The organism is Paenibacillus sp. (assembly GCF_048976745.1).
Taxonomy (GTDB): domain Bacteria; phylum Bacillota; class Bacilli; order Paenibacillales; family Paenibacillaceae; genus Paenibacillus.
Genome location: NZ_JBHGUU010000018.1, coordinates 115,343 through 168,005, shown reverse-complemented (window position 1 = coordinate 168,005; position 52,663 = coordinate 115,343). Strand labels below are relative to the sequence as shown.

Genomic DNA, 52,663 nt, shown 5'->3' with positions numbered 1-52,663 from the left:
TGCCGCCAGCGTTCGTCCTGAGCCAGGATCAAACTCTCCAATAAAGTATTGAAAAGAGCGATAAGCTCATTTTGAATCTGACGAGATTAAAAATCTCATTTGTGCTCCAGTCGATCCAAGCCAAGGCTTGTTTCAAACTTTTGCGTTCATTCTGCAAGCAGAATGTTTACTCACTCGTTGTTCAGTTTTCAAAGATCAAACTTGTTTCGTTACCGAGCGTTGTTCTCCTCAGCAACTTTTATATCATAACACTTCCGAACCAACTTAGCAAGCTCTTTTTTTAAGTTTCTTTCGAAGCTTATTTGTTTTGCTTGCTGCACTTTGTTTTTCGAGTTTTTTTGGCCGGAAATAGAATATATCATATACACAATACAATTGCTACTTGTAAAATATCCCATTGGAAAACTAAATGTTTACTTAATTCGATCGCTTCATAATCTCTTTTTCCAATGGCAATATCCTCTTATTATATCCTATATACCCTCACCGGTCGAATCTGTCTCAATATAGGTATAGGACTGTGTTTTCTCTTTTTTTACTATAAGTCTTTGAACCTGCCCATCACTATCGTGTCATGATACTGTCCGTCCGCGTGTCGCCGATCCTTTTTCAAAATACCTTCGATCTCGAAGCCGCTCTTTTGGTATAACTCGATTGCTTTTTCATTGGATGCCAGCACGTTCAACACCATCTTCTCTACACCAGTCTGATCTGCCCATTCTATTGACTGCGCTAACAAATTCTTGCCAATCCCATGCCCCCAGAACTCTCTGGCTACACACACGCCGAACTCCACCTTATGGCAAAAGCGCTTCAACTCTCTGCCTTCACATCGGGAGTACCCCGCAATTTCACCCGCCACTACAGCAACAAGGAACAGATTCCGTAATTTCTCCGTGTCCAAATGAATGATCCGCCTAAACCCGGATGCATTGATATACGCCTCGCCTTCTTCACGATCCATGTTCTCGGTTTCCCCGTCCATTTGTACACGAAGCGAAGACAGGGCCTCAGCATCTTTTTCCTCTGCCGATCGAATGGAGTAAGATAAACTTTTAATGTTATATTCCCGCTGATCGATAATCATAAGAACCATTCCGCCTCTTCCACTTTATTTAAAATACATCACCTGTAATGTTCTACCCCACCTCAGACGGACTCTTGCCCGTAAGCATTTTGAACACCTGGCTGAAATACGTTGCATTACGGAACCCCGTCATCTCGCTCACCTCATATACCATGTAATGTCCCGACTGCAACAGTTCCAACGCTCTCTGAATTCGGTACCCGTTCAAATAACTCACGAAATTCTCACCGGTCACCCTTTTGAACAGTTGACTCAGATACTTCGGATGTACGAATAGTCCCTTGGCTATCGCTTCAAAACTAATCTCTTCGGCGTAATGCAGCTCCACATACTGTTTCACCTGCTCAATCAGTTTATTGCTTTTCTTCTCGCCCATCTCTTTGCGTATCTGTTCCAGCCAGTTGCAGATAATACGATCCATCCAGTTTACCAGATCATGTAAAGCATATTTCGATTGAATTTCGCGCAAAAAATCACTCATCGCCAGCGGCGGCGTCAACATGGGATGAAGTCGGTTCCAACTATGAATCAACGTGTCAAACAGACTGACGGCCACTACCTGTACATCCTGTATTCCAACACAGTTCCCCTCTTTCAGCAAAAGGCAAATATGCTGCCATACCTCTTCCGCCTGATCAGGCCGTATATCCGCCCAAGCCTCATTCCATTGACGAAGCAATAATGAATAATCCGTCACACTTGGCTCTGTATCCTCAGACGCTTCATAGTGGTAGATACGACTCCCACCTTGAAACTCTGCTGTTTCCACCGCTTCCCTGCTCTCAAGATAAGAATCTATCACCTCACATGGGTGACTCTTGGCTCTGCCGATTCCAGCACTCACTTCAATTTTCAGATACGTAAAGATCTGATCAATCATCCGCTCCACAAGTGGCAGACATTCCTCCAGATGATCTGTATCTCCTAATAGAAGCAACACAAATACCTGATCCGAATAATCAACCATCTCTACCTGACCATTCATGCGCGCCGCATGCTCCTTCACCGTCTCCTGAATAATATCGGCCGCCCCATAACGGAGAAGCTGCCAATCCCGTTCTTTCATGCGTGTCAAAAATACGGGGCGATTCAGTTGCAGACTAATGGCGCGTGTCTGTGAGGACATATGAATGCCTATATAATCCATGCGTTCTTTAGGCAGCTCGTCTGCCCGATATCGCGTAGTCAGCAGCTCGTGAAGAAATTGTTTGCGCAAATACGGAAGTACCCGCCCAACCTCCTGCTTGTACGTCCGCTCCAGCCGCTCATGCCGCTCTCGCACATCTTGTTCCAGTAGTACCTCCCGCAGCACAGACTCAATCTCCTCAACCTCTGCCGGCTTCAGCAAAAAGTGATTCACCCCCCAGCGCATGGCTGCCCGGGCGTTCTCGAACTCGTCATATCCGCTAAGAATGATGATCGGCAGGTGGGGATGATCACGTCGCAACGTCTGTGTGATTTCAAGCCCGGTCATCCCCGGTAGATAGACGTCAGTCATAACGACATCCGGATGCATGCGGTGAAACAACTCCAGTGCATCCAAGCCATTAGAAGCAGTGCCTGCAATGCTGAGGCCCAGAGAAGGCCAATCGATATGTTCTGTTAATGCCTTTACAATATGAGGATCGTCATCAACAAGCATAATGGTCTTCATCACTTTTCACCGTCCAGCCATAGATTTAATTGCTCGTCGGTCTCAATACGCGGCAGCGTAATGGTCACTTCCACGCCACCTGACTCTCTATCGCCCAGTTGAACGCCATACCTCTTCCCGCAATATAACTGAATGCGCTGATGTACATTCCGTACACCGATGCCACACGTTTCTTCGAGTTTCCACCCCTCCGGCAACCCCTGCCCATTGTCCGTGATACGAATGACGATATCCTCATGCGGGCTTTCCACTTCGTGCATATGCACCTGAATTCGAAGTGTACCTTCTTCAGGGTGCCCATGCATAACGGCATTTTCGATAAAGGGCTGCAAAATGATCTTGGGAATGTAACAACCGCGAATACGCGGATCGATCTGTTCCTGATATTGAATGGAGAACGGCAGCCGCTCTGACTGGATGTTAACGTAGCAACGGGCATGCTCCAACTCATCTCGAATCCGAATAAACAATCTCCCTCCACTCAGTCCGATTCGTAACAGCTTACTGAGTTGCACAATCATGCAGCTGATATCCTTGGCTTCATAATCGAGTGCGCGCCAGTGGATCATGTCGAGGGTGTTGTATAGAAAATGGGGTTTGATCTGGGCCTCAAGCAAGCCCGTCTGGGCTTCACGCTTGGCCCGGCTCTCCTCCTTCACCTGTTCCATCAGCGTTGTGAGCTGTGAAGCCATGTGATTAAAACCATAAGCCAAGTGGGCATATTCCTCCGTAAACGAAAGGTGCACCCGGGTATCGAAGTCCCCTTTCTCCAGTTGTCTCATTCGTTTGATCAATTGTCGCAAAGGGCGGATGATCTGCCTTACAAACAGGTACGCAAGAACAGCCGAGCATAATAGTCCCAGCACGGCGATGCCGAGGATCTGCCAGCCCGCCTGTCTGAGCGGAGATAACAGTGTATATACCGGAATAGTCTGTATGAGGCGCCACTGAAGCATGGCTGGCTTGGAGTACAGCACCAATTGAGCACCACCGGGCTGGCCGGAAACCACTTCGTATCCATCTGCGCCTGGCTGAACATGCTCCTGAATCCATGCACTATCTATAATAGAAGAAGACGAGTTTGTGACCTCACCCTTTTCTTGAATTGTACTTGCTTCATTTCTTCGATCCGTTCGTTCATTCTCCCCTGCTGGATCAACTTTCCCCATCTGCATGACGACATTACCAGCCGTATCAACCAACAACACTTTTCCATCAAGCACCATGGGCACATCAGCAAACCTGCGTACGATGTCCGCTCTGCTCAGTCGGATGAGCACATAGGCAACCGTTCCGCCTCGACTATCAAAAATCCGTTGGGCGTATCCGACCAGGGATTGACCCGATTCGTTCTCACGCAGCGGAACCCAAGCCGCATCAGCCTTTTCCAGCGCAGCAAACCAAGAGTCGTGTGCGATGGTGTCCACCGGAAATATGCGATCAGCCATAGTCACTGTCACTTCATTAAAGACATCCGTATACAGTTCAATGGAAGTAATGCCGTCACTCACGACCATGGTATGATCCAGGATTCGAGAGACCTCTCTCCGCTGGTGAATCTGTGCAAGCCTGCCCGTATCGGCCGTTTCGAGCAGATTGGACAGTTCCCGATTGCTTGCCAAACCGTAGGCGGTTCCTGTTACCCCTGTGATGAAATCAAATCCCCGACGTGTGCTTTCGTTCAGAAGAGCCAGACGTGCTTTGCTAATCTCGGCAAACGTGACCGCAGAGAAAGACTGATATGCCAGCCAGACAACAACCGAGACGAGCAACAGGTTAAACGCAATAAAGCAAGTCACCATCAACGTGGAGAGCTTGCTTTGTTGCAGCTTTTGATTAATGAATGAAGACCATCTTCCTTTCCCCATGCGAAATCAACTCGTTTCGTCTTGGAATTACCCTTTAAGCCCAGAGGTCGCGATTCCTTCCACGAAGTACTTTTGACACACGATAAATACAATGAAACATGGCACCAACGACAACACCGACATGGCAAACATCGGCCCCCAATCGGATTGAGAACTGGAATCAAGGAACAGACGCAGACCCAGCGGCACAGTATATTTGCTCACATCACTCAAGTAGATCAACTGACTGAAGAAGTCGTCCCATGTCCACAAGAACGTAAAGATCATCGTGGTGACCAACGCTGGGAAAGCCAGTGGAATAATGATTTTGGTGTATATTTTCACAGGACCGCATCCATCAATGGTTGCTGCCTCATCCAGCTCTTTGGGCAACCCCCGGAAGAACTGTACCATGAGAAAAATGAAGAAGGCGTCGGTCGCGAGCCATTTGGGCACCACAAGCGGCAGATACGTATTCACCCACTCCAGGTGGTTGAAAAGAATATACTGCGGGATCAGCGTCACATGATGAGGCAGCATGATTGTCATGAGCATCAGGCCAAAGCAGATGGCCTTGAAACGAAAATCCAATCGGGCGAACGCATACGCGGCCATGGAGCAGGAGATGACATTACCCAGCACGGCGCCAAGCGACAGGATGACAGAGTTGGTCAGGAAGCGGGAGAACGGATTGCCCTGAATACCCGACCAGCCATTCATGTAATTTTGCCAATTCCATTCCTGTGGCCAAAACCAGGTTTCCGTAAAGATCATATGTCCCGGTTTGAATGAGCTGCCCAGCATCCAGAGAATCGGATAGAGCATGACAAAGGCGATGCCTGAGATCAACACATGTTTACTGACGACCCATGCTGTAGAGTTCCGTTGTCCAATCATGATTTCCCACCATCCTCATAGTGCACCCACAGCTTGCTGCTGCGGAATACGAGCAATGTAAATACGCCAATCAGGATGACCAGCACCCAGGCCATCGCGGAAGCATAGCCCATCTGAAAGAATGAGAATCCTTTTTTGTACAGATACAGTGAGTACATCAAGGTTGAGTTCACTGGTCCTCCGCTACCGTTACTGATAACAAAAGCCTGCGTGAACGATTGAAAAGACGTAATGAGCTGCATCACGAGATTGAAAAAGATGACGGGGGACAGAATCGGCAACGTTATATAGAAGAATCTCCGCAGAGGACCGGCACCATCTACCGCTGAGGCTTCATCATATTCAGGTGGAATCTGCTTCAAGCCTGCCAGGAAAATAATCATCGATGATCCAAACTGCCATACGGATAACAGCACGATGGAATACAAGGCATACTTCGGATTAGCCACCCAATCGGGCGCTTTAATGCCCACCATGGCAAGCACACTATTGAGCAGCCCGTCCCCACCCAGCATCTTACGCCACAACATGGCAATCGCCACGCTACCCCCAAGCAATGTCGGGATGTAATACACTGTCCGATAAATACCGAGACCTCGAATCCCTTTATTGAGCAACATGGCTACCAGCAGCGCGAAGATCAACTTGACCGGTACCGATACAGCGACATACGTGAAGGTGACCTTGAGCGACTGGGTAAACAGTTTGTCGGATGTAAACATTGTCGTATAGTTATCCAGACCGACCCAGGAAGGGGCGGCCAGGATACTGTAATCGGTGAACGAGATGTATAACGATACCAACATTGGACCCAAGGTGAGAAATAACAATCCGACAAGCCATGGGGCGAGGAACAGAAGCGCGGCTCCATTATGCGCATATCTCCGTTTGACCCGCCGGGTAGCTACACGCTCGATTCGGGCTTGACTGACCTGTGATGTGTTCATCTTCGCAACCTCCCCGCAGAATTAGAAGTCTGAGACCGCCCCAACCGTTATTGACTTGATCCAAGTGTAGCCTTGGCTCCTTCAATAAACTGGGCAATGACATCTGGCGTATTGCCTTGACCGAAAGCGATCTGCTCGCTTGCGCTCTTGAAACTTGTGTCCACTTCAGCAAATCCTTGCGGGTATGGTGGATCAATCTCACTGGAATGCTTCGATACGGTATCGATAAATTGGAAAATGACTTGCTCCGCTTCCGGCAGCGTTGGCTGCATCTGCTCACGAATGCTGGAGTTAACCGGCACACCACGTTCAGAACCAAGAATAGCGGTTGCTTCCGGATCATTGACCATGAAATCAATGAACATGGCAACTTCCTTCGGATGTTTCGTTTTGCCATAACCGGAGAGGAACTGGCCTGGTTTCAGGTATTCGCCAATTTGCTGCTCGTTAACACCATGCGGGAGTACTTGTATGCCAAGTTTATGATCCTGGTTTTTGTTCACCTGCTGGAATGTAAGCAATTGATTGGACCAGGCAAAATCCATGGCAGCTGTACCCAGTGAGATCGGGCGTGTCTCCAGCGCATTGGTTGTGGATGCCGTGATCTCCGCTGTGGTCACTCCACCATTCTCGCGCAGTGCACCCCACATATCGAACCATTGCTGAAGCTCCTCGCTGGTAGCGGTCATTGTGCCACCGTCGAACAAACCTTTCCCGGATTGGCGGATAAACACTTCAAACATGTTCGTTGTACCGGATATGTCTGCAGATCCATAGAACCCCTCACCCTTGGCTTCGGCAATCTTGGTCGCAATATCCCCAAAATCCTTCCATGTCCAGCTCTCTTGCGGTTCTTCAATACCTAATTCCTGAAATACGGTAGCATCATATATGACACCTGGTGCGTTTACTCCGAGTGTAATCGCATATAATTTATCGTCAATTGATCCGGCTGTGATCATGCTCTGGTCATGGTCCTCTGTCCGCAGCTCTTTGCTCTCTGCAAACGGGGTCAGGTCGAGCAAGGCGCCACGCCGGGCAAAGTCAGTCAGAAATGCGTAATCCATCTGGATGATATCCGGTGCATTCGAACCAGCTACCTGTGTAGTCAACTTGTCAAAATAACCGTCCCAACCGGAGTATTCAGGTTTAATGGTGATTCCCGGATGTTTCTCTTCAAATAATTGAATGACTTTGGTCGTCAGATCATGTCTGGTCTGTGACCCCCACCAGGTCATGCGCAGTTCAATCTTGCCTGAAGAGTCTCCTTCACTTTCACTTGCTTCACCAGAAGAAGCCGGCTTATCGGAGGCCCCTCCCGAACAGGCTGTAGCGAACAATAACAGGGACAGGCAGAACAGGGTTACCCACTTTTTGGTGATCATCATAAATGAATTTCCTCCCCTTTTCAGTTCTATGGAATCGCTTACAAAACCTATTGTATCGGTCCATTGCTGTACATGACATAAACAAAAGTAAGCTTTCCTGTCAAAAAAGTAAGGAGTTGAAGGAATCAAAAACCACCGGGAATACCATTCCCGGCGGTGATGTTCCCGTCTCAGATATGATTACGGGTATACAACCGTATTACGTGGAGCAGAAGATAAGTTGTTGTATAGGAACAATGGTATGAAAATTCAGGTATTCCTTATAGACATGGTCTGTCAGGAGTGTGAGACGGCAGGTGAAGACACCCTGTGCTCAGCCAGATGTTCCTTCATTTTGGCTACCTCAGTTCCTGCCAGCATCATAATGCCTATACCGTGATTGTCATTGGTGACGGTACGCAAGTCCTGATCATAATACTCTGCCGTAAACGCATATCGTGATCCACTGCACACGCCATGGACATTCCCTTGACGATCAATGGCTTTGCATATGAGTCCCTTCCACGCCCGCTCGGCGGCCGTGACGTAAACTTCAGGGTCTTTGAACCAGCCAAAGCGTACACCTCTCGCAAAACCATAGGCAAACATCGCCGTGCAGGAGGCTTCTTCATACGTCTGCGGATTATTTAACACCTGATGCCACAACCCACTTTCCCCTTGAAGTGCCGCATACCCTTCACACAGTTCATTGAAGAAATGAATTAGAGCCGGGCGCTCGGGATGCTCTGCTGGCAAAGCTTCCAGTACCTCCGTCAAGGAAAACAGCGTCCAGCCATTCCCCCGTCCCCATGGAATCTGCGTTGCCTGTCCGTATTTGAAATCATACACATGGGACATGATCTTGAACTCAGGCATGAAGAGATACTTCCGATACAGTGAAAATTGTCTGGCGGCTTCATCCAATGCGGCTGAGTTGCCTGTCACCCGTGCATAACGAACGAGAAACGGCGTGCTCATATAGAGGTCATCTGCCCACATGGTATTCTCGGCATACTCCCCTACACATGTGCGGTAAAATGCCCCATCCTCCTGCCGTTCCAGGCGGGAAAGCATGAAATCTGCAATCCGTTCAGCAATCGGAAGAAACGTTGGTTCATGACACTCTGAATACGCTTCCAGCATGGCCGAACCAAACGAACCACAGTTATCCAGCATTTTCAGCATGACCAGTTGTTGATTGATTGCCGGGAAGCCATACTGCTGCCGATCCCATAAAGAGTACTCATACATCTGGGTACAAGCCTGCACATGTTCAGCCGCATAACGTGTAATGTCTGGTCTCTGCAAATAACGTCCTGTCCGTAGCAGACCATATACAGTGACACCCAATGGATAATCCCAGCGACCATAATTGGTCACACTGCCAACGGTCCATTTGTTGCTTAACATGGCATTTTCATAATAAGGTCTGATCCAGGCATCCGGTCGATCTAAGCGCCAGTATGTCTGTTCTTGCCCCGTTTGGTACACTCGGTCCGTTCGAGTTAGATCCGCCAAGTCCGGTTCAACCTCCGATTCAAAAGGTCCAACATATAACCAGGAATCTCCGGAAGCACCGTGCACACGCTGAGGAAGTTCAAGTAGAAGTGATTTACCCGAAACGGTTGCGTTCAGATTAAAATGCCACGATCCTGCCGTAGCGTTGCATTCACTTCGAACAAGCAGGTCACTCCGTCCAAAAGAGACTGGTACATCCACCTCGAACGGACCCGCCTCCTTTATTTGCGCCACAGGCTTGCCGCTAATCCATATATTTAGAGAACCGGAGGATTGACCTGACAACCGAACCTGACTTCCGGTTGAATCGGTATTGTTCAGATGAGTCCAAGCATAAGCATGCTTTCCAGGAAGATGCCCGTATATTCGTTCAAGCGTTGACTTGGTTATATCTTCATCAGACCAGCCTGTCTCAGGCAGCCACTTCAAACTGCAATCTGCTTCTGTTCCAAGCAGGTCTGGTTGCTTACTCGCGACCGGGTTCGGTTGGGAGAACACCCAACCTGCCTGTCCCCGTCTCTCTTGAAACGGCGCAAATACGTTCAGGATACGCACTTTACCTTCATCTGAACCAAATTGGCAGCCAAATCCGGCAGGGGTATTTTTCATTTCCAGCCAAATGGTGTTCCAGCCCGGCTTGATGTCGATGCTGAGTTTCACCGTTGCGTCAGGACTAATCTCATCGATTACGGTAGAGCGATAGACCAACTGCTCATTGAAATAAAAGCGAACAGGTCCATAACAGCGAACCAGCACATCCAGGTTCCGGTCCTCATCCCCCCAGACCAGCGCAGCTGCGTAAGACATATGGTCTTTGGGTGCATCAGGAAAGCGTTTACCTAAATTCAGATCATAAAGCCCTTTTTCATTTTGCAAAATACCAGACTTCTGGAATACCCGATATACAAAATCAGCCTGCGCATTGGCTCCAATATATCTCTCGGCCAGCACCTTCAGCACCTGATCCTGATCTTCTCCAAATCGGTAATACATGCTCTGTGGTTCACTGAAATAGGTCGTCATTGATGGCACACATCCCTCTCGCGTTGAAATAGAATCTTATCCGAAATAAAACGTTCGCCTGGGCAGGCCAGATCCGTATCCTGCTATCACAGCTTCAGGAGATATAGCGCTTAACCTCCGTAAGAAACTCCCTTGCCCTGAACGTTAATACCTTCTCGTTTACTCAGACACCAATTAATAATCCCAGTATAACTGACATGTTCTATGGTGGCTATAGATTTTTGTTTGCGCTTACAAATAAATTCAAAGTCTCATTTTATGTCTCGCCCGTTGAACTTCTATTTGAACATTCGTTTAAAAAAACAGAAAACGTTGCCGATATAGATAGTAGGCTGAAAAATTCCACTTTTTGTAACGGGAAGGAAAGATGCACATTGAATACTCTTGAATCTCTGGTAAATGCTATGCCTTTTGTTAGCCAAATGTTCCGTGACGACATATCCATATCCATTAATGATCATGAGAAAGTTTTGTATTTTTCCGAAGCAAAAAGTCTGGAGATTGGTGTGAAGGTTGGAGATGAGCTACATGACGATTATAAAAACTTCAAAATGCTCACCAACAAGGATACACGTACCGTGGCACGCATGCCTGGTGATCTGCAAGGCAGACCTTTCGATGCCATCCTTATTCCCATTAAGGAGAACGATCAGGTTGTGGGGATACTGGGTGTGAACTACGCACTGGATAGTCATATGACACTGGAGACGCTGATCCGTGAAAATGAAACAACCATTCATGCGCTCGTCGGCGGCATTCAGCAGATTGCGGCACATTCGGAAGAACTTTCTGCAACCTCTGAAGAGATTCTGCGCAACTCCAAAAAAGCTTCAGAGAACTCCGTCAGTGTGTCTAAAGTAACAAACGTCATTCGTGAAGTATCGGAACAAACCAATCTGCTTGGACTGAACGCCATGATCGAGGCAGCTCGTGTGGGAGATCAGGGAGCCGGATTCGGTGTGGTTGCCAGTGAAGTACGCAAACTGTCCGATCATACAAAGCAAGCAGCGGCTGATATCGAAACATCCCTCGGTAGTGTACAGGACACCATGAAACATATGGAGCAGGAGATCGGTCAGATTACCACCGCAACCGTCGATCAGGCCAAACTCGTTAGCGAGTTCATGGAAAGTATCGAACAACTTAGCGAGACAAGCGCGAATCTGAAAAAATTCGTACATCAGATGCTGGCCCTCGAGTAACAGCCAGTTCCACAACAGAAATAACGAACGATATGAAATGTACATAGAACATGATATAACATGTGAAAAGCCTCCGGCTACACTTCCCTTAACAGGAAGTCAGCGGAGGCTGTGTCTCGTAATGAGTTGATATCCCATTTATAGTCGACTGGCTGTTAGATCTCTACAGCGACGCCAAAATGGTCGGACACAACCGGCCCGTTTTTACCATTTAAGACCACGGTGGAAGACTTGGCCTGAATCGGACGATTGGAGAAAATATAGTCGATCCGAAGATCGCGTTTGTTATCTGCCCAACCGGCAATGGCCTTCACCACGGTTGCTCCTTCATCCTTTTGCAATGCTGTGGTATACAGGTCATTCCAACCTTTGCTCATCATATAATCATAGCCTTCTCCACGCACTTCCGCGACATTATTGAAATCACCCATGATATATAACGGCTGATCCATGTAAGGGGCAAGCTTGCTTTCCGTCAAATCCCACTGTCCCTTGAAAGGTTCCTGCGCATCATCCCACCAGTTATAATGTCCGTTCACAAACCAGGTTGCTTCACCTTGGACGACCGTCTGGATTCCCACAATCTTGCGTGTACGGTAATTGTTATAATCCCGCATGTGGGATACATATTCCCCAAAAGCCTGTGTAATCGGCGTCCGGCTAAGGATCGCCAGTCCTTCATCGTATTTTTGAAACCCGACATGCGCGGGAATCCACGTCCAGTAATATTGCTCTGTCAGCTGCTGAAGCAGGACGTAGGCATAGTTGTCTTTTTTAATCACAGCATCGGATTCAGTAGCGTAATACCTCTTCAGTTCTTCTTCAGAAAGCGCCGCTTCCTGCATGGACTGGTTAACCTCCTGCATGGAGATGACATCAAATTGATGTGTATTAATAAAATCAGCCAGCTGACTGATCTTGTTCAGTTGATCTTCTTCCGCCCAAGCGTGTGTGTTTAACGTCAGTATTTTCATGTGCTCTCTCCTGTTGTTTGTAATATGACCGTTACCCCGGCCTGCATCGTTCCTGAAAGGAATACATACGATAAGCATACACAATATGGGGCAATCATGCATGCCACTCGCTAACAGCACCCTCTTTTTCAACCTTGATTGATGTTTGTTCAAAAAGAATTTCATATTCTTATAACCCATGCACGGATCGGCTCATAACTGATATGATGGATACAATGAATTTACAACATCACGTCATAGACGTGGTGATTACTGAACCTATGTTTACCCCAGGAGATGGAATGATGAACATACCGAATAACATGAGGATGGATGATGCGCAGTGGCAACAGTTGATCAGGCAGGTTGCGGAGCATTTTAATAACCTGACAATCATGCGCGGATTCCAATATTATAAACAGAAACGTGTCGGACCATTAACCTATTCCGAACAACAAGGGATCTCGGCCGTTGTACAAGGATCGGAAGAATATGAGGTCACCCTGAGCTTGCAATCCCTGTCTACAAGTCATTGTACCTGCCCGGTGAATTCCGTATGCAAACATATGACAGCTGTCTTGATGAGTTATGCCGAGCAACTGGAGCGACCTGTACATGCGATTGTGAATGCACACTCCAGTACTGCGCTCAAACAAACGACCAAACCCGTTGGGGCCATGTCCGCAGGACGATCCAGCTACGCGGATGCCGATGAACCACAGGATATGGACATACCCGACAATCAATACAGCCGGATCAAGGAGCGTGCAACAGAGCTTGCCGATCTCGAAATCTCGGAATGGCATGAGCTATTCCACTCCTGTCTGAGACGGCTGGGTACCGGCACAGCAAGTACATCCTACGTGCAGGAAGCAACGGACGAGTTATATGCGATTAAGCCAAGGCTGACCGCGGCGATGGACCAACTTTTTGAATTACATGTGCAGCTGCACCTCATGCGATTCTGCGTACCGCCAGCTCGTAACTCAATTACGCATACCCCCGTGTACTTGAGCTACCCTGCTCAGCTCGCGGTGGATGCACTTCTGAAAGACATTGAACGGATCTTTAATCATCCGCTAGACTTGTCCGGTCTAAAGGGAAACCAGCTTGCACAACATTGGAACAGGCTGACCGAAACCTCTGCTTATTTACGTAAACAGATGATGCCTGAGACAGCCAGCATGATGTTCTTCACTCCGATCTATCGACAACTGTGGTTGAACTGGATCGTGCCTGAACTTCAAGGGTCTCTGGATATGCTGAACTCGGAACAGGCCATATTAAATGATATAGAGCACGGTATCATCGCAGCTTCTGCACCATCTCAATCAGGTGAGAGTGTCTTGGGTGGTGGCACTCCAAGTAATGGAGGTAGTAACGATAGACCAGGTAGAGCCGGAACACTGCCCTTACCTCTAGTGCTCGCACAGAGTTGGATGCACTTCCATCTGGAGCAGGATGATCAGGCGTGGCAACGACTCGTCCATGGAAGTTCAGCTTATGGCATCCCGCCAGAACATCTGTTGCATTTTCTCCATGTACTCGCCGATTCGGCTGAATGGAAGCGGCTTGGGGATTGGTTGGTACAACTTGGCCCCCTTCTGTCGAATCGGCGCAACACACCTTTGAATGATTACATGCATCTATGGGATACGGCCATTCAACATCTGCCCGATGCAGAGAACCGAATGTGGGACACCTTGGTCAGCATGCTTCCCCACTCCCGCCCAGCCTATGAGGATGCCATGCATTCTCGTGGTCAATGGCGCAGGTGGATTGATTTTCAGCTAAGTACAGGGACGGAGCCTCTCGAATTCCGTGTAGCGGTACTGCAACCGATTGAAAAAGATGCACCTGAACTGCTGCTCCCCTTCTATCATCAGGCAGTGGAGCGTTATATCGGACACAAGAACAGGGATGGATACAAGGCAGCGGTGAAACTGCTGAAACGTCTGTCCAAAATCTATAAAAAGTTGAAGCAAGAAGCGCACTGGGAGCAGTTCATCACCACACTCGCCGTTCGTAACAGTCGGCTGCGTGCCCTGCAGGAAGAGCTTCGGAAAGGTAAACTGATCTCATGAGCTTAATTCATCCATACACTGAAACGATTGAGGTTCATGTCGCTTTAACCGGATATGGTGATGCATTGTTTTACGGAGCACTCAACACACACCACTTTGTATCGGGACAGTCGCTTAAGCAGCGATTGTTCGCCTGGCATGTGCCTTCCTTCTACGGTACCGAACTGGAAGTTCGCCAGATCGAAGAGATTGAGCTGGTGGTTCTGCCTGCGGAAGAAGTGATTCCCTTCTTTGCCGAGATGCATACGCTGCTTCATATTGAATGGAAGTGGGACGAGCAAGCGGAGCATCTGATTCGACTGGCTCCAGCACTCGCAGCATCTATCGAGAAACGCAAATACGTACCCAGCTTTGAGGCCTACCGCGCAGGACAACTTCAATGGACCTGGGACCCGGACAGTTTGAAAAAGCAGGATCGGGCATCGCTTACCAAAGCGATTCAACAGACGGACGAGAGTTATGCCGAGGGACTTGGGGCGGCCTACTCCGCCTTTGTATTCCAGCGCTGGTACAGTTCGGAGGAAGCTGCGACCGATCTGCGGCGTGAATTCCCGCAGTTATTCCCAGAGCGCGGCACTCTGCCCAAGACAGCCGGAATGGATGCTCAGTCCTGGCTCGTATCCATTGGTTGGAAAGCGGATGCCGCACCATTCAGACCCATGCTGCAATTGCAAGAGCCAGACGAGGATGAGCCCTCTTGGCGGCTGCGACTGGTGTTGCAGAACAAGCTGGATGCCGCCATCCTGGTGCCAGTCATGCTGGATTCACGTGGCAGACTGGAAGGGGAATGGCCTGAGGTATGGACACCTTTCATTCTGGATCGCTCCGCCGGATGGCTGGATCAGCTGCGCGCACATTTGCCGCGTCTTGGAAGCTCCATTAGCGGCAGACGTGATGTGCTGAGTGACCCTTTGGGTGATCAGGAAGCCTGGCAGTTCCTGACGCAGGATAGCGGCAGGTTGCTGGCAGCGGGTTGGCAAGTCCTGCTCCCAGGTTGGTGGGAAGCAGCCCGCAAGAAAAAGCCGAAACTGCGTGCAAAGGTGAAGCCAGAGGAAGGCAGTGAGCGAGGACAATCCTTCTTCGGACTGGACTCGATTATTCATTTTGACTGGCGAATTGCGATTGGTGACACGGATCTCAGCGAAGATGAATTCGCCGACCTTGTTGCCCGTAATGAACGGTTGGTTCGCTTCCGCGGAGAATGGGTTCCTCTCGACCCCGACCTGCTGGAACAGATACGTCGTGCCATGGGCGGTGTAGATCGGGAACAGGGGCTCTCCTTCCAGGATATTCTGCACCTGCATCTGCTGCATAATGAGCAACGGGAATATCGTAACCAGAAATGGAAGGAAGGACAACAAGCCGAGGAGGAAGAACAGCCGCAGGCTAATGAGAACATTCGGCTGGAAGTTGAACTTAACGAACATCTGAACCGGGTCATAGCACAACTGGGAGGCGGACAAGGCGGTGCACCTTCCCTGCCCATTCCTACAGGGCTTCATGCCGAGCTGCGATCGTATCAGAAGGAAGGTTTTGCATGGCTTGGTTTCCTGCGCAGATTCGGCCTTGGGGCATGTCTTGCCGATGATATGGGTCTCGGGAAAACCATTCAGTTCATTACGTATCTATTACACATCAAAGAACATGAACCACGCAAGCCGGGCCAGGCTCCGGCACTTCTGATCTGTCCAACTTCCGTATTGGGCAACTGGCAAAAGGAGATTAGCCGCTTCGCGCCCTCCATTCATGTCAGCCTGCATTACGGAGCACGCCGGTTAAGCGGGGAAGAATTCCGGGAGCAGACGGAACAAGTGGACATTATCATCACGTCCTTTGCTACCGCTACACTGGATCAGGAAATGCTGCAGAATTATACGTGGTCATGCATCTGTCTCGATGAAGCACAGAATATCAAGAATGCTCAGACCAAGCAGTCCCTGGCTGTTCGCAGTTTCCCGGCGAAACACCGCATTGCCATGACAGGCACACCCATCGAGAATCGGTTGTCTGAGCTGTGGTCGATCTATGATTTTACCAATCCAGGATATCTGGGCAGTGCACGGGCATTCCAGACTCGTTTTATTAGTGCCATAGAGAAAGATAAGGATCAGCAGCGGATGCAAGATCTGCAACAGCTCGTGAAACCGTTCATGCTGCGCCGTAAGAAAAAAGATCCGAATATCCAGCTTGATCTGCCGGACAAAAACGAGATGAAGACTTATATTCACCTTACGGGTGAACAAAGTGCATTGTATGACCAGTCTGTGCAGGCCCTGATGGATAAAATGAAAGAGCTGGAAGGTATCAAACGCAAAGGTGCGATTCTGTCAGCCCTAACTCAGCTTAAGCAATTGTGTGACCATCCGCTGCTGTTGACCAAAGAAGCTTTGCCGGAGGAACTGCCCGAAGACGGCGCATTAACATCTTCTTATGACGTGTACAGCCCGCAGGATATGGCGATGCTGATCAGCCGCTCCGCAAAGCTGGAACGACTGATGGAGCTTGTTCGTGAATTGCGGGACGAGGGCGAGCGATGCCTGATTTTCACCCAATACATTGGTATGGGACAAATGCTGCAACAGGTGCTGCGTCAAGAGTTGCAGGAACCTGTGTTGTATCTGCACGGGGGCACATCCAAAACGGCGCGGGATCGCATGATTGAGGAATTTCAATCCCGCACACTGCCTGAAGACAAGCAACCGTCCGTCTTCATTCTGTCCATCAAGGCAGGCGGCGTGGGATTGAATCTGACCGCAGCCAACCATGTCTTCCATTTTGACCGCTGGTGGAACCCGGCTGTTGAGAATCAGGCCACCGACCGGGCTTACCGGATGGGTCAGACCAAGGATGTTCAGGTTCATAAGTTCATCTCTCTTGGTACACTGGAGGAGCGCATCGACGAGATGTTGGAGAGCAAACAGCAGCTTAGCGATAACATCATCACAAGCTCCGAGAACTGGATTACGGAATTGTCAACAGACGAGCTGAAGGATCTGTTCACGCGGCGTCGTGACTGGTCGGGCTAACTTGGTAGAAGATTTACAGTACAAGCCAAAATCAGATTTCAGAGAATTCAAATGAATAAGCAATACAAAAAAGAGCGAAGTTTCGGAATTAGAATTCCGTCTTCGCTCTCTTTGTATTATTTCAGTTAATCATCCGTTCTTAACGCATGTTACCGATGATCGATGATCTTGAATCCTGCATTTTTTTGATAAAATTTGTCATGACATCAAACGCTTCATTACGCTTGTTGGACAGGGATTGCAGACGAAGCATGTCCATCTGTTGGGAATTGCTTGCAGCATCAATTTGGCCTTTCAGCTTTTGAACAGCTGCTTCATCCCCATTTTGCTGGGCGATCTGCAATTGAGCGTTCAAATCCGCGATCTGTTGATTACGGTTCTGTACCTCCTGAATTTGCATTTGCAGTTGAGCATCCAGTAATTTGGTACGTTCTTGTTGGACCATCATCAAAGCTGTTTCGATATCCATACTGCTAAAGTTGATAGGTGTTACGCTAGAGATGTTGGAGACGGAAACTGTGCTCGCTGAAGCTGAAGAGACGATAGATACTGCAGCGACAGCAGCAACTACGGATGAAGCGAAAAATTTACCTGAACGTTTCATGACTGTTCCTCCGAGTCCATATGTAATATGTACCAGTTTTTTGTTGGTATCTCCCGTCATTCTAAATCAAAAGTACTAGTTGTTCAATCAAATTAACTTCAAATTTGAATCAATTTTCGAGATCCCTTACACACGCCTACCTCCGCTAACAATATGAGTAAAATAAACAGGGCATTATAAGTAAAAGTGCATTCTTACGGGCATATTTACTACGACTGGATTGTTCTTTAATCCGAAGCTTGAAAGTCACATTAGAGATCGACGATACGTTCATGATTTTACTTTAAAAAATAGTTATGTTATATTTGATAATATATTTTGCACAATTTAATTTTGTGATATTTAATATAGATGAATGTTATATACTTTACGGGAGGTTTTTTATATGAAAAAGATACTGGTTGTTCTAACAAATGTAGATCAATACGCAACAAAGGACGAGCCTACTGGCTTGTGGCTGAGCGAAGCAACTCACTTTATTGAAGAGTTTGACCATAATGACAATGTTCAGATCGATCTGGTTAGCCCTAAAGGGGGTAACGTACCTCTTGACCCGAAAAGTCTCGGCGATTCTCTGGATGAGAGCACTAAAGCCTATTTCGAAAATGAAACGTTCATGAACCAATTGAAAAATACGCTGAAACCTAGCGAAGTGAATGCAAGTGACTACGATGCGATCTACTTCACAGGTGGTCACGGTACGATGTGGGATTTCCCGGACAATGCTGAACTTCAAGAGCTTTCTCGTGATATCTATGAAAAAGGTGGCGTTGTATCCGGCGTGTGCCACGGGGTTACAGCCTTGCTGAACGTGAAGCTGTCCAACGGTCTGCTTTTGATCAACGACAAAACCGTTTCCGGCTTCACGAATGAAGAGGAAGCATTGGCTCAACAAACCGAGTATGTTCCATTCCTGTTGGAAGATGCTCTGAGAGAACGTGCTGCACAATACGATAAAGCGGCTGCCTTCAGCTCTTATGTCACAACAGATGGCCGCGTGGTCACAGGACAGAATCCGCAATCCAGCAAAGCTGTAGCTGAAAGTGTTAAACAACTACTGGGTCTGTAAAATAAACCACTCTATTCCCCTCTCCTCCCCCGGAGATCATATAGATGAACATATTAGAACAGCATGTGATCCGTCATGACCTGACAGAACACATGCTGTTTTTTTATTGATTCGTTCGTACCGAAGCTTCCGTTGCTGTTGTTCCAGCCAAACGCTTCACGATATAAGGAACCAATACCGAAGTCAGGATCACGGAAAATGCAATCTGAGCGATGGCAGTATCCACATAAGGTGCATACGCCGGATTGAATTCGGCAACCATTGAGGGCACCACCATGGACAATCCAGCAACCGAACATGTCGCAGCCGCTGCATAACCGGGCCGCCTTAATATCGCACGGTCGATTCCAATGAGCGGCAGCATGCAGATCAACAAAAATAATACCGTCACCAGCAAGCCAGACAGACTGGACTGAAATGCGATACGCAGATCAATATTGGACCCAAAACTTGTACCCAGGAAAGGCAGTAGAATCAGTGTTCCCGGAGCAAACATCTTCTGTATATTGCTATCCAGATTGCCAAGCAATATGCCGATGAAGAAAGGCACCAGGGTAGCGAGTACATTGAAGTAATCAATACCTACGCCGCTTGCCGAATTCAATATCATAACCGGAATAACCGGTACGGCGATCAGATTCAGAATGCCAAACGCAGCACGATCGACATCATCTCCGTACGTATTCATCAAGGCCAGATATAATCCAGGATTACAACTGGTCAGTACAGCAATGAAAGCTACCGCCGAAACTCCCCCGACTCCGCTAATGCCAAAAAAGTGTACAAATGCCCAGCCAAACAGGCAGCTGATGAGGATGCGTGAAATACAGAGCACGCCTGCTCTCTTCAAGGTCACCAGAAGCTGTGACAAGTTCAGCTGTGTCCCTGACACCAGCAAAATCATGCCGATCAGCACCATGGTGCCTTTCGATGTGAATAGTGCTGTCGTTGGATCTCCGATCTGAAAAAGCGATGGAAACACGGTGTTGATGACAGCGGCGAGCAACATGGGAACAATGAGCAAGCCGCCGGGAATTTTTTTGATACGACCCAGAATATTCATGACCTGCTACAGTTCTGCTCCGTTGGTACGGATCACATTCTGATACCAGAAGAACGAATCCTTCCGATATCTTTTGAGCGTACCATTACCATAGTCATCCTGATCCACGTAGATAAATCCGTACCGTTTGCTCATCTCGGAAGTCCCTGAACTGATCATGTCGATCGGCCCCCACATCGTGTATCCCAACACCTCGACCCCATCGGCAATGGCGAGTCCCATCTGTTCAATATGTTTGCTCAGGAAATCAATCCGGTAGGGATCGTTGATCGTTCCGTCCTCATTCAGCTTGTCGTAGAAGCCTGAGCTGTTCTCCAGGATGAAGACCGGTTTTTGATACCGATCATAGACGAGATTCAGCGTATATCGCAGGCCAATGGGATCAATCTGCCAACCCCACTCGTTTGCAGGCAAATGCGGGTTTTTATAGACGCTGTGTACGTTCCCGGCTGTTAATTCAAGTTGTTCGGTATCACTACTGGAAATCATCGAGTTGTAATACGACATCCCCACGAAGTCAGCCGTATGTGCACGAATGCTATCCAGATCGCCGTCCTCGATGTTTAACTGGATCTCCTTGTTTTTGAAATACGTTTTACTATAATAAGGGTACTCGCCTTTATTAAGCACATCCAGGTAGAATTGATTTTTCATCTGATCATCCTGTTGCATCTGGAGTGCGTCCTCTGGCTTGCAAGTGTAAGGATACGTTGTAAAATAAGCCACCATGCTTCCGATCTGGTTATTCGGATCAATCTCATGGGCCATCTTGGTTGCTCTGGACGCAGCTACAAATTGATGATGCAACCCCTGGAACAGCATTTCCTCATAATTCGGAGCATCATAATCAATGATTCCCAACGTCTTGGCTGATGCTTTCACGCTCATATTAATCTCGTTGAACGTCACCCAATACTTCACTTTGCCCTTGTAGCGATTGAACAGCACATCACAATAGATTACATACAGATCGACCAGCTTGCGGTCATACCATCCCCCGAACTTGTCCATAAGCACAATTGGGGTATCAAAATGACTGATCGTAATCAGCGGCTCCATGCCATGCTTCAAACATTCATCAATAACCTGATCATAGAATTGCAGTGCCTTTTCATTCGGAGCAGCATCATCCCCACCCGGAAATACTCTGGCCCATGAAATGGAATAACGGAAAACTTTGAAGCCCATCTCGGCAAATAAAGCGATATCCTCACGGAAAGTATGGTAGAAATCGATTCCCCGGCGCTTTGGATATTTCACGGTATCCGGGTCATTCCTGGCCTCTTCAATCATCTCCCAATTAACCCTGATCTGCTTGGTCACCTTGCGGTCGTTCTTCTCGTTAAATTTCATCACTTCGGGAATGGTCAGACTCTTGCCATCCACATTATAAGCTCCTTCTGCCTGACAGGCAGACAGCGCACCGCCCCATAAAAAATCTTTTGGAAAATGGGTATTTGTCATTTTAGTTTCCTCCTGTTATTACGTGTTAGTTCTTACGGAATCAGCTTGATCAAAGGTTCACTCTCCCGAATCGGGCCGTTGGTTGCTGTGGTCAGTACGTCACCGTACTGTTGCATGTTGGTAACGACAATGGATGTAATGGTGTTATATCCTGCTGACGTAATGCCTTCTGGATCAAACTCCACCAATAAATCGCCAGCCTTGATTGCCTGTCCCTGTTCGATATGGGCGGTAAAATATTTGCCTTTCAGACTAACGGTATCCACACCGATATGAATCAGAATCTCAACACCATTCGCTGCTTTCAATCCGATAGCATGTTTGGTGCGATAAAGGGCCTCGACTACTCCGTCAAATGGAGCATATACCTTGCCATCTGTTGGAACAATCGCAATACCTTTACCCATTAATTCTTGAGCAAACGCCTGATCTTCCACTTCAGAGATCGGTTTGATCTCCCCTGTCATTGGACTCACGATGAGCATGTCAGAAGATGTGGTTGTCAGTGATGCTGCTGACTCTGAAGGCACCTCTGTGGCAGCGGATGCTGGATTTCCATTAACTTTATCAGTTGCTTGCTGCTTTGATTTACTTCCATCGGAATCTTCCTTGATTCCTGCCAACAGCGTGAAGACAAAACCGAGTATAACTGCGGCAATACAGCCAATAACGACATACATGTAACGATCAGATGAATACGTACCAATTGCCAATAAACCTGGAAGTGAAATTGCATTCGCTGTTGTGTGCACCAAGCTGTAGAATCCACCAACTAATCCGCCCGCAATACAACCTGCAAAAAAGGGACGTTTATATTTGAGTGTTACACCATAGATCGCCGGCTCGGTGATTCCGAACAACGCAGTGAATCCACTCGAAGCAGCAGCTGATTTCATCGTTTTACTCTTCGTCAGTACAAACACACCGAAAGCTGCTCCAGCCTGGGCCAAATTCGCCGCTAAGGCCGTTGGTAACAACACCGTTGCGCCAAGCGTAGCCACTTGTTGAACCTGAATCGGCATGATGGCATAGTGCATGCCGAACATAACCATGATTGGTTTGAAAAATCCAAGAATCGCACCAGCAAGAACACCTGCAGTGGAGAACAATGAGTTAATCCCATTGGTCAACCAGTCACCGATATATGATCCTACTGGACCAAGCACAATGAGTTCCACTGGAATCATAATAAACAAAACAATCATTGGGGTAAGCAGAACCTGCAGAAACTTGGGAATCACTCGATTGACGATCGGATACACATAACTCATAATCCATACCGCCAAGATGATTGGAATGACCGAAGAGGAATATTTCATTAACAGAATTGGCAAGCCGAGAAAATCAATGCTGTTTACACCCGTCTCGGCAATCTGAGCGGCAGCGTTCAAAATGGTTGGATGCATTAATCCCGCAGCAAGAGCTACCGCCAAATAGGGATTGGTTTTGAAACGATTGGCTGCACTCACAGCCAGGAAGAACGGCATGAAATAGAAAATACAGTCCCCGATCATGTTAATGATCGTCAGGAATCCAGAGCCTTCCAAGTAACCCATGGCAGTTATAACGGTGGCCAAACATTTGATCATCCCGCAACCAACGAGTGCTGGCAGAACAGGCGTGAAGATACCTGCGATGGTTTCAAGCACGACATTGACGGGGTTACGTCTCTTTTTCGGTCCCCTGTCTGTAGACTCCGTAAGCTCGCCAATCTGGTCAGAAGTCAGATTCTTCACTTCACTGTATACCGCGTCGACTTTGGCACCGATAACAATCTGAACCTGTCCCCCGGAATTCTGTGCCTTAAGCACACCTTCAAGCTGATTGAGTGCATTCAGATCGGCCTTGAGATCATCCTTCAATACGAATCTCAAACGGGTAGCACAGTGTGTAAGTCCGGATATATTTTGCTCGCCGCCAACGAGATCAAGTACGTTTTTAGCCAAGTCCTTGTTGTTCATGACCCTTCTCCTCTACATGAATAAATTGGATATATAAAAAATGACCAAGCCGGGGAATCGTCATTCCCTACGCTTGGTCATGCCTGATCGAATCAGTAACAGTCCAATATGGATTATTCGGTTAGTTCCTTCACCAAGATCATTCCGTTGGTTCATTCGAAATCAATCGTTGGATATGCAGAATCAGATATAACTTTTCATCATCAGAACAGGTCCAACCATAGTTGTTTTTCAGAAAGTCCGCAATCTTCTCCACACAAGCGAGTTCCTTCGGAAACTTCTCCTTCACCATCAGGAAAAGTGATTCATTCTCGTCTTTGAGCGATTTACCGCTCATCTGCCTCAGAATGAAGTACCGGATATGTGTGGCAAAGCGCATGAAATGGATGGAATCCTCCTGAAAGTCAATTTTGAGCGCATATTTGATAACCGACAGGATTTCGCCCGTCACGGTCGTTACCTTTGTCGTATCACTCATCTCTCCAGAACCAACCTGTGCATTGACAAAGTGCAGAGCAATCAGTGTTGTTTCGGCTGTCGGCAGAGCGATATCCGTTTTTTCCTGAATCAGCTTCAGCGCAGCCTCTCCCACCCGGGTCTCGTCCGGATAGAGTGTCCGCACTTCCCATTCCAGTGGGTTTTTGATACGGATGCCTTCTCTGGTTCGGGTTAATGCAAAACTGATATGGTCAGACAGGGTGAGAAGCAGATTCGGGTTAAATGTTTTATTCAGGATCTGACTGCCCAGCTTGATCACTTCCTCCGCGAGATAAATATCCTCAATCGGAATACTGTTCAGCAGGTCATACATCCGAATGTTCTTTGGAGCTACGAATATTTTCTCCACCAAGTCTGTCTCCGTCAGCTCATAGGGCGTTTTCAGAAATCCTACACCCTTGCCTACGACAAAAACCTCTTCGTTATGTTCATTAATAGCGATGGCCACGTTATTGTTTACTTTCTTGATAACCTTCAATGTTCTCACCCCCCAACAAAATAAAAAAAGACCGAAAGCGATTACAGTAAAGTAATCGAATTCGGTCATGCCTGGTTTCCCCAGTAACAGTCCGTGTTATGAATATAAGTTTATTATAGTGCTGTTTTTGAAAAAGTCAATCATCCAATCTTAGGGAAAATTCAGCCTCTCTTATCATTGAAGGGAACGTAGAGACACGATACGTCATATATAACAACGCTCTTTTTTTAAAATTATAAAAAGAAAATGTGACCATACACCCTACCCGCCAGTCTAATTCATATAAAAACCAGCCAAGTGCTGAGCTCATCCCTCCAATACGAAAGGAGCTGTTATCCATGGATTCAACCGATCTCGTTAACCAGGCCATCCAAGGAGATCGTGAAGCCTTTATCCGGCTTATTCGAGACATTGAAAACGCGTTGTACAATACGGCAAAATCCATGCTGAGAAAAGAGGAGGACGTGGCCGATGCCATTCAGGAGACAATCCTGAACGCCTATAAATCGGTGCACACGCTCCGGGAACCCCGGTATTTCAAAACCTGGCTGTTTCGGATCCTCATCAATGAATGCAACACAATGCTGTCCCGCCGCTCTCTCTCCACCGCTTATGCAGATGTACCTTCAGTAAAGCGGGAGCATTCTAATCCCTACGATGAGGTCGATATGCGAGAAGCGGTAGACCGTCTGGAGGAATCGAAACGAATTGTAGTCGTTTTGCATTATTTTGAGGACCTGTCCCTGCGTCAAGTCGCCGATGCGCTGAATATTTCCGAAAGTGCAGTGAAAATGAGACTTACTCGGGCAAGGCAGGAGTTATATCAGAAATTCAAAAATTTTCGGGAGGTAAACTTACATGTCAAACCCGTTTAATATCGATCAGGAATTAAAGAACCAAGCGAAGGAGCGTCCCCTGATGTCCGAACTCGTTCGTAACCGGATTGATGCCACACTGGATTCTCTGCCGGCGTCACCCAACACATTGAAAAACGAACAGACTTTGCACTCCAGTCGCCGGAACAAGCGATGGCACAAGGCTGCAGTTGCGACGATCGCAGCCGGAATATTAGGCGTGACCGTATTTGCATCCGGCTTTGTATCACCAGCCATGGCTGCCTCCTTGCGCAACATCCCGCTCGTGGGTAGCCTCTTCAGCTCAATAGAAGCCGATATGGGTCTGCGAACGGCAGGCAACGAAGGCTTGACTACCCCTGTTAACAGCAAGGTTGCTTACCAGGATGTGAAGCTGGAAGTACTTGAAGCGGTATATGATGGTACTCGTGCTGCGTTTCTGGTTCATTTCACTGCGCCTAATCTGAATCAAGGCGAGTATGACAATGGCAAGGACATCGTGAAACTGAGCAGCGGTATTGAGAATGTCTTTTTCAAAGTCGACGGGGCCCTTCCGGATAGCGGACTGTTCTACAGTTCGGTAGGAGAAACGCAGCCCAATACACTGCTCTTTGAGCAGGTCATTTCCTCCGATCAGGAATCGGCACATTGGCCGGATCAGTTCGACGCCAAAGTTCAATTGACGTTGCAGGGCATTGATCATGAGTTCGAGCTGACGGTTCCTTTTGCCAAATCAACAGAAAACATTCATCATGTTCTACCTAACACAGCCATGGCCAACGTTCTGTATACGGCCGCTGTTACGGAAGCGGAGGTCACCCCTGTCACTACTCGCCTAACTACTGTTATCAGTTTGAATGATAAGAGTACTCTTACGACAAAAGAGGAGGAACAGCTGCGTCACATCGGATTTGCCGTCTATGATGATCAGGGGCGACAGCTAACTGCTCTCAGCGGCGAAGGCATATACGAGGGTAACCAACTAAGATCGGAACGCATATATGCCACAACTGCCAAGGATGTAAAATATCTGATAGTGAAACCTTTTGAGATCAAGGATGATTTTACGGAAGAGGTTAAAGACACACAATTTATCACGGGAATGGAAATGAAGATTCAGCTTTAATTGCCTGATCTCATTTCCTTATGAAGGAGCCATTCCATGTCCATCCAATATTCAATCTCATCTCCCATCGTACTTGGTCCATTATATGTTCTGGTCCTGCTCGCCCTGATGCTCCATGCCAGGGTGAGCAAAACCAGGTATACGGTCAGACAGTATGTGTCGATACTCACATTTGCCATATATATGTTGGGCGTTATGCACTTTGTATTTTTTCCTATCGACGTGAACATCGGAATCTATGCCAATCAGACCCCATGGTATCAAAGCATTCAATGGATTCCGCTTCTGACCGCGGATGCACCAAGCTTTCTCCTCAACATTGTGCTGTTTATGCCAATGGGGTTCATGCTTCCTTTCATAAAACCTTGGATTCATTCGATACGAACAGCAGCATTAGCAGGATTGACTGTAAGTTTCCTCATCGAAATAACACAGTTGCTGCTCCGAGTAACCTTAGGCAACGGTCGCAGCACCGATCTGAATGATTTAATAGCCAATACAACAGGAAGTGTACTTGGTTTTGTCATCCTGAATATGTTCACAAAAAGTTCCATCGGACAGCGCCTGATGGCTCTGTGGAAGTCACCACGGGGAGTATCATCCAAAGATATGTAGTAAAATGAATATTAACAAGCATACCCCTGAAGGCAAAACATGGTCCATACACCAAGATGAAAAAAGCCGTCTGCTATGGTACAATGAAAGAATTGTGTATTCAGAGACAGACATGTGGATAAAGGTCATGAACGCAGGATTTCTGATGCGCTTTTATCCATTCAGCATGCTGCCATTTTAGGGAGGCTTATGGAACAACCATGCTCATTATTGGTATCGCCGGAGGAACCGGCTCCGGTAAAACGACGGTAGCTCGTTCCGTCATAGACCGTCTGGGATCAGGAAAAGTCACGTTTATATCCCAAGACAATTATTACAAAGACCAGTCGCATCTCACACCTGAGCAACGCCGACTCACCAATTACGATCACCCATTTGCATTCGATAATGATCTGTTGATTGAGCATCTCACCTTGTTGAAAAAAGGCCAAGCGGCGTATGCTCCCGTATATGACTTCACCATAGATAACCGTGCTGTAGGCGAGACGGTTGAACTGGCACCGAACCATATTGTCATTGTAGAAGGATTGCATGTGCTGATTGACGAACACCTTCGCAGTTTAATGGACATCAAAGTATTCGTTGATACCGATTCCGATGTGCGGATTCTGCGCAGAGTACTGCGGGACATTGAGGAACGCGGACGCACGATCCAATCCGTGTACAAACAATATCTCGAAACGGTAAAACCGATGCACGATGCGTTTATCGAGCCATCCAAAAAGTATGCCGATATCATTATTCCAGAGGGCGGACATAATGAAGTAGGTATTCAGATGTTATCCATCCTCACCGAGAAATACCTCACCGGGGAAAATTGGAACGGCGCTTAATTTGTTGCAATGCAACAAAACAAAAAATCCAGGTTACGATACAGCGTAATCTGGATTTTTTGTTGTTTTGTCATTTATAATAATCCCCAATAGTTGAAAGGAGATCCCCCTATGGCTACTTTTGAAGAGTTCATACAACATGACATCCGGGTTGGTACCGTGGTGGAAGCCGAACCCTTCCCCAAGGCTCGCATACCCGCTATTAAAATGACGATCGACTTTGGACCACTTGGCCTGAAACGTTCCAGTGCTCAGATTACCCAACGATACACGCCTGACATGATCATTGGCAAACAGGTCATTGCTGTAGTTAATTTTCCACCCCGGCGGATTGCCGGTTTTATGTCTGAAGTACTCGTGCTGGGCGGCGTGCCTGGTGAAGGTGATGTTGTCTTGCTTACACCGGATAGCCCATTACCTAATGGAACACCGATAGCCTGAATTTATTTGGAGTAAGAAAAATATGGGCTTTTCAAATGTTTGGAAATCGAGTATTCTTGATTTATTGATTATTGATCAAGGAACTACATATGTTAGAGACCTTAAAGCATAAGGCTATGAATCTGCGGATTCGTGGCCTTTTTTTGTGTTTTTTTTGAGAGAAAGTAGGTCTAGAGAATTAGTAATAGTGGTGTGAAGAGGAGGAGATATATTGAAAAATCATACCAACAGCCTAGTTATACATGGTAGAATATTGATTATTATTACAAATTTAGTATCTAGCAACCTAACCCGTACATACCAAAGACCAAAAACTACAATGGAGAGGAGTAAGATTCATGAAAAAAATAATGATTTCCGGCGCAACAGCATTGGCTTTATTAACAGGGGGGATCGTAGGTTTTGGAGGCGTTGGGAGTTCTGTAGAAGCCGCACAAGCTACAACTACGTTCAAAGATGTTCCGGTTACACACTGGGCGTCCTCAGCGATTAATCTGGCCGTGGAACAAGGTTATTTCAAGGGGTATGCCGATGGGACATTTAAGCCAAGTTCACCCGTTACCAAAGCTGAAATGGCAAGTATCCTGGGACGTTTATCCGACCAGCCTAATGCATCGACACAAGAACCAAACAATTTTACGGACATACCCGAGTGGGCAAAAAGCGGTGTCTCTTCTGCGATTGCCAAAGGCTTTATCAGCCCTTCTAATTACAAGGGAAAATTGGATGCACAAGGCGCTCTTCAACGAGGCGAGATGGCGACTTGGCTGACGCAAGGGCTAACCGTGGTTGATCCTGAGTACAAGCAAGCACTCTCTGATGTGACCAACACCGTTGTGCCTGCAAAGGAATATTTCACAGGTAAACTTGCAAGTGCTCAAAAAAATGCAGTCGCCGTTGCTCTAGGAACAGGACTGATGAGTGTAGCAAACGATAAAACATTTGGCGTCGATCGTACAACCACTCGGGCGGAAGTTGCTGTGTTAATTGCCCGTTATGCAGCTGTCGCCAAGACAAATCCTGCTGATTTTCAGGGCCTGAATGAGCTGCGAGCAGTGGGTTTGACGGGTACGAATTTGAGTGTTATTGCGCCTAAGTATCAGAAAGCAGGACCAGAAAAATTTTCTGAATCGTATGATTACAGCAAAGTAACTGGCGATTTTGCGAAAGTCCGTAATCAAGAATTAGTTACAGTAACGAATTATGCAGATCTAAAGGTCAAGAACTGGATCATCGTCAATCCATATGTAAAAGAAACTGAGAGAAGTATCTATTATCCTGTTTTCGTTGATGAAAAAGATAGATTACTCAGAGGCGCTTATTATTCTTTTACAGAGTTTGATATTAATATTAAAAACTCTATGAACCAACTGCAAGCTGGGAGTCTTATCAATTCCCCAAGTATTAATGCCTTGACTTCTCCAAGCACCAAAGCTTTTAACGAGTATGGACTTAAACATATAAATGACTTACTCGGACCCAAAGGCGTGTTTATCGAAAAAAAACCTGTCTATTGGGCTCACGGTCTCTTACACTTTGACAAGTCACTAAATCCTGGAGTACGCCTAACGCTCAAAGATGGAACCATCTATACTGTAGTTCCAAATTAAACTATGAAAAGGGTGTTCCAATGTGCGTTTCGATAAATTATTAAAGAAGTTATTAATAGGATATATAACATTATGCTTATTGTCCCCAACCCCTTCAGTAGTTTTTGCTGGAGGGGGGCCTGGAACAAAGCCTGTTTTAGAAGCCTCTCATATGGTACCTTCATCACCTGCAAAGTCACAGAAAAAAGTAATACCCGTTGAGGGTAGTGGAATGTCTAATATCGGTGTTTATGTTTACCAGCTCGATAATTTAAGATGGAGTGTAGATGGAGAATGCAACGGCCAAACATTAAGTAATAACCCCGATACCAACAAACCAAACTCATCATTAGTTTGCGTAAACCTTCCACTAGATGCACCAAGCTACAAACCCTCTGAGTACTTTGATCGTTCAGGTCAGAGATATTCTAGAAGTGAATTAACTTCCATCTCGTTAAAGCCTATGTATATGGATAACACGCAGTATTACTTACCAGGCAAACCAATCTTGGTTAGTGTGGAATCATTTGACGGTGATACGGTAAAATTCACAACTCAAATCGGAGGTGCTATTGAACCAATAGCTCACAGACCCTATAATCCACCTAAATACTCTGCCGACTATATATTTAATACCGATATATATTGGCGGGCCGTAGCTGAAATAACCAAAGAGATTAACCTCTCCGCTGGCGGGCAACTTAGCTTAAACCAGTCAAAACAATTGAATGCAACGGTCAAAACCAAAAATGGAGATGGAAACTTTGGAGCAGAGACCAATGTAAACACCGGCAGCGGTGGTACAACGACATGGGAATCATCCAATCCTGGTGTCGCTACCGTTAGTAATTCCGGATTAGTTCAAGCCGTCAGCAGAGGAACAACAACCATCACCGTATTGTGGGAAAAAGACGATTTCACCTTAACTACCACAACCAACATTGGGGTAGAAGAAAATCCGGGTACTGGTGAGGGCGAAGGTAATGGAGACGGTGGTGGAGGTTGCACACCAACGATTGGACCACCTTCTGCTGGTACCATCATGAGCATGAATGATCTCGATCCAAATGCCAACGGTGTTATTAAGTCAGATAACAGAGATAATGAGACATTCAATGTATTAAAAGGAATACCTACTTCCGAGTCACTCTACACAAACGCCTTTGCTGACAACTATTTATTTAAACAAGCTTGGGCAAAAATGAGCGGTAAAGTTACATACAACTGTAATGTCACCATCTCGTACGACAGAGAATGGACCGTACCTGGACCAGAAATATGTGATGATGATGGTTGTACACCAGGACCACTTGTACCCGCGAACGACACGGTACCCAAGCCATACACCTTCCAGATTACAAGAGACTACTCCTATTGGAAAATTAACAATCTGGAAGTATACAAGATCGCTAAAGCAACCATGAATAATTACGCTTTACCCGGAGAGACCGTCACGATGAATCCAACAGGATACACACCACCAACACTGGAGTCTAAACATGATGAATCCGTGGAAAGCCATGTACGACCAGGGCAAACCACTTCAATCTCATATACTCCACCCAAATTAACAGGAGGCTTGAACTCTCCACCCAGTGTCCCTGATGATACATCACGATTAAAAGGGATGGCTGAAACCAACACACCTCAAAGCAAAGTGAGTAATGATTCCGTGAAGTTCAACAACACAACCATTATGAATGATGCGGAAGTAACCAAGGATGGCCCAACACCATCCAACATTCCTAATCCAACGACGATTGGTCGCGATGTGTTGTACAAACCGGGCAACATGATCAGTAATACACTGGTGAATAAAGCCAACACAACGAGTTCGGGTGAGATCTATTATGATCTGCTACCGGGCAACGTAAATGGCGGCACCAATAAAATATTATCGATTAACGGCATCAACACCGTCACCGTACACACTCCTGTCGTCAACTACGCCTGGGTATCGGATGATCAGCCGCATAATCAGAAAACCATACCGGACCCAACCAGCGCTGCACTCATTCTGGAACGTCCGTTCATTGTGCGAATCCCCACTTCGGGACAGCACTTGGACGCAGCGAGTTATCCGGGTTATGGGAGTCGAGACTATGCCAAATATTTTCGAATCAAACAGGTGCAATTTCCGTTTGATGTCTACAATGCAGACCGGAGTCAGTATATTCCCGCCAAGACATGGGTCGATATTCCGGTCAATCAACTGGATACCACATTCTATCTCCCTGTATGGTTAGACGAAGGCAAATATCACATTGTCTTCCGCAATATTGCAGAGAATGCACCTGCAAACTTCACCGAGCAACAGGATGCCAACACCAATTTGGCACATCATGTCGCAGCAGACACGGTACCGGTGGACGTCATCGGAAGGTTATATGATTTTCACGTCACGGATATCTCTGATTACAACTGGGAAAATGTATTTCGCAAGCGATCGGGTAGCCCCGACCCTACGGGCCTTAGCTACTGGACAGGGATGAATAGCATTGATGGTGATCCGAGAGGCAACCTGGCTCCATTTGTATTGCCCATTCGACCAGGAAGCCATCCGGTGCAGGGATTTGCTAACGCAACTGTGAAGACAGGGTACCATTTCAAGTTCGATCTGAAGACCAAAGGCAATATGTTTGGCAAACAGGATGGTATTCGAATAACACCCACTTTTGCTTTTGTAAGCAAAGACGGCTCCTCCCGGCAAGAAGTGGATCTGTACTATCATCGGGGTCAGGAACGCCTGATTCGAATCGGATCGGCTCAGGATCTGGAGAAACGCTTTGTTGTTCTGAACTCGCGGCTTCGAAATGTCCCCGGCACGGAGTTAGGCGATACAGCGCGTTATCAGTATACTTATGAACTGTCAGCGGAAGAACGCAACCAGCGTACGTTGGCGGAACATATGGTTCAACTGGTCGATCAGACTTCCCATCAAAAAACATGGGTCGGTCGTTATGACTGGATGATCCTTTCTGCTCCGATTCGGACACTCATTGGGCCCAAAACGGACATTCCTTCCGGAGTCAACGTGGACCGGGCCAATGCAGCCATCCAGCGCTGGTACGGGGAGTACAGCTTGCCTGCCGATGTATATGCCGTACCAAAAGGTACGGATCTGGAACCCATCGCCCGACAAAATCAGCTGGATGAGAATTCAGATATTTTTCTAAAAAACGGTTATATTGTGGTCAACTTCAATATGGAGAGTCTGCGGAATGGAAATACGAATGCCCCCCATCTGCAATATATTCATGCACCACTGATGAATCAATGGCAGATGGAAGGTTTCTACAAAATGCCAACAGACAACCAAGGCAGAACCTGGCCGCTGAAGGATGGCGATATTGTCTTTTACCATGCTGATCAGTCCAGCAGAAACGATTTTCAATCCCAAGTACCACACTAGTTTGAATCTCTCATATCAATACAACCGAATAAGCAGATGTAGCCAACTACATGTGGACAGAATGTACTTAATAACGTAAGTGAACTAAACGACATACGATGAAGCATCACAAGCTATTGCTGTATCACGTCCCGACTACACACAACATACCTGTTATACAACAAAAGGGGTACCCCTAAAGTCATCTATGGACTTCCGGGGTACCCCTTTTTGTGTCATTCTCTTGGTGTAACCTGACTTAGACTTATAACGAATCAGCGCACCAGGTTATCCCGACAGACTTTCTTGAAAAATCTCCGCCTGCTCTCGTTCCTGTTTCTGCCTCTGCCCCTGCATCCTATATCTCATTTCTCTCACAGACAATACGGAGGACATTAGGCTACGAGTATAGGGATGATTCGCTGAGCTGGTCAGCCGCGAACTTTCCACAACCTCAACGACTTCACCTTGGTACATCACAGCAATTCGATCACTGACTTGTTGCACCACTGCAAGATCATGCGATATGAAAATAGATGAGATACCTGTTTCTTTTCTCAACTCCACCAACAGATCCAGGATCTGCTGTTGAATGGAAACATCCAGAGCAGAAGTGGCTTCATCGAACAGGATAATGTCCGGCTCCACTCCAATCGCGCGAGCAATGACGGCTCGCTGCTGCTCCCCTCCACTAAGTTCATGCGGATATTTATCCGCCGTAGCGGCAGACAACCCCACCCGTTCCAACAGCCTGAGCACTTCCTGCTCCGCTTTCTGGCCCTTCATTATTTTATAATTAATGAGTGGCTCCCGGATAAAAGCTCCAATCTTCATTCGCGGATTAAAGATAGCCGAAGGCTCTTGAAAGACCATCTGAATTTGTTTTCGTTGTTGGCGTAGCAACTTCCCATTCAATCGGGTAATATCCTGCTGACGATATTGAATCTGTCCTGAATTCACTCGCTCCAAATGGGTTATACATCTCGCCAGGGTGCTCTTTCCGCTACCACTCTCCCCGACAATCCCCAGACATTCCCCGGGATACAGTTCCAAATGAACAGCTTTCAATGCATCCACTGCCCTATGTCCCTTTAACTCATAGGTTTTGCACAGATTTTTCAGTTCCAGAATCGGTAACCGCTCAAGAGCCATGAACATTCCCCTCCAATTCAGGTACAGCACTCAGCAGCTTGCGAGTGTATTCATGCTGAGGATCGGATATGACGCGGAAAGTATCTCCCATCTCGACCAATGTCCCCTCCTGCATCACACCAATTCGATCTGCCATATGAGCTGCAACAGCAATGTTGTGCGTTACGATAATCATGCCTGTCCCTTGACGGGATCGAAGCTCGCTCAGTCGGTTCATCACTTCATTCTGTGTCGTCACATCCAGCGAACTCGTCGGCTCATCCGCCAGCAGAAGCTCTGGTTCCATCGTAACCGCCATGGCAATCGCTGTTCGCTGTTTCATGCCTCCACTGAGCTGCGAAGGGTAGGAACGCATAATTCGTTCGGGATCATGCAATCCCATGTCTGAGAGCATATTCACAGCCATGGCTTGAGCAGTTTTTCTGGACACGGTGAAATGAGTTCGAATCGCTTCAATATATTGACTGCCGATACTGCGAATCGGATTAAGATAGGAACCGCTATCCTGAAACACCATGGCAATCCGCTTCCCGCGCACGCCACCCCAATCTGACCATGACTCACGGAACAACACTTTTTCCTGAAAAGAAATCTCTCCCCCGGTGTACCGACCACCTTCTGGTAACAACCCAAGCAAAGCCCGAATCAAGGTTGATTTCCCGCTGCCACTTTCACCTACAATCCCGATAATCTCCCTCTTATTCATGGAGAAGGATAAGTCCCGCAGACCCAGAGAATCACCCTTGTAAGTTACGGATAGATGATTAACATTCAACAAGGGATTCATTACTGCCCAACCTTGATATTACGATCCAGCAGATAGAAGTCGATCGGATACATCGTTGCACCTTGCACGTTACTTTTACTCACAATATTAATCGGGGTATAGGTCAAAAACATATAGGCTGCATCGTCCAGAATCATCTGCTGGGCCTCTGCTGCAAGGGCATATCTTTTCTCCACGTCAAACTCGGAGTGAAGACGATTGATGACCGCATCCAGCTTCGGATTGCTATATCCACCGACATTCCATTCCGCACCCGTCATGAAGTAGAAATCCAGAATATACTGCGGGTCACCGGTGATGCCCGTATTAATACTGGTTAAAGCGAGGTCGTAATTCCCGCTCTTCTGGTGATCGGTCAGATCCTCATAAGAGGTCATCTCCACTTGAACGCCAATTTCTTTAAGCTGGGACTGCATTGCAGCAGCCACAATCGAATCAGACTCGTAAGCGGAGTTGAGAATCAGCTGTAGCGATAACTTCTTGCCGTCCTTTTCACGAATGCCATCGCCATCTGTATCCTTGAAGCCAGCCCCATCCAGCAACTGTTGGGCTTTCTCCGGTTCGTAATCATACCCTGTGATTTTGTCATATCCGAAAGGCAGAGCCGATGTGAATGGTCCTTTAGCCGCCTGACCGCCCACCAGCGTATTGGCATACATCTCCCGGTCAATCCCATAAGAGATCGCTCGGCGAACCTCCGGATCACTCAGCAGTGGATTGGTTGTGTTAAACCAAACGAACTGGGTACGCAGACTGGGAATTTCATCAATGGTGTATTGACCCTTGTCCTGGAATAACGCCAAACTGCTGCGACCCACGTTACTGGCTACATCAATCTCTCCGGATTGCAAAGCAAGTGCACGTGTACTGTCATCCTTGATGTATTTTAACGTCAATGTGTCGACATCTGCCGCGCCGCCCCAATACCCGTCATACTTTTTCACCTGGATCTCCTGATCCGGCGTATAACCTGTCACCATAAATGGCCCGGTAGCAATGGGCTGGCTCTTGAATTTCGATGTATCAGCACTCGTATCCACAATGATGAATAGCGGCTCAGCGATATTGCCAAGCAGGGACGCATAAGGTTCTGTCGTTTTAATCGTCAGATCTTGTCCTTCAGCAGTCATTGAAGCCACGGGTACTGTTGCTTGTCCTCTTTCATTTAACTCAATGGAACGTTCAATTGATTTTTTCACTGCATCTGCGGTTACCTTGTTTCCGTTATGGAAAGTTACACCCTCCCGAATATGAAAATGCCAAGTCGTGTCATCAACACGTTCCCAAGTGTCTGCAATTTTAGGGACCAGCTTCATATTCTCATCAAACTGAATCAGTGTCTCACCAATCGCTGCACGCGTTAGCGTCCAGCCGTTCCATTCTTCTGCCGGGTCCAGGTTGCTGCCAAGCCAGAACAGGGCCACATTCAGATGTGTTGGTGCACTTGTAGTATCCTTGTCCGTAACCGCCGACTTCTCCGTTGCACTCGATGAGGTTGATGGATTATTGGCGGTGCCACAAGCTGCAAGCAAGAACACAACGAACATGGATACGATGGTAAGCAGGATTGATTTTTGAACATTGCTCTTCATTCCAGTTCCTCCAGTTAAGCTGTATTTTTCTTGGGATCAAGTACATCTCGCAGACTGTCTCCCAGTAAATTAAAAATAATGACGGTGCTAAATATCGCCAATCCCGGGTATATCAACAGCCATGGCGCAGTCTGCAGATATCTTCTGCCTTCATTTAACATGGCCCCCCACTCGGGGTTTGGTGGCTGCGCGCCGAGCCCGAGAAAGGACAAGCCCGAGATGGACAGCATCATGCCACCCACATCCATCATCGCCATGACGATGAGTGGAGACATCATATTGGGCAGGATCGTCCTGCCAATGATCTGTATCTTACGTGCTCCGCTGAAAGCAGCGGCAGCGACATATTCCTTTTGCTGAAGTGAAATCACCAGGCTTCTCGCCATCCGTGCATACTTCGCCCACCAGACGACCGACAGTGCCAGCACCGTATTGAACAATCCCGGACCAAGCATCCCCACTACAGCGATCGCAAAAATCAGGCCCGGAAATGCCATTAGGGTATCAGACAGGCGCATGAGCACCATATCCGTCACTCCCCGAGCAAAACCGGCGATGACCCCAATCGCTACACCCAGTACGAACACAATGCCAATCATCATAAAGGTGAGCAGCAGTGATGTTCGTGCACCGTACAGAAGGCGAGATAATACACAGCGGCCCAGCTGATCGGTTCCAAGGGGATACTCCATGCTGGATGGCTGCAATACTTTGGCAAAGTTCGTGGCAAGTGGATCGTGTGGTGCAAGCAGCGGTGCAACCATGGCAAGAATAATCCAGAAGGCGGTCAGAGACAGCAGGAATGTGAACCCGCGATTCTGCAGTAATACAAGTCTGAATGCTCTCATCTATACATCCACATCCAGTCGGATTCGGGGATCACGAAGATGAGTCCATATATCAACCAGCAGATTCAGGGTGACATATATGATCGCCATCCAGATGACATATCCTTGAATCAGCGGATAATCCCTTGTGAAAATCGCATCTACAGCCATCTGTCCAACGCCCGGCCACACAAATAAACTTTCCACAATCGCTGCGCCACCTAACAAAGCACCTGTTGTCATACCCATAAGGGTAACGATCGGCAGCAGGGCATTGGGGAGAATATGACGCAAAATAATGATCGACTCCTTCACACCTCTGGATCTTGCTCCGACCACATAGTTCTGGCTTGTCTCCTCCAACAGGACCACACGAATCTGTCTGCTGTACTGGGCAACAAGTGGAATCGCGAGTGTACATGCAGGCAGAATCAGGCTGTACCATCCGGAATTGCCCATCACCGGCAGCAGCTTCAGCTGTACACCGAAGACCAACATGAGCAACATACCCAACCAGAAGCTGGGCATTGATAATCCGGCAAATGAGAACAGACGAATGACGTGATCAAGCCATGTGTTACGATAGACAGCCGACAGCATCCCCAATGGAAAGGAAACCAGTATAACCAGGAACATGGCGCTTCCTGTTAGCCAAAGCGTTGCCGGGAGCCGTGCCATCAGCACGTCCAGTACTGGGCGATTGTATTTATATGATGTGCCGAAGTCTCCGGTCACCACCTGTCCCAGCCATGTCCCGTATCGGTATAGAAAGGGCTCATCCAATCCAAGTTCCGACCTCACCTGCCTGACCAGCTCATCGGATGGCGTCACCCCCGTGGACATAAGCATAAGTCTGGCTGGATCTCCCGGAGACAGGTAGGTTAGCAGGAACGTCAGGAACGTGATGCCGAACAACACAACGACCAGTTGTAATAATCGTTTAACGATATATCTGCTCAAGTGTTCAAACGTCCTTCCCCAAAACTGTATGTATGTGTCATGATGTTCTTCGTCCATAACAAAAAAAGCGTCCCTCTCCGTGTTACTGGATGAGGACGCCTTAAATAAACAGATTTTCAGAAAAAATCATGCTCTCTAAACACCTTCCTATCTCCCGTAGGGTACTACTGTGTTTGTTAAACCTGGCAGGTCTCCTGGCTCCAGAATCATCGTCACTTGCAGCTCCTTCCCGGCTTAAACCAGTGGATTATCGCTACCTGACTCCTCTGTTACAGTGGCGGGACCGCGCCGGTATTACACCGGACTTCCCTATTAAGCTTTCACCCTGACGGGCGAAGCACCAAGTTCCACATATTCAATTGAACTTACTTCAATTCATATCACTTCTGTATCAGTATAGCGGGACGACAGATAATGATCAAAACTTTTCTTTTCAAATTGCAATCATCAATACATCTAATCTCGCATTCGCGAACCCTTTGGTGACACACCCGTTACCCGTTTGAACATCTTGGAAAATAAAAGCGGATCCGTGTAACCTACGGAATGGGCTACTTCGCTCACGGAAAGAGCGGGATTACGAAGCAGCTCTGCAGCCCGGTTCATGCGATATTCCAGAAAAAAGGATTGCAGTGACTTGCCATATCGCTCCTTGAACAGTCCAGACAGATACGTTCGATCCAGTCCCACAGCCCGGGCAATGTCCAGAATGGATGTCCGCTGGCTGTACCGAGTCTCCATGAACTGAACCGCCTGTCGAATGTACGCCTCCTTGCCAGACAGGAGCTGGCTCTCTTCTTCCAGATCAGGCGAGGATGAGATCAATTCAGCGATTAAACGGTACAGCAGGCTTTGATAGAGTACATCGCCTCCCGGACGCAAGCGCGTTGTAGCCTGTACCATATCGTCATATAAGTGGGCCATCCTGTCTGGATCATGGGCATTAAATACCGGGTGTTCTGCGCTTAGTTGTGCACGCTGCAGAAAAGCCTTTGCCTGAACACCTTTGAAACCAAACCACGAATAGGTCCAGGGTTCCTGCGAATCAGCTTCATAATGAATAACCGTGTCCGGTAAAATTACAAATCCTTGCCCCTGAGTCAAGTGATATTCCCGACCTTCCATATACACGGTGCCCCAGCCTTCATGAATGTAATGCACAATGTAGGAATCCCGTACACCAGGCCCCCAATAATGAGCAGGATCACATGCCTCCCAGCCAAAGAATAACAGGACCAGCTCCATCTGCGTCCATCCAACAGGAACAACGTTCATCTCCACTTTTCGGCTCATCCTCTGCCTCCCTCCGTACCATCCACCGTTTGCTCTCTCACATGTTTTCTCTTAAATTATAACAGCTGAAGTACAGAAATTTGAATGGAAAGCGGAAACAAAAATGGGATTATGCCATGTTTGGAAGGGGTTGAACCATAGTTATATGTGCCGAATCGGCCTATAGTTGGGGTACAACATTTCTCAGGGAGGCTGAACTTAAGATGAACAAAATTACGTTTCTCGGTGCGGGAAGCACCGTCTTTGTCAAAAATGTATTGGGTGATGTCATGATGACCGAAGCACTGCAGGATTTTGAGCTGGCATTGTTTGATATCGATGCTGAACGTTTGAGCGATTCCGAGCGTTTGCTGACCAGCCTGGCCCGTTCACTCGGAAGCCGTTGCGTCGTGAACGTGTATCATGACCGCAAAGAAGCGCTGCGCGGGGCCAAATATGTCATCAACGCCATCCAGGTCGGTGGATATGATCCATGTACCATTACGGACTTCGAGATTCCGAAGAAATACGGACTACGTCAAACGATTGCAGACACACTCGGAATAGGCGGAATTTTCCGTAACCTGCGGACGATTCCGGTCATGCTGGATTTTGCCCGGGATATGCAGGAAGTATGTCCGGATGCATGGTTCCTGAATTACACCAACCCGATGGCCGTGCTTACCAACGTCATGAATGTGCATGGTGGGATCAAAACCGTAGGTTTGTGTCATAGTGTGCAGGTATGTGTCCCACATCTGTTTGATGCTCTGGGGATCGATCAGACAGGTATTGTGGCTAAGATTGCAGGGATCAATCATATGGCGTGGCTGCTCGAAGTTACCAAAGACGGGCAGGATCTGTACCCCGAAATTAAACGTTTGGCTAAGGAAAAACAGAAGGAACAGCATGACGACATGGTTCGTTTTGAGTTGATGCAGCGTTTTGGCTATTATGTAACGGAATCCTCCGAACACAATGCCGAGTACCACCCTTACTTCATCAAGCGGAATTACCCGGAGCTGATTGAACGCTTCAACATTCCACTGGATGAGTATCCACGCCGCTGTGTAAACCAGATTGAAGGCTGGAAAGAAATGCGTACCAAGCTATTTGCCAGCGAAAATATTGAACATACCCGCAGCCGTGAATACGCATCGCATATTATCGAAGCGATGGAGACGAATAACCCGTACAAGATTGGTTGCAACGTCATGAACAACGGACTGATTACGAACCTGCCGCGTGAGGCATGTGTCGAGGTGCCTTGTTTGGTGGATGGATCAGGAATCAGCCCTACGTACATTGGGGATCTGCCTCCACAACTCGCGGCTTTGAACCGGACAAACATCAACACGCAACTGTTGACGATTGAAGCAGCCATTACCGGCAAAAAAGAACATATCTATCACGCCGCTATGCTTGATCCACACACGGCTGCCGAACTGTCTATCGATGACATCGTAGCGATGTGTGATGAGTTGATTGAGGCTCACGGCGACTGGTTGCCAAAATACACGTCATAATATAAAAGCACCGTTTCCTTTGCAGCTAAAGGGGACGGTGTCTTGTTCGTTCCATAGCGCTCACCCGCTGAATGGTGCATCACATTACATCATTGTTAAGAAATATCTCGCTCCTTAAGCCTTATTCAGCAGGAAGCAAAAAGCGATAACCAATACCAGGCTCCGTCTGAATATATCGCGGATTCGTTGGATCTTCATTTAATTTTTTACGCAGATGTCCCACATATACCCGAAGATAATGGCTGTCAGACTCATGATGATGCCCTCCCCATACTTGCTGCAAAAGCTGGCGCTGCGTGATGATTTTCCCTGCATTGGAGGCAAGCACCTTCAGCATCTCATATTCCGTTGGGGTTAATTTGACCAAAGCCCCCTCCAGTTCGACCTGCCTTTGGGCCAGATCAATCGTGAGTGATCCAAAGCGCAGTATTGGCTCATCCGTTGTTTTGGCTACATGACGCAGTGCCACACGAATACGGGCAACCAACTCACCCATTCCGAACGGTTTGGTCACATAATCATCTGCACCACCATCCAACGCGGCAATTTTGTCCCCTTCCTGATCCTTCGCTGTCAGCACGATAATCGGCACCTGCGACCATTCGCGAATCCGGCGAAGGACCTCCATGCCGGACATGCCCGGCAAACCAAGATCAAGGATGATCAGATCTGGATGTACAATACTGGCCTGAATGACACCCTCTTCGCCATCCCCACACTCGTGGAGTTCGAATTGGTGCGCCTGAAGGGTGACCTTGAGCAATTTGCGAATCTGCGGCTCATCATCAATTACCAATATGCGAGCCCCTAGTGGTGCGTTCATGTTATTCTTCAACCTCTCCTTGTTCTGAATAGGGAAACGGCAATCCGTGAGCCCCCATGGGGATATCTATGCGCATTCTCGTTCCCCCGCCCGGATTCGGCTCTGCCACAATGGTCCCTCCGTGGACTTCTACAACGCCTTTGCAGATCGCCAAACCAAGCCCCGTTCCTGTGACATGCCGAGTCGACTCCGAGCGATAGAACTTATCAAATATACGCAATCTTTCCGCTTCGGGTATACCGATGCCTTGATCAGTTACCCAGATCGTCAATTGCTCTTCTGTACTCTTATCGCTTGCCACAGTGATGACAATCTGGCTCTCATTAGGCGAATATTTGATGGCGTTGCTGACGATATTGACTAACACCTGCTCCAGCAATACTTCATCTCCGTAGATAAAGGCAGGGTCATCAGGCAGTTCAACTTGAATGTTACGATGCGGACTGAATCCCCGAACCTGTGTCAGTACAACGCTAATGATGTCTCCCACGTCACACCATTTCCGGTTCAGTTGCAACATGCCGCTCTCCAGCCGGACCATACCCAACAGATTTGTGACGAGACGATTCATGCGCAATGCCCCATCCCGAATGTTGCCTGTTAATTCTCTCCGATCCTCGGGTGTAAAGAGAGTATCATTCTCCAACAATCCCGTAGCCGAGCCAATAATGGCGGTTAGAGGCGTTCGCAATTCATGGGAGACCGAGTCCAGCAACGCTGTGCGTATGCGCTCTGATTCAGCAGTGATCTGCGCCAATCGGGCCTCTTCCGCCAGCTTCACTCGGGCAATGGCACCTGCGGCCAGCCCACCACACGCCTCTAACAGACGAAGCTGTTCTTGCTGCTCATGAACTTCGCCAGCATCCATGCTCACGGCGAGCACACCATGAATCTGCTCCTCTGTGCGTAGCGGTACGTAAAGTCCGGGAGATTCCCGTAAAGCGGATGTTCCCTTACCTGCGATCTGTCCGTGATGATACACCCATTTGGCAATGGCAATCTCCGACTCTCCATCTCCCCAGCCGTCCTTTCCCCCTTCTGATGCGGATTCGGAAGAGCTTGTAACCAGCAGATCCCCCTGCCCATCCGGAAGATACACTGCTGCTGGCTTACCCAAGGTGAGCGAAACCTGGGTTGCAATGTTAACCAGCAACGTATTCAGATCCGTAATGGCTGTCATCTGACGGCTCAATGCGTACAGAGAGTTAGTCGTAGCTTCACGTGCTTTTACCATCTCCAGTTGTTGTCGCAACCGACCTGCAAGACTAGCTGTCAGGATCGCCACCGCAAGATACACAACAAAGGAGATGAGATATCTCAAATCCTCAACCGTAAAGCTCAGATATGGCGGTACAAAAAAGAAGTCAAACATAATAACGCTAAAACTCGCGGCATATACAGCTGGCCCCATTCCCCAATACACGGCACTCACCAGTACCGGAAACAGGTATACAAGCGCTACATTAACCAAATCACCACTCATGCCGATGGCATGAAGCAATAAAGTTAACAGCGTCACCCCAAGGGTCACCCATACATATGCCGAAACCCGTTTCCCATGGGATGCATGTGTTTCTTTTTTTATTCGTTCAGACAATATCCATTCACATCCCGCTTAGTTCATCATCGTAATCTGCAACGATCAATACATCCAGATGCCGCGACAAGCGTACAAGTCGGTTGACCACCGAACCTGAGCCGCGGTAGCCATTCAGCCACCACACCCGTCTTGCCTGCCCAACCACCAACTGGGTTGCTCTCGCCTCCGATGCCTTTCTTGCCAAAATCTCAGGTACATCGCGCAGTCTTGGACTGTGGTGAATGTGAAATTGACCGCCAAGCCGGATCGTCAGCTGCTCCAACGCTTCCAGATGACACTTCACTTCGTCACTCATGGACTCACCGATGTGGATATGATGTACATGCCAAATAGCTTTTAGACGAAAAGATATACGGAATCCACGCCGGATCAGCCGCTCGGCATGACGATCACTGCTTACACATACAAAGACCGCTTCCTGTCTGCGCCAAGGTCCTCGAAGTGTGATTTTGGCCTGTTGTGCCTCAAGCCGTTCGTCCACGTCGTCCGCCAGTTCGCGCAGGGCAAGTTCACGCAAGGCAATCAGATTACCGATTTTGAAGAAATTCGCAAGGGCTTGCTCGACCTTGGCAGTTGCATAGATTTTACCCTCCCTCATGCGCCGCCGCAAGGCCTGGGGTGCCACATCAATCAGCTGGACCTCATCCGCCATCTGAATGATCCGATCGGGGACGGTCTCGCGGACACGAACACCGGTAATATGTTCAACGGCATCATTCAGACTTTCGAGATGCTGTACATTCATTGTCGTAATGACCGAGATGCCTGCATTCAGCAGGAGCAGAACATCTTCATAACGCTTTTGCCGGATACTTCCGGGCACATTTGTATGCGCCAGTTCATCCACAAGCACCACTTCAGGACAAAGACGCAGAATCCCCTCGGTGTCCATCTCTTCCAGCCGTGCCTCCTGATAAACGCGCTGCACACGAGGGATTACAGATAATTGACCCATTTGTTCCACAGTTTCTGCCCGCCCATGGGTCTCCAGCAAGCCGATCTGTACATCGATGCCCTTACGGAGCAAATCATTGCCTTCCCGCAGCATCATGTAGGTTTTGCCTACACCTGGTGCGGCTCCAATATATATTTTGAATGTGCCGCGCTGAATCTGACCAATCTGTTCCTTCATTTCCTGCTCGCTTAGTCTGCGGTATGTCCTTGACTCCACTTCGTTCACCTTGGCCGGAACCACATGTTCACCCTCCCGGGCCGCCCGATCAGCAACCAGAAACAGATCCACGCCACGTAATCTGCGTAACAGCGAGTTAACAACGGACCCTTGCCACAGTTCCTGCCAGTGCGTACGCCGGGAATGTCCCATCACAATCCGGGTAATCTGGTGCTCCATGGCGTAACGCGCCAACATAGACGGAATGTTGCGACGGTTTAATATAGACAGTTCCTCCATATGGCCGCCAAACTTCTCCACCAGCTTGATCATATTCCGCCGAAATACGGTTGCCTCCTTGGTTAATGGCTGCTTCTTATTCCGAAAAACCACGGCGCACAAATCACCATTCAAACGTCTAGCAATCTGTTGTCCACGCCGGATGTAGATCGAGCCGTTCCAATGATATTGCGTGGACACCAGAATCCGTTCCGCTATGCCTGTTGTCACGGTGATTCCCATCTCCTCCCGATGCTCACGCAGGGATTCATTCACCCCTTCTGCAACCAATCTCAGGGCCAGTTCGCGCAGAATACCCAGATTGCCTTGACGAAAAACAGCTTCTCCCTCACGCCCCTTCAGGTGACCTTCTGCCAGACGGCTCAGTATGGTTTCCGGCGTGACGTCAATCAGCTTGACTTCATCCGCAAGTTCCAGTGTATCCGCAGGCACGGTATGTTCTGCTGCGATACCGGTGAGCTGCCGTGCCAGCTCGGTGTAACCTTCCAGCTCATACACATTCACCGTTGTCATGACACTGATATTGTTTCGGAGCAAGAATTGAATGTCTTCCAGCCGGGTAGCATACCGCGCGCCTTCTCTGTTGCGATGTGCCAAACCATCCACTAGCACAACCTCCGGATTACGCACCAATAGAGCATCCAGGTTCAGATCCTTCATCTCTACATCATCACTCTGGCGTAACCAGTGAATGCTTGGAATCCGTTCGAGTGCGCCAAGCTGTTCCACCGTTTCCGGTCTGCGCATTGTCGAGACGGCGCAGATGACCACATCAATGCCCTGCTCGCGCAACGTATTCCCTTCTCGTAACATGTGATACGTTTTGCCCGATCCGCTGACGGGGCCGATGTAGATTTTGAGCGTACCCTGCTGCAGCTTCGTAATCATCTTCAGCAACTCTTCCGGTGACTTGCGCTTGAAGCTGTCTTCCATCCGTCCTCTCCCCTTTTCTTATTAGAGCGTGTCTTGAAATATGAAGAAAAAAATGGAGAAAGCCCCTCCCGATATATCGTGAGCAGGCTAATATGTTCGTTAGTTTAGTTCTGCTGTCAGCGCCAGATTCAGAGCCGTTACATTCACACGCGGTTCGCCAAATATACCCATCTGGCGGCCTTGCGTATGCTCATTAACAAGTTGCACAAGCTGCTGTTCACTAAGCCCCGTAGCTTTGCTTATGCGTGGAATCTGTGCCTCAGCGGCTTCGGGAGAGAGATCCGGATCAAGTCCAGAGCCTGAACCCGTCACGAGATCCGCAGGGATCTGCTTCAATCCCGGATTTTCCTCCTGGAGCTGAGCCATCTTTTCCTTCATCTCGCCGATATATTCCTCCGAAGCTACAGCCCGATTTGAACCGGCTGAAGCCGTTGGGTCATAACCGGCATTGGATGCCCGGGGCTGGAACAGCCCCGGCGATTGGATTTCCTGCGCCAGCAGGGACGAGCCGATGATTTTCTCATCTTGTGTAATCAGACTGCCGTTCGCCTGCGCAGGAAAGATAAGTTGGGCTACACCAGTCGTTACAAGCGGGTAGATTAAGCCGCAGATCAGCATTAGCACAATGGATAGCCGTATGGCGGGCAAGAACATGTTCATACAGATCACTTCCTGAATTCATTAGGATAAAAGAATAATGTTGATAAGCGTGGCGGTGTATTACTCTTTAGTTCAGGGTTTCGAGATCACAAGGTTTTCTCAAAGAATCCCCGACAGAACCATATCTATCAGCTTAATGCCGATAAAAGGTACAACAACACCGCCGACGCCATAGATGAACACATTGCGGCCAAGCAACCGTTCCGCTGACATCGCCCGATACTTGACACCTTTCATCGCGATGGGAATAAGCAGCGGAATAATAATGGCGTTGAAGATCAGCGCCGACAGAATCGCAGACTGCGGTGACGCCAGATTCATGATATTTAGCGCCTGAAGCTGCGGCATGGCGAGAATGAACATCGCTGGAATGATGGCAAAATATTTCGCGATATCATTGGATATCGAAAAGGTTGTGAGTGCGCCGCGTGTAATCAGCAGCTGCTTGCCAATGGAGACGACCGACAATAACTTGGTCGGGTCTGAATCCAAGTCAATCATGTTGGCCGCTTCCTTGGCCGCCATGGTGCCCGAATTCATCGCCAGGCCTACATCGGCCTGCGCCAGAGCAGGAGCATCGTTGGTACCGTCGCCCGTCATGGCGACGAGTTTGCCCTCCTGCTGCTCTTTTTTGATCGCGGCAATCTTGTCCTCGGGCTTCGCTTCGGCAATAAAATCATCCACGCCCGCTTCCAGCGCTATGGTCGCTGCGGTCAGCGGATTGTCGCCTGTACACATAATGGTCTTGATGCCCATGGCGCGCATCTCGGCAAACTTCTCTTTTAGCCCTGGCTTCACAGTGTCTTTCAGATAGATCACACCGTAGATTCGTTCGTCGATAGCTACAGCAAGCGGCGTACCCCCAGCCTTTGCAATTCGATTTGCAATCTCATCCAGATCACCAGGTATACGGCCTCCTGCGGAAGCAATATATCTTTTGATCGCATCCACCGCACCTTTGCGGATCTTCGTTCCGCTGCTCAGATTGAGACCGGACATCCGTGTCTCTGCCGTAAATTCGACATTTTCCGCATATGCATACTCTTTCTCAGCCCAGCTCTGACCTTGTTTGCCTGCCAGTTCCACCACAGAACGCCCTTCCGGGGTCTCATCTCGCACAGAAGCCTGTAAAGCAGCTTGCGTCATCTCTGACGAAGTCATGCCCTGAACGGGTATAAACTCAGATGCCATGCGGTTGCCGTATGTGATCGTTCCTGTTTTGTCCAGAATCAACGTGTCGATATCCCCGGCCGCTTCCACCGCTTTGCCTGACATGGCGAGCACATTGAACTGCGTAACACGGTCCATCCCGGCAATACCAATGGCGGATAACAATCCACCAATTGTGGTTGGGATCAAGCAGACGAGCAGTGCAATTAGGGTCGCCAGATCCAGTCGAATACCCAGATAATTCGCCATCGGAACCATCGTCAGGATGACGATCAGAAAGATCAGAGTTAATACGGCGAGCAGGGTTGTCAGCGCGATTTCATTAGGTGTTTTCTGGCGCTGTGCACCTTCGACCAGAGAGATCATCCGGTCAAGGAATGACTCCCCCGGATCGGTCTGAACACGCATGACGATGTAATCGGATACGACCCGGGTACCTCCGGTAACCGAAGAGAAATCGCCACCTGCCTCCTTGATAACCGGAGCGGATTCTCCTGTAATAGCCGATTCATCAATGGACGCCAAGCCCTCCATAATCTCACCGTCCGTTGGGATCAATTCACCGACTTCCACACGGACCATATCGCCTTTTTTCAACTGGGTCGAAGACACTTGCCGGATGGTTCCATCCTTCTGCACCAGATTGGCCATGGTGTCCGACTTCGTCTTGCGTAACGTATCGGCCTGCGCCTTACCTCTGCCTTCTGCAAGTGCCTCCGCGAAATTAGCGAACAGCAGCGTGAACAGCAGAATGAAAAATACGGCGATATTGTATCCGCGCCCAGCCTCGGATGCGGTGAAGAGATCTGGATTGATGCTCAATAAGAGCGTAATGAATGTGCCAATCTCAACAATAAACATGACCGGATTTTTGATCATGATCACCGGATTGAGCTTCTTGAACGCATCCAGTGAAGCCTGAAGTATCATCTCCTTGCTTAACGATCGTTTTGATCCGGGATCACGTTGAATATTACCACGGTTGTTATCCGGCTCATTGCCCTTCGTTCTAAACATTTCTGTATCCATGTGTTGCATCGTCTGCTCCTTCTTTCGTTCGACTGCATTCATCGTGCTCTGCCACCTCCATACGTTACATCCTTACACCAATCCTCTGTAGTACTCCTGTCATATCCCTTCATTGAATCATGGCCAAGTGTTCTGCGATCGGTCCAAGGGCAAGCGACGGGAAAAATGTGAGTGCGCCAACAACAACAATCATCATGACCAGAATGCCCGCAAATAGAGGTGTATGTGTCCGCAAGGTTCCCGTGGTTACCGGTACAACCCGTTTGGTAGCGAGTGAACCCGCAATAGCCAGCATGGCGATCATGGAAACGTACCTTCCCAGCAGCATAACGATACCAATCGCGATGTTGTAAAAGTCTGTATTGGCATTTAGTCCGGCAAAGGCCGATCCATTATTGGCTGCACCCGAGGCAAAAGCATAGAGAACTTCGGTCAAGCCATGCATGCCCCCGTTTGAGATGGAAGCAATGGCTTCGGGCCGCATAAGCGCGATTGCCGTTGGCGCCAGAATAATCAAAGGATGAATGAGCAAGGCGATGGATGCGAGCTTCACTTCTTTGCCCTCGATTTTTTTGCCCAGGAACTCAGGTGTACGTCCCACCATCAATCCACAGATGAACACAGCCAGAATCACGTACAACAGTCCATTGATCAGCCCTACCCCTTTGCCGCCAAACACGTTATTGAGCATCATCTGGGCGAGTGACACCAGACCTCCAAGCGGGGTAAGCGATTCGTGCATATTGTTGACCGAACCTGTTGTAGCCGCCGTCGTGACCGCTGTAAATAAAGCCGACTCCGGTATACCAAACCTGACCTCTTTCCCCTCCATATTGCCCTGCAGACCTGCTGCATCCAACGCGGGTACACCGCGATATTCGGAGACAAAGACTGTGGTCAACATCACAAGGAAAAGAAAACTCATCGCTGCAAACAATGCCCAACCCTGCTTCCGGTTATTGACCATCAAGCCGAAGGCGTAGACCAATGCCGTTGGCAGTAACATCATACAGACGATATGCACCAGATTGCTCAGGGCTGTCGGATTCTCGAATGGATGCGCAGCATTGGTTCCAAACCAGCCACCACCATTGGTGCCAATGTGTTTGATTGACTCCAGCGAGGCGACCAGTCCACGTGAGATCGTCTGCTGCGCACCTTCCAGCGTCGTAGCGTTCACCGCTCCCGCGAGTGTCTGAGGCACACCCTGAAACACAAGGAACAAGGCCACAATGAAACTTAGCGGTAAAAAAATACGTGTAATCGACCGTACAAGGTCGACGTAAAAGTTCCCCAGTTCATCCCGGCGGCCTACCAGCCCGCGAATAAACGCAATAGCCACCGCAAATCCCGTCGCTGCCGACGTAAACATCGGGAACGTCACGGCCAGCATCTGTGACAGGTACGACAGGGCATTCTCGCCCGTATACGACTGCCAGTTCGTGTTGGTCATGAATGAAACGGCCGTATTAAATGCCTGCGCCGCTGGCATATTGTCAATTCCATCCGGATTGAGCGGTAAATATTTTTGCAGTCGCAGCACCAGAAACATCAATACCAACATTACAACGTTGGAGAGGAGAACGGCCGTGAGGTACTTTTTCCACCCCATGGACTCGTTCTCGCGTACTCCCATCAGGCGATAGAGCAGTCGCTCCGGTCCGCCAAAAATCCGATCCAGCCGCGTTCGCCGTCCCTCAAACACGTTCACTATATATTTTCCCACCGGTTTCACCAGCAGCAGGATGATCAGTAGCGTTACCGCTACCTGCACTACACCGATACCCATATCCGCATTTCCTCCCTATTCGACGTTCCCTTGTTCCGCATTACGTACATCGTCAGCATCAGAATTTTTCTGGTTTTACCAGTACATAACCGAGATAAATCACCAGTGCGAGCACAATTATGCCGATGACGATCATTCCGCTCCTCCTCTCTACCCTCAAGCCTTTTCGCAAAATTTCACAAATCCCCAGAACACCGCAAACAGCAGCACAACCAATCCAATCATCGTGGCATCATTAACCATGCGCCCTTCCTCCCTCTCTCTACCGTTCTCTGCACCTGCTACATGTAAAATCGTAATACGAAACGCTGTAAAAAAGGGGTAAAGAAATACCACCACTGGTGTAAAAAAAACGTAAAAAAGACCCGTTCTCGTCAGCTAGGGGCTGAAAAGAACGGGTCTAAGAAGTTGTTTTATTCATCCAAATGAATCCTGAGCCCACTGCAATAATCTCTTCTTCGTGATTTTGCCGTGGGAAGTATGTTTAACGACTTGTCCCTGATCGAGCAGAAGTATCTGGGGTGACTCATGGTGAACCTCTGTCTCTTCTGCAATATGACGGGACAATGAGCGATTTTCAATCACTTTGACGATGAGGTAATCCATGGGTTGCTTGGGATCAGATGCATTGGTGCCCACAAACGCCATAAACTCTCTGTAAGCTCTCGCACTGGTCGGACACGTCGTGCTGTGCTTCAGGATAAGCACCGGATGATCCTGCGAGCGGTGAAGCGCGTCTTCCCAGTCACCGGGTTTGTGCAATTCCCGGACATGCTCGCTGAGCATATGTTCAGAATCTGACCCCGCGCGTTCGCTAACCACCGAACCAATTACAATGCCGAGTGCCAAACCAAAAGCAATCCCGAGTCCAAGCTGCTGTGTAGCTGTACCAATACTGACTCCCATGGCAACACCTATAGCCAGCCACACAGCTTGATGATTTACTTTTTTCTTCATTCAGATCTTCCCTTCTTACACTATGTATATCAAGGCAACCTTCCCACCTTATATTCTGACCAAATTATAGCATAGGCCTCTGTACGCAGGCCTCGATAATCTTCATCTCCGGGTACAATTTCAGTGTTTCGATTTAAGCAAAATGCCCATTTGTGATACACTGGTTGTAATTTGGAAACGATGAACATGAAGAATGGATTGGAAGGGCGGAAATTCCATATGACATACGCGTTTATGATTGAACCGCAGGACTTTATTGCGCTGGATAACGAAGACGAGCTGATTGAGAAATGTCAGGAGTGGGGCCTGCTTTCCGGTAAAGCAACCAAACTCAAAACGTTCTATTATAAAGGAAACGGTCTGAACATGCCGTGTACCATCATTGGATATGTCGATCACATGGCAGCCGTGATTCAACTGGATAATGGACAAAAGCATTGTATTCACCCGTCTTATCTGAAGGAAATGCAAGCTTCCAGTTACAGCGCCAGAAGCATAAGTAATGCCGGATCAGATCGCAGCATAGAATCGACAACTTCGGATACAGTCGCACCGGATGCCTCTGCTGATGTTACGCCAACTCC

At 48.1% G+C, this 52,663-nt stretch carries 40 protein-coding genes and 1 riboswitch (1 of these 41 only partly in view); of the genes, 13 read left to right on the top strand and 27 right to left on the bottom strand.

The annotated features are described in order from the left end of the window. Window positions 1-538: 538 nt before the first annotated feature. The 7 genes from ACE3K2_RS23110 to ACE3K2_RS23080 all read right to left on the bottom strand — a co-directional run bounded on the left by ACE3K2_RS23110 (window position 539) and on the right by ACE3K2_RS23080 (window position 10,340). On the bottom strand, window positions 539-1,087 hold the full coding sequence (locus tag ACE3K2_RS23110) for a GNAT family N-acetyltransferase (RefSeq protein WP_421895552.1): 549 nt from the start codon (window positions 1,085-1,087) through the stop codon (window positions 539-541). Window positions 1,088-1,139: 52 nt separating this feature from the next. Beyond that, window positions 1,140-2,741, bottom strand: coding sequence for a response regulator (locus ACE3K2_RS23105; RefSeq protein WP_421895549.1), 1,602 nt, complete (start codon window positions 2,739-2,741; stop codon window positions 1,140-1,142). Continuing rightward, window positions 2,741-4,609 (bottom strand): cache domain-containing sensor histidine kinase, encoded by a 1,869-nt coding sequence (locus ACE3K2_RS23100; RefSeq protein ID WP_421895546.1) that lies wholly within the window; start codon window positions 4,607-4,609, stop codon window positions 2,741-2,743. The genes ACE3K2_RS23105 and ACE3K2_RS23100 overlap by 1 nt, the downstream gene beginning before the upstream one ends. A gap of 27 nt (window positions 4,610-4,636) precedes the next feature. Continuing rightward, on the bottom strand, window positions 4,637-5,485 hold the full coding sequence (locus tag ACE3K2_RS23095; RefSeq protein WP_421895543.1) for a carbohydrate ABC transporter permease: 849 nt from the start codon (window positions 5,483-5,485) through the stop codon (window positions 4,637-4,639). Then, on the bottom strand, window positions 5,482-6,432 hold the full coding sequence (locus ACE3K2_RS23090) for a sugar ABC transporter permease (protein WP_315939021.1): 951 nt from the start codon (window positions 6,430-6,432) through the stop codon (window positions 5,482-5,484). The genes ACE3K2_RS23095 and ACE3K2_RS23090 overlap by 4 nt, the downstream gene beginning before the upstream one ends. Window positions 6,433-6,479: 47 nt before the next feature. Then, entirely contained in the window at window positions 6,480-7,820 is a 1,341-nt protein-coding gene (locus ACE3K2_RS23085) for an ABC transporter substrate-binding protein (protein WP_421895539.1), read from the bottom strand. A 276-nt stretch (window positions 7,821-8,096) separates the two neighbouring features. Then, on the bottom strand, window positions 8,097-10,340 hold the full coding sequence (locus tag ACE3K2_RS23080; RefSeq protein WP_421895536.1) for a glycoside hydrolase family 88/105 protein: 2,244 nt from the start codon (window positions 10,338-10,340) through the stop codon (window positions 8,097-8,099). 374 nt (window positions 10,341-10,714) lie between these two features. Between ACE3K2_RS23080 and ACE3K2_RS23075 the strand changes: the two genes are divergently transcribed. Then, window positions 10,715-11,542 carry a methyl-accepting chemotaxis protein gene (locus ACE3K2_RS23075; protein WP_339304739.1) on the top strand — a complete coding sequence of 276 codons (828 nt, stop codon included), beginning with the start codon at window positions 10,715-10,717 and terminating at the stop codon, window positions 11,540-11,542. A 155-nt stretch (window positions 11,543-11,697) separates the two neighbouring features. Here ACE3K2_RS23075 and ACE3K2_RS23070 read toward each other — a convergent pair whose 3' ends face one another. Further along, entirely contained in the window at window positions 11,698-12,516 is an 819-nt protein-coding gene (locus ACE3K2_RS23070) for an endonuclease/exonuclease/phosphatase family protein (RefSeq protein ID WP_421895532.1), read from the bottom strand. A gap of 281 nt (window positions 12,517-12,797) precedes the next feature. On the opposite strand from ACE3K2_RS23070, the gene ACE3K2_RS23065 reads away from it, so the two are divergent. Together ACE3K2_RS23065 and ACE3K2_RS23060 are read left to right on the top strand one after the other, a co-directional pair. Next, the gene (locus tag ACE3K2_RS23065) at window positions 12,798-14,579 is read left to right on the top strand and encodes an SWIM zinc finger family protein (RefSeq protein ID WP_421895529.1); all 1,782 of its coding nucleotides are present in this window, start codon (window positions 12,798-12,800) and stop codon (window positions 14,577-14,579) included. After that, complete coding sequence (locus ACE3K2_RS23060; protein ID WP_421895526.1) at window positions 14,576-17,605, top strand: DEAD/DEAH box helicase; 3,030 nt, start codon at window positions 14,576-14,578, stop codon at window positions 17,603-17,605. The genes ACE3K2_RS23065 and ACE3K2_RS23060 overlap by 4 nt, the downstream gene beginning before the upstream one ends. Before the next feature lie 139 nt (window positions 17,606-17,744). Here ACE3K2_RS23060 and ACE3K2_RS23055 read toward each other — a convergent pair whose 3' ends face one another. After that, a complete protein-coding gene (locus ACE3K2_RS23055) occupies window positions 17,745-18,209 on the bottom strand; it encodes a hypothetical protein (protein WP_421895523.1) in 465 nt (154 codons plus the stop codon). A gap of 385 nt (window positions 18,210-18,594) precedes the next feature. Between ACE3K2_RS23055 and ACE3K2_RS23050 the strand changes: the two genes are divergently transcribed. Further along, the gene (locus ACE3K2_RS23050; RefSeq protein WP_340911122.1) at window positions 18,595-19,278 is read left to right on the top strand and encodes a type 1 glutamine amidotransferase domain-containing protein; all 684 of its coding nucleotides are present in this window, start codon (window positions 18,595-18,597) and stop codon (window positions 19,276-19,278) included. Between the two features lie 103 nt (window positions 19,279-19,381). Here ACE3K2_RS23050 and ACE3K2_RS23045 read toward each other — a convergent pair whose 3' ends face one another. The 4 genes from ACE3K2_RS23045 to ACE3K2_RS23030 form a co-directional block, all read right to left on the bottom strand. Then, on the bottom strand, window positions 19,382-20,341 hold the full coding sequence (locus ACE3K2_RS23045; RefSeq protein WP_421895520.1) for a 2-keto-3-deoxygluconate permease: 960 nt from the start codon (window positions 20,339-20,341) through the stop codon (window positions 19,382-19,384). A gap of 6 nt (window positions 20,342-20,347) precedes the next feature. Continuing rightward, a complete protein-coding gene (locus tag ACE3K2_RS23040) occupies window positions 20,348-21,805 on the bottom strand; it encodes a glycoside hydrolase family 1 protein (protein WP_421895517.1) in 1,458 nt (485 codons plus the stop codon). 32 nt (window positions 21,806-21,837) lie between these two features. Then, on the bottom strand, window positions 21,838-23,766 hold the full coding sequence (locus ACE3K2_RS23035; RefSeq protein WP_421895515.1) for a beta-glucoside-specific PTS transporter subunit IIABC: 1,929 nt from the start codon (window positions 23,764-23,766) through the stop codon (window positions 21,838-21,840). Window positions 23,767-23,905: 139 nt separating this feature from the next. After that, window positions 23,906-24,751, bottom strand: coding sequence for a PRD domain-containing protein (locus tag ACE3K2_RS23030; protein ID WP_421895512.1), 846 nt, complete (start codon window positions 24,749-24,751; stop codon window positions 23,906-23,908). A gap of 329 nt (window positions 24,752-25,080) precedes the next feature. Between ACE3K2_RS23030 and ACE3K2_RS23025 the strand changes: the two genes are divergently transcribed. The 7 genes from ACE3K2_RS23025 (at window position 25,081) to ACE3K2_RS22995 (ending at window position 33,612) form a co-directional block, all read left to right on the top strand. Beyond that, the gene (locus tag ACE3K2_RS23025; RefSeq protein WP_421895509.1) at window positions 25,081-25,617 is read left to right on the top strand and encodes a sigma-70 family RNA polymerase sigma factor; all 537 of its coding nucleotides are present in this window, start codon (window positions 25,081-25,083) and stop codon (window positions 25,615-25,617) included. After that, complete coding sequence (locus ACE3K2_RS23020) at window positions 25,601-26,722, top strand: DUF4179 domain-containing protein (protein ID WP_421895506.1); 1,122 nt, start codon at window positions 25,601-25,603, stop codon at window positions 26,720-26,722. The genes ACE3K2_RS23025 and ACE3K2_RS23020 overlap by 17 nt, the downstream gene beginning before the upstream one ends. A 36-nt stretch (window positions 26,723-26,758) precedes the next feature. After that, window positions 26,759-27,337, top strand: coding sequence for a VanZ family protein (locus ACE3K2_RS23015; protein ID WP_421895503.1), 579 nt, complete (start codon window positions 26,759-26,761; stop codon window positions 27,335-27,337). A gap of 200 nt (window positions 27,338-27,537) precedes the next feature. Further along, complete coding sequence (gene udk, locus ACE3K2_RS23010; RefSeq protein ID WP_421895500.1) at window positions 27,538-28,170, top strand: uridine kinase; 633 nt, start codon at window positions 27,538-27,540, stop codon at window positions 28,168-28,170. Between the two features lie 111 nt (window positions 28,171-28,281). Next, complete coding sequence (gene csaA / locus ACE3K2_RS23005; protein ID WP_421895497.1) at window positions 28,282-28,611, top strand: chaperone CsaA; 330 nt, start codon at window positions 28,282-28,284, stop codon at window positions 28,609-28,611. Window positions 28,612-28,949: 338 nt separating this feature from the next. Further along, the gene (locus ACE3K2_RS23000; protein WP_421895494.1) at window positions 28,950-30,221 is read left to right on the top strand and encodes an S-layer homology domain-containing protein; all 1,272 of its coding nucleotides are present in this window, start codon (window positions 28,950-28,952) and stop codon (window positions 30,219-30,221) included. A 448-nt stretch (window positions 30,222-30,669) separates the two neighbouring features. Then, window positions 30,670-33,612 (top strand): DUF5704 domain-containing protein, encoded by a 2,943-nt coding sequence (locus ACE3K2_RS22995; RefSeq protein WP_421895491.1) that lies wholly within the window; start codon window positions 30,670-30,672, stop codon window positions 33,610-33,612. Window positions 33,613-33,879: 267 nt separating this feature from the next. Here the strand turns inward: ACE3K2_RS22995 and ACE3K2_RS22990 are convergent, their stop codons facing one another. The 6 genes from ACE3K2_RS22990 to ACE3K2_RS22965 form a co-directional block, all read right to left on the bottom strand. Beyond that, window positions 33,880-34,743, bottom strand: coding sequence for an ABC transporter ATP-binding protein (locus ACE3K2_RS22990; RefSeq protein WP_421895488.1), 864 nt, complete (start codon window positions 34,741-34,743; stop codon window positions 33,880-33,882). Continuing rightward, entirely contained in the window at window positions 34,733-35,530 is a 798-nt protein-coding gene (locus ACE3K2_RS22985; protein ID WP_421895485.1) for an ABC transporter ATP-binding protein, read from the bottom strand. The genes ACE3K2_RS22990 and ACE3K2_RS22985 overlap by 11 nt, the downstream gene beginning before the upstream one ends. Beyond that, window positions 35,530-37,122: an ABC transporter substrate-binding protein gene (locus tag ACE3K2_RS22980; RefSeq protein WP_421895483.1), complete on the bottom strand. Its 1,593-nt coding sequence runs from the start codon at window positions 37,120-37,122 to the stop codon at window positions 35,530-35,532. The genes ACE3K2_RS22985 and ACE3K2_RS22980 overlap by 1 nt, the downstream gene beginning before the upstream one ends. Window positions 37,123-37,136: 14 nt before the next feature. After that, window positions 37,137-37,970: a nickel transporter permease gene (nikC, locus tag ACE3K2_RS22975; protein ID WP_421895480.1), complete on the bottom strand. Its 834-nt coding sequence runs from the start codon at window positions 37,968-37,970 to the stop codon at window positions 37,137-37,139. Further along, the gene (gene nikB, locus ACE3K2_RS22970) at window positions 37,971-38,909 is read right to left on the bottom strand and encodes a nickel ABC transporter permease (protein WP_421895477.1); all 939 of its coding nucleotides are present in this window, start codon (window positions 38,907-38,909) and stop codon (window positions 37,971-37,973) included. 167 nt (window positions 38,910-39,076) lie between these two features. Continuing rightward, window positions 39,077-39,269, bottom strand: a riboswitch (cobalamin riboswitch). A 96-nt stretch (window positions 39,270-39,365) separates the two neighbouring features. After that, a complete protein-coding gene (locus ACE3K2_RS22965; protein WP_421895474.1) occupies window positions 39,366-40,202 on the bottom strand; it encodes an AraC family transcriptional regulator in 837 nt (278 codons plus the stop codon). Window positions 40,203-40,405: 203 nt separating this feature from the next. Between ACE3K2_RS22965 and ACE3K2_RS22960 the strand changes: the two genes are divergently transcribed. Beyond that, window positions 40,406-41,707: an alpha-glucosidase/alpha-galactosidase gene (locus ACE3K2_RS22960; RefSeq protein ID WP_421895471.1), complete on the top strand. Its 1,302-nt coding sequence runs from the start codon at window positions 40,406-40,408 to the stop codon at window positions 41,705-41,707. Window positions 41,708-41,828: 121 nt separating this feature from the next. Here the strand turns inward: ACE3K2_RS22960 and ACE3K2_RS22955 are convergent, their stop codons facing one another. The 8 genes from ACE3K2_RS22955 to ytxJ all read right to left on the bottom strand — a co-directional run bounded on the left by ACE3K2_RS22955 (window position 41,829) and on the right by ytxJ (window position 52,079). Next, window positions 41,829-42,530 (bottom strand): response regulator, encoded by a 702-nt coding sequence (locus tag ACE3K2_RS22955; RefSeq protein ID WP_421895468.1) that lies wholly within the window; start codon window positions 42,528-42,530, stop codon window positions 41,829-41,831. Window position 42,531: 1 nt separating this feature from the next. Beyond that, complete coding sequence (locus ACE3K2_RS22950; RefSeq protein WP_421895465.1) at window positions 42,532-44,127, bottom strand: ATP-binding protein; 1,596 nt, start codon at window positions 44,125-44,127, stop codon at window positions 42,532-42,534. A gap of 7 nt (window positions 44,128-44,134) precedes the next feature. Continuing rightward, entirely contained in the window at window positions 44,135-46,474 is a 2,340-nt protein-coding gene (locus ACE3K2_RS22945) for a histidine kinase (protein WP_421895462.1), read from the bottom strand. A gap of 99 nt (window positions 46,475-46,573) precedes the next feature. Beyond that, window positions 46,574-47,134: a potassium-transporting ATPase subunit KdpC gene (kdpC, locus tag ACE3K2_RS22940; RefSeq protein ID WP_421895460.1), complete on the bottom strand. Its 561-nt coding sequence runs from the start codon at window positions 47,132-47,134 to the stop codon at window positions 46,574-46,576. 99 nt (window positions 47,135-47,233) lie between these two features. Beyond that, on the bottom strand, window positions 47,234-49,234 hold the full coding sequence (gene kdpB / locus ACE3K2_RS22935) for a potassium-transporting ATPase subunit KdpB (RefSeq protein WP_421895563.1): 2,001 nt from the start codon (window positions 49,232-49,234) through the stop codon (window positions 47,234-47,236). Window positions 49,235-49,442: 208 nt separating this feature from the next. Then, complete coding sequence (gene kdpA, locus ACE3K2_RS22930; RefSeq protein ID WP_421895457.1) at window positions 49,443-51,122, bottom strand: potassium-transporting ATPase subunit KdpA; 1,680 nt, start codon at window positions 51,120-51,122, stop codon at window positions 49,443-49,445. Window positions 51,123-51,180: 58 nt separating this feature from the next. Next, entirely contained in the window at window positions 51,181-51,258 is a 78-nt protein-coding gene (locus tag ACE3K2_RS22925) for a potassium-transporting ATPase subunit F (RefSeq protein WP_421895560.1), read from the bottom strand. A 281-nt stretch (window positions 51,259-51,539) separates the two neighbouring features. Beyond that, on the bottom strand, window positions 51,540-52,079 hold the full coding sequence (gene ytxJ / locus ACE3K2_RS22920; RefSeq protein WP_421895454.1) for a bacillithiol system redox-active protein YtxJ: 540 nt from the start codon (window positions 52,077-52,079) through the stop codon (window positions 51,540-51,542). A 219-nt stretch (window positions 52,080-52,298) separates the two neighbouring features. On the opposite strand from ytxJ, the gene ACE3K2_RS22915 reads away from it, so the two are divergent. Then, window positions 52,299-52,663: the 5' portion of a hypothetical protein gene (locus tag ACE3K2_RS22915; RefSeq protein WP_421895452.1), read on the top strand. It continues 493 nt past the right edge of the window; 365 of the gene's 858 nt are visible here — the first part of the coding sequence; it begins with the start codon at window positions 52,299-52,301; its stop codon lies off the right edge, out of view.

Excerpts from the sequence above, each read along its gene's own strand:
- udk (WP_421895500.1), top strand. The coding sequence starts at position 27,538 with ATGCTCATTATTGGTATCGCCGGAGGAACCGGCTCCGGTAAAACGACG.
- kdpA (WP_421895457.1), bottom strand. The coding sequence starts at position 51,122 with ATGGGTATCGGTGTAGTGCAGGTAGCGGTAACGCTACTGATCATCCTG.
- ACE3K2_RS22960 (WP_421895471.1), top strand. The coding sequence starts at position 40,406 with ATGAACAAAATTACGTTTCTCGGTGCGGGAAGCACCGTCTTTGTCAAA.
- ACE3K2_RS23035 (WP_421895515.1), bottom strand. The coding sequence starts at position 23,766 with ATGAACAACAAGGACTTGGCTAAAAACGTACTTGATCTCGTTGGCGGC.
- ACE3K2_RS23095 (WP_421895543.1), bottom strand. The coding sequence starts at position 5,485 with ATGATTGGACAACGGAACTCTACAGCATGGGTCGTCAGTAAACATGTG.
- ACE3K2_RS23025 (WP_421895509.1), top strand. The coding sequence starts at position 25,081 with ATGGATTCAACCGATCTCGTTAACCAGGCCATCCAAGGAGATCGTGAA.
- ACE3K2_RS23060 (WP_421895526.1), top strand. The coding sequence starts at position 14,576 with ATGAGCTTAATTCATCCATACACTGAAACGATTGAGGTTCATGTCGCT.
- ACE3K2_RS23020 (WP_421895506.1), top strand. The coding sequence starts at position 25,601 with ATGTCAAACCCGTTTAATATCGATCAGGAATTAAAGAACCAAGCGAAG.
- ACE3K2_RS23085 (WP_421895539.1), bottom strand. The coding sequence starts at position 7,820 with ATGATGATCACCAAAAAGTGGGTAACCCTGTTCTGCCTGTCCCTGTTA.
- ACE3K2_RS22965 (WP_421895474.1), bottom strand. The coding sequence starts at position 40,202 with ATGAGCCGAAAAGTGGAGATGAACGTTGTTCCTGTTGGATGGACGCAG.
- ACE3K2_RS23065 (WP_421895529.1), top strand. The coding sequence starts at position 12,798 with ATGATGAACATACCGAATAACATGAGGATGGATGATGCGCAGTGGCAA.
- ACE3K2_RS23040 (WP_421895517.1), bottom strand. The coding sequence starts at position 21,805 with ATGACAAATACCCATTTTCCAAAAGATTTTTTATGGGGCGGTGCGCTG.
- ACE3K2_RS22945 (WP_421895462.1), bottom strand. The coding sequence starts at position 46,474 with ATGGAAGACAGCTTCAAGCGCAAGTCACCGGAAGAGTTGCTGAAGATG.
- ACE3K2_RS22955 (WP_421895468.1), bottom strand. The coding sequence starts at position 42,530 with ATGAACGCACCACTAGGGGCTCGCATATTGGTAATTGATGATGAGCCG.
- ACE3K2_RS23100 (WP_421895546.1), bottom strand. The coding sequence starts at position 4,609 with ATGGGGAAAGGAAGATGGTCTTCATTCATTAATCAAAAGCTGCAACAA.
- ACE3K2_RS23015 (WP_421895503.1), top strand. The coding sequence starts at position 26,759 with ATGTCCATCCAATATTCAATCTCATCTCCCATCGTACTTGGTCCATTA.
- kdpC (WP_421895460.1), bottom strand. The coding sequence starts at position 47,134 with ATGAACATGTTCTTGCCCGCCATACGGCTATCCATTGTGCTAATGCTG.
- ACE3K2_RS23070 (WP_421895532.1), bottom strand. The coding sequence starts at position 12,516 with ATGAAAATACTGACGTTAAACACACACGCTTGGGCGGAAGAAGATCAA.
- ACE3K2_RS22990 (WP_421895488.1), bottom strand. The coding sequence starts at position 34,743 with ATGGCTCTTGAGCGGTTACCGATTCTGGAACTGAAAAATCTGTGCAAA.
- nikC (WP_421895480.1), bottom strand. The coding sequence starts at position 37,970 with ATGAGAGCATTCAGACTTGTATTACTGCAGAATCGCGGGTTCACATTC.
- kdpB (WP_421895563.1), bottom strand. The coding sequence starts at position 49,234 with ATGATACTTCAGGCTTCACTGGATGCGTTCAAGAAGCTCAATCCGGTG.
- ytxJ (WP_421895454.1), bottom strand. The coding sequence starts at position 52,079 with ATGAAGAAAAAAGTAAATCATCAAGCTGTGTGGCTGGCTATAGGTGTT.
- ACE3K2_RS23055 (WP_421895523.1), bottom strand. The coding sequence starts at position 18,209 with ATGAAACGTTCAGGTAAATTTTTCGCTTCATCCGTAGTTGCTGCTGTC.
- ACE3K2_RS23090 (WP_315939021.1), bottom strand. The coding sequence starts at position 6,432 with ATGAACACATCACAGGTCAGTCAAGCCCGAATCGAGCGTGTAGCTACC.
- ACE3K2_RS23080 (WP_421895536.1), bottom strand. The coding sequence starts at position 10,340 with ATGACGACCTATTTCAGTGAACCACAGAGCATGTATTACCGATTTGGA.
- ACE3K2_RS23045 (WP_421895520.1), bottom strand. The coding sequence starts at position 20,341 with ATGAATATTCTGGGTCGTATCAAAAAAATTCCCGGCGGCTTGCTCATT.
- ACE3K2_RS23110 (WP_421895552.1), bottom strand. The coding sequence starts at position 1,087 with ATGATTATCGATCAGCGGGAATATAACATTAAAAGTTTATCTTACTCC.
- ACE3K2_RS23050 (WP_340911122.1), top strand. The coding sequence starts at position 18,595 with ATGAAAAAGATACTGGTTGTTCTAACAAATGTAGATCAATACGCAACA.
- ACE3K2_RS23105 (WP_421895549.1), bottom strand. The coding sequence starts at position 2,741 with ATGAAGACCATTATGCTTGTTGATGACGATCCTCATATTGTAAAGGCA.
- ACE3K2_RS22980 (WP_421895483.1), bottom strand. The coding sequence starts at position 37,122 with ATGAAGAGCAATGTTCAAAAATCAATCCTGCTTACCATCGTATCCATG.
- ACE3K2_RS22995 (WP_421895491.1), top strand. The coding sequence starts at position 30,670 with ATGGATAACACGCAGTATTACTTACCAGGCAAACCAATCTTGGTTAGT.
- ACE3K2_RS22925 (WP_421895560.1), bottom strand. The coding sequence starts at position 51,258 with ATGATCGTCATCGGCATAATTGTGCTCGCACTGGTGATTTATCTCGGT.
- ACE3K2_RS22985 (WP_421895485.1), bottom strand. The coding sequence starts at position 35,530 with ATGAATCCCTTGTTGAATGTTAATCATCTATCCGTAACTTACAAGGGT.
- ACE3K2_RS23000 (WP_421895494.1), top strand. The coding sequence starts at position 28,950 with ATGAAAAAAATAATGATTTCCGGCGCAACAGCATTGGCTTTATTAACA.
- csaA (WP_421895497.1), top strand. The coding sequence starts at position 28,282 with ATGGCTACTTTTGAAGAGTTCATACAACATGACATCCGGGTTGGTACC.